The sequence below is a fragment of the Phytoactinopolyspora limicola genome (assembly GCF_011320225.1).
GTDB lineage: Bacteria > Actinomycetota > Actinomycetes > Jiangellales > Jiangellaceae > Phytoactinopolyspora > Phytoactinopolyspora limicola.
The window spans coordinates 230,687-288,357 of record NZ_JAAOEN010000006.1 but is presented as its reverse complement, the minus strand read 5'-3'; the positions used below and the strand labels follow the sequence as shown (position 1 = coordinate 288,357).

Sequence of the window (57,671 nt, the reverse complement as noted above, 5' to 3'; positions counted from 1 at the left end):
AACCGACTCCCAGCTGTCGTTGTCGGACTTCGCGGTTCTCGTCCATCTCAGCGAGGTTCCGGACAGATCGTTGCGAGTCTCTCAGCTGGCCCAAGCTCTGCATTGGGAGAAGAGCCGAGTTTCTCACCACGTTACCCGCATGGAGCGCCGCGGACTCGTCAAACGGGTGGAATGCCCTACCGATGGGCGCAGCGCGTTCGTGGTCATGACCGACTGTGGCCAGAACGCGATCGACGCGGCCGCACCAGGACACGTCGACACCGTCCGGCGGCTGTTCATCGACGACCTCACCGCCGACCAGCTGAAGGCGTTGGAGGCCATCGCCGGCCAAGTCCTGGCCCGCCTGGACGACGAGGAGTGTCGGACCTGAGCGCGCGTCGCCACCAAAGCACACCAACGTCAAGATCTGACTTGACGAATTGTGTTGCGATTCGGTCAATAACGCTGCTGAGTAGCGCCGCCCGCGTGCCATCCCGACATCCGGCGCCTTAACGTCGCGACCCGTGACCATCACGACGACTTCTGGCCGAACCGAGAGTCGGCATCCCGACTGGATCACCGACCTGCCCTACGGGGCCAGAGAGACGATCAACGCCATCGCTCGGCTCCTAGGGCATGCGTCCGAAGACCGAGAAAGCCCGATCGCCTGGGTGGCACGGATGCTCGACACTGATCGAGATCGGCTCGCCACGGCACACAGCTGCCCCACTCATACCCATCTCAAGGTCGCCGGCCTCGTCCTGGCCGCGGCGATGGATGCCCATACCGACGCCGTCGGAGTCCACGGTCCTGGCCGCGGCGAACCACCGGCGTGGGCACCATTCGATACCGGCGACGCGGAGCCTCGGGCAGTGCCGAACCGGCTGATCGCACACTTCCCGCCAGGGACGATCGCACCAATAGGTACGTGTGTGTCCATCCTCGACGACGAATTCGACCAGCATCTGCGGGTATTCACCGCCCGCGCTGACCGCGCGGCCGGCGCCCGCGTCTTGCGAGAGCTGCTCGACCGAGCCTCCGGAGAGGCTAATCCGCTGCGTGGCAAGGTGCTTCAGGCCGCGGTCGGATCCGGCGGCATTACGCTCACGCCCATCGCCACACCTAGCGACCGCCGCAGCGATCTCGTTCTTCCCGAACACGTGTGGCGGGAGGTCGACCTGTGCGTGGCCGCGATCACCGGGCGCCGCGACACACTCGAGCACCTGGGCCTGGGAACCACCCGCGGCCTGCTACTCGCCGGGCAACCCGGGGTGGGCAAAACCCACCTCGCCCGCGTCCTGGCCGCTGAGCTGGCCGGCCGCTTTACCGTCATCTTCGCCGATGCCGCCACCCTGGCGACCCAGGTCACCGAGCTGTACGACGAACTCGACCATCTCGGGCCGGCGATGATCGTATTCGAGGACATCGACCTGGTCGTGGGCCATCGCCAGCACCACGTCCAACCCCGGACGCTGGCCGACTTCCTGGCCACCCTCGACGGCGCCAAGCGCCGCCGGGACGTGCTCACCGTCGCGACCACCAACGACCCGGGCGGGATCGACCAAGCGGCCCGCCGATCGGCGCGATTCGACACCGTACTGACGGTGCCACCACCGGACGCACCGGCCCGCGTCGCCATCCTGAAGCGCTATCTGCGTCCGCTTAGCGTCGACCTCGATGTGCACCGCGTGGCCCGATCCGTAGGAGATGTGACCGGCGCCGATCTGCGTGAAGTGGTGCGGCGCGCCGTGCTTGAACACGGCCCAACCGTCACCGAGGCAGCTTTATATGACGTCGCCACGTCGGGACGGTGGCGCACCCACGTCACACCCGGGCACTATATGTGAGTGCCACGACGTGGAGGGCGACGACGTGACGGTTCAGGTACCTTCTGGCGGACGCTGGCGCTTGCCGTAGGTGCGCTCCCACATGGACAGCTGCTTCTCCAGCCCCTTCATGATCTCGAAGACCTGGCTGGGTGGTATACGCACCCGGGTGACGACGCGGGTAGGTACCTTCGTCACCCGGTTGCCCTCATCGTCCACGCTGGACCGGGGCGGCCGTTTGACCACCGCGAAGTCGAGGACAAAGGAGTCCGAGGTGTGCCAGATCGAGGCGAAGTCGGCATACACGCCGGGCTCGACCTCGGTAGGGATGTCCAGATCGTACTCACGCCGTTTGGGCTGGTTGGCCATCCCCCCAGACTATGAGGTCACGCAACGAAGGAGGTCGCCGGGCTCGTACACCACAACGCCCATCCCGGTGATCGTCGCCACTTTCACGCGACCACCCCCGGTGATCGTCGCCGCTTTCACGTCGCCACAGCGACCTCATCTTGCCGTCGATCACTGGTGGGTCATGGCTTGCTCGCGGCCCAGCCGTAGGCCCAACGTAGCGATTTCGTCGTAGCCTGAGGCCGGTGATAAGCTTTCGCCGTTTGCGCCATTAGCTCAATTGGCAGAGCAACTGACTCTTAATCAGTGGGTTCGGGGTTCGAGTCCCTGATGGCGCACCATACCTGCAAGGCCAGAGCGTTCTAGCCATGTTGGCATGTCGTCACCCATGCCAAGGGACCGTCCCCACTGCTCGACGTTGGCGCTGTGTATCGCACGCCTGGACAAGATCAAGTACGGGGAAGTCGGGATCTGGTGTCGCGCTCGTCGATTTCGGGGCTAGGCGTTCGTCTTAGAGGTTCCGCCGATCTATTGGCTTACGGCCAAGTTCGGCCTGCTCGCTCTGGCCGATCGTGCTGAGGAACACCGAACAGATCGCCGCTGGACGCGTCGAACTCGACGCTCGCCAGGGTGGCCGTGGACCGTATTTCCCGCGACGCCTCGGACGAATCGACGAGGCGCGCGACGCCTACCGACGTGCGAGAGAGCTCACCGCACCACGAATTGTCCATCCCGCGGCGACGACCAAGACTGAACAGACATCGATGCGGCGGCGGGAAGCAGGCTAAAGGCGACGTCGGGACCGGTGCACGGGCAACCACTGCTCCCGCCGGCGAGCCAGTGTAGGCGGCCGTCGCATCGTGGATGTCTGGATATCCGGGAATTCGCCTGATACGATGAGCGTCTGGATACGCCGACATTCGGCCAAGGAGAGCGTATGTCTGCAAATCAAGACACAGCTGATGGGTGGCTTGTGCGCAGCCCTTCGTCGCTGGGCGACGTGATCGCTCACTACCGGCGAGCGTCCGGGATGACTCAAGAGCAGCTGGCTGAGCGTTCTGGCGTACACCGGTCATACCTATCCGAGATTGAGCGCGGCCACACGACTGAGCATTCAGAGGCCGTCTTTCGAATGCTACGGAGGCTCGGGCTGGACGTCGTCGTCCGGCACCATGAGGGCGGGTCGTGATGGCACGCCAGGAGCTTTCCGTATGGCTGGACGGTCGTGAGATAGCCACCCTCCGTGAACCGCTGTCCGGAAAGATCGCTCTGGAGTACTCCGATGTGGCGGCCGGCCAATGGCTGTCGGGGCGTCCGGTGATCTCGGTCGCGCTTCCCATGCGCCCGGATCGTCGCCACTCGCCGTCCGTCGTCACCCCTTACTTTGAGGGACTGCTCCCTGAAGGTCCGGCGAGGAGCATTCTCGAGGAGGAGTTCGGCATCCGCCGAGGCGATACCTTCAGCCTGCTCGCTGCGATCGGTCGCGACTGCGCAGGAGCGGTAGTCATCCAACCACGTAGCGAGACCGCGCCATCAGTCCGCCACGCCGTCGTCGGGCAGCGACTGACCGATCAAGAGCTTCGCGGCGCATTGGACGGGCTGGGGGCACATCCGTTGGGTGCGAGTCGTGAAGTGCGGGTGTCGCTGGCCGGTCAGCAGGACAAGCTGCTGCTGTCACGCGACCACAATGATGGGTGGTTGAGGCCCACCGGCCAGTCGCCGTCCACTCATATCTTGAAGCCCGAGAACGCACACTTTCCGGGCTCAGTCCGCAATGAAGCGCTCTGTCTCAATCTGGCGCGCGCGATGAGCCTTTCGAGCATCGACGTCGAAGTGATCGAATTAGGTGGTCCCGTTCTCGTCGTCTCCCGATATGACCGCGTCAACCATAACGATGAGACCGTGTCTCGTCTGCACCAAGAGGACTCCTGTCAGGCGCTTTCGGTTCCAGTGGACTTCCTGGGCGAGGCCAAGTACCAGATCGCTGGAGGGCCTTCGTTCAAGGATGTTGCTGGGCTGCTGGACAGCTTTGCCGACGATCAGCTCACCGAGCTTCAGAAGCTCCTCGAGACGATGGTTTTCACCGTCGCGATCGGTAACGCAGACGCGCATGGGAAGAACCTGTCTTTGCTGCATGACCCCATCGGATCCGTCCGACTGGCGCCGCTCTACGACGTAATGTGCACAGCCTGGTACCCCGATGTGGCAACTCCCCGCGGCACCATGCCCGTGAGCACCGAGCTGGCGATGACGATCGGACCGGCCACAGATGTGCACGGCGCTACCGTCGACGACCTGGTCGCCGAAGCCATATCGTGGCGATTCAATGAGCAACGCGCACGAAGGATTGTCGACGCCACACTAGAGCGGATGGCAGGCGCTTTGGACTCCGCTGCCGAAGAGACGACTGGGGTTGACGAAGGCATCGTCGCCTTGATCCGTGGCCGAATTCGGAACCTGACGTCGCGGCATCCGGCCGGCCGACGCTAGCGCGGCCAACGCGTCTTGGGTGATCGCCCGGTCGGCGTCGGCGACGAGATCGACTCGACATCTTCGACGTGTGACGCGCGCTGCCGCCGGGTGGTAATGCACTGACGCTCGAGCGGCGTGAGCGGGCCTCCACCGTCCATCATGCGGTCGCCGGTTCCCTCGTCGGATCGATCTGTGGCAAGGTGGTTGTGATGTTCGCATTGGTGATCATTATGTAGGCGCGCCCGGCACACCCTCCGCCCGGCGCGCAAACCCTTCGCATCCTGCGAGGGGTTTTTTGCGTTCCTGGGGCCGTTCTCACCCGAGCTGGCCCCGTCCGACCGCCCAGACCCTGGAGCCATCATGAGACCCGCCGACCAGCCCCCTCCGAGCGAGCCGGTCACCGTCCGCGTGCAGGCCGCGGCCAGCCCTGGCCTACTAGCCCGACTAGCCGCCGTGATCAACCCACATCCGGTGACCGGATTCCACTTCACCGAGCAGGCCGCTGGCTCGGTGACGGTGACCGTGCAGCTAGCTGAGCAGGACCGGCCGGGATGGCACACCCGTCGGGTCATGGCCAGGCTCGGCCGGGTCGTGGGGGTCACGGCCGTCGAACTCGTCGGCACCGCCCAGACCCAGCTCAGCCGCCCTTCACATGCTGGCGTCGCCGCCCTGGTCAGCCCTTGAGTTCAGGAAAGTCCTCTTCCCAGAACTCGCCTGGGTGGCGTTGGTCGCCAGGTGATCGCTCCAGCTCAGCCGCACGCAACTCGACCCGGCGGATCTTCCCGGAGATCGTTTTCGGCAGTTCGGCGAACTCCAGGCGGCGGATCCTCTTGAACGGCGACAGCCGCTCCCGACAGAACGCCAGGATCGACGCGGCGGTAGTGGCGTCGGCCTGATGTCCCGGGGCGACGACGACAAAGGCCTTGGGCACCGCCAGCCGCATACTGTCCGGCGAGGGCACCACGGCCGCCTCCGCTACCGCCTCGTGCTCGATCAACACACTTTCCAGCTCGAATGGGCTGATCCGGTAGTCGGATGCCTTGAAGACATCGTCGGCACGGCCGACGTAGGTCAGGTAACCATCGGCGTCGCGGGCGGCGACGTCGCCGGTACGGTAAACACCACCACCCATGGCGCCTGCCGCCCTGGACTCGTCGTCGAGGTAGCCGGTCATGAGCCCGAGCGGTCGGCTCGTCAGGTCCAGGGAGATCTCCCCTTCGTCCGCTGGTTGGCCCGCGGCATCGAGCAAGACGACGTCGTACCCGGGTAGTGGCCGACCCATGGACCCCAGGGTGACCGGAGCTCCCGGAGTGTTGCCCACCAGCGCGGTGGTCTCGGTTTGACCGTAGCCGTCCCGGATGGTCAGTCCCCACGCCTGGCGGACCTGCTGGATGACCTCCGGGTTGAGTGGTTCGCCGGCCCCGACGACCTCACGTAGCGACACGTCCCACCGGCTGAGATCCTGTTGGATCAGCATGCGCCACACCGTGGGCGGGGCGCAGAACGTCGTGACCTCACACCGGACCAGCACGTCCAGCAACGCCTCGGCGTCGAACCTCGGATAGTTGAACACAACGGCCGTCGCCTCCGCGTTCCATGGCGCGAAGAAGTTGCTCCAGGCATGTTTCGCCCATCCGGGAGAGCTGACGTTGAGGTGGACGTCGCCGGGGCGCAGGCCGATCCAGTACATCGTCGATAGATGGCCGACGGGATAGCTGACGTGGGTGTGTTCGACGAGTTTCGGTTTCGACGTGGTGCCGGACGTGAAGTACAAGAACAATGGGTCCGAGGCCCGGGTGGGGCCGTCCGGCTCGAACGTGGTCGGCGCGTCGGTGGTCGCCAACGACGTCCACCCCGGCATCTCCCCGTCGACGATGAACCCTTGATAGGTGCCGGGCCCGTCGCTGAACTTGGTGGTCTGGCTGGCATCGGTGACGACGTGCCGGACCCGGCCCCGGTCGAGCCGGTCGGCAAGGTCGGCCGCGCCGAGAAGCGTGGTTGTGGGGATGACGACCGCGCCGAGTTTGATCGCGGCCAGCATGACCTCCCACAAAGGTGCGACGTTGCCCAGCATCACCAAGATCCGATCGCCGCGGTTCACGCCGGAATCACGCAGGATGTTGGCGACCTGGTTAGAGCGTCTGACCAGCTCGGCGAAGGTCCGCTGGTCGTCCTCTCCGTTCTCACCGACCACCCACAGCGCGGTCTGGTCGGCACGCCCGTCAGCGATCCGGTCGAACCAATCGAGCGCCCAGTTGAACTCTTCGAGGGCCGGCCACTGAAAGTCCGCCACGGCCGCATCCAGCGACTCTCGATGGGTGAACAGCAGGTCACGGGCCTCGCGGAAGGAATCGAAAGACGTCATCGTCGTCTGCACCTCTCGCCATGATCGGCTACGCCATCCTCAACCTACCTCGTGCTGGGCGGCCGCGACGGGCCGCCGGGCCGGCTCGGCGTAGCGGTCCAACAGGCCCGGCGCGGCTGCCCGTGCGAACGGAACAGCTTCGGCGACATCCACGTCGGGGGCCTCGTAGATACCCCATCCGGCGGCGGTCATGGCAGACACCGTCGCCAGCCCGAGGCGCCGCTGCAGGAGCGACTGCCGGATCGCTACCGTACTCACGGCTTTGCGTTGCAGCGCGGCGGTCGAGCGGCTCGTCAGACCGGATCGGACCACGACGTAGTCTCCGCAGATGGTGTGTCCCAGCGCCCGGTAGGCCACCCAGGCTCCCCACAACGTCACCGGCCATATCCCTAGGCCGGCGATCACGGCCCACCAGGGCACCACGTCGGTGAGTGCCAGCCAGGCCAGCAGGGCCACCACGGAGGCGGCCACGCCGGTGCCCCACATCAGCCGGCGGCGCAACGCAGCGCGCGGATGTGGTCCGAGGTCGACCTCCAACGGACTCGGCTGAACGTCCAACACCGCCGCGGCTACCGGCCGGGCCACGCTGATGGGGCCGCGGGGCAGGATCGTGGAGGCACTGGACATTGCGGACGTATCCAGGCCGGTCGTGATGATGCTGGTGTCGGCCATCCCCATCCATCGCCACAGCAACGGCTCGCCGATCTCGACCCCCCGCATTCGGTTGTCGTCCCGGTTGACCTCGCGGGTTTGGAACAGGCCCTGCCTGGTCCGCAGCAACGTCCCCTTCTCGCCGCGCATCCGCGAGAGCTCGAACTTCCAGTTCTCGGTGAAGAAGACGAACCCGAGGCCGATCGCACCGATGGCACCGGTCACGGCCGCGCCGATGGCGATCGTCCAGCCCCAGCCCAAGGCGCCCCAGTCGGCCAGGCCATCGATGAACCCGCCGATGTCCATTCCGAAGGAGCTGGCCAGCCAGTAGGCGCCCCACAGCAGGCCCGCCGCCATCAGATAGGCCCAGATGTTGAACATGTTGTAGACGACCCACCACGGCCGGAAACGCGCGAACACCCGGGCCGCCGGAGCGGGACCCGCCGTCGGCTGAGCCGCGGGCACCTCACTGTCCGCTGTGCCGGGCACATCATTGATGTGCTCGACTCCGACGGCGGGCTCACCGTCGGTGTCGGTGCTCCACAACAGTTCTCGCCGCAGCACCTCGGCGTCCGCTTTGGCCACCGCGTCCAGGGTGAACGCCGACTCGCCTGCCGCCGACCGCTGGCCGGCACCAATCTCGACGACGCGGAGGCCGGCCAGTCGGTGCCGTAACTTCGCCGTGGTGTCCACGCTGCGGATTCGATCGCGGCGCACCGAACGGTACTGACGCACGATCACACCGGTCCGTCGCTCCACGTAGTCCGGCGTCACCCGGTAGCGGGTGAAAACCCAGCGCAGAGCGTCACCGACGGCGCCCGTCACCCCCAGAGTCGCGACGATCACCATCGGCCACATGGCGCCAAGGCTGGGTTCGACCCGGAAAACGAGGACCGCCACCACGGCCGGGGTCAGCGATAGCAGGGTCTGGATCGCATCCACCCAGATCATCCGGACGTGTAGGCGGTGCCACCCGTCGGTCTCAGTGCTGGGCGCCGGCTCGGTCCGTGTGTGGTCGGTGAACTTGGGCAGTTCGGCCGTCATGTGGCGTCCCCGGGGGTCAACTGCGCGATGGTGGTCAACCGCTCGGCGGCCTCAGCGGCCACGTCTTTGTCGAGCCCGCCGATGTCGATGGAGCCACTCGACGACGCGGTGGTGACCCGAAGTGTGGCCAGACCGAGCATCTGCTCCAGCGGACCCCGCACGGCGTCGACGGTCTGAATCCGAGATAGTGGCGCGACCCGCCATTCCCGCACCAACCAGCCGGTCAACGCGTAGACGGCTTGATCGGTGTCTTCCCACCGGTGCACTGCGTAGCGCCACCACGGTTGCACGAATACCCCGACCAGGAGCACGACGGCGACCCCGATCAGCGGCACGATCAGCCAGGGCCGGGCTGCGTCCCACAGCACGTAGGCGATGATCAACCCGATCAAGATCGGCCCGGCGAACACCAGCGATTGCAGCGACCACCACAGAACGGCGCGCCGCTCGACCCGGTGCGTAGGCGGGCGTAACTGTGGCATCGTCGTGGTGACCGTCATGGCTTCTCCTGCCGTATTGCGTGGTAAACGAAGTCGACGAGGATCGTGGCCTGGGCGTCCAGGTCCACCGAGGTGTCGACCATCCAGCGGCCGAGGACACCCTCGACGGCCTGGACGATGATCTGCGCGCCGGACCGGGCGTCGAACTCTCGGAACTCGCCGGCTTGTTGGCCATGGCGCACGATCCGGGCGAGCTCGTCGATCTCGCTGTCGACGGCCTCGGAGAACGGCTGTTCACCGTCCTTGGTGCGATGGTGGGTCACGATCTCGACCATGGCTATGAAGGGCTGGCGGTGATCTCGGCCACCGTCTCGATCGCGGCGCGGACGATCTGCGCCCGCCGAGTCCGTTCGATGAAAGACGAACGCTGCCGGCCCACCGACCTAGTTTTCAACGACACGGACCAATTATAGGCCAGTCGGCCTGCTTGATGCATCCGACGTGCACGACCGCTGTCACGGGACAGGCTTACTTGGCGTGGCGCCGACCGGACGGCGACAAAAATCGGCCGATCGCCCCATGGTCGGCGGCGCCCAGAGATCAGTACGCTGTCGCGCGAGTCGGAAGATCGGCAGACGAGTCCAGCACCGGACCGAAGGCGATCGCCACAGGACGAGGAAGGAACGGTCCCCATCAGCGCGCCAGAGCATGGCACGGCACCCGAGCGCCGCCCGCACACTCACGAAGCCGGCGCCCACGCCCGCGATGGCCGATTCACCCGCACTATCGCCTGGTTTGCTAGCAAAGGTCGGAATCATCCCACGGTGGCCGCGTGTGTCATCGGAGCGGCCATCGGCATCACCCTCGGCAACCTCGTCGTCCCTCACACCGAGGACAGCATCGCCAGTGGCACCTACTTCGTGACCACCCACGCCGCCACTGAGCCTGCCGCCGCACCAGGTTCATCTACCAGGACAGCGACCGCCAGCCCGGACAGCACCCGCGATGGTGAGCCTACGGCCGGCGCCACCAGCCAAAACACCGGAACCGGCTCGGCGGATAACACCGGCTCCGGCCAGCAGCCGGGCAGTGACAGCCGGCGGGATCCCGGACAGCGGGATCGTACCGGTGGGGGCTCGAGCGGCGGCAGCGGGGGTGGAGGCAACTCCGGCGGCGGACATGGTGACGGCACACGCGGCGACGACAACCGCGACACCGACACCTCGCGGCCAGGAGGGCCGGACGACGACCCGCCAGGCAACGACGAATCGCCTGATCGCGACCCCAACCAGACAGATGAACCCGACGAGCCCGAGCCGACCGCGACTCAAGGCGACCCGCAGCCACCGCGGACACTCACGCCCACCCCAACGCCGACCCCCACCCCAACGCCGACGCCCACCCCGACCCCAACGCCGACGCAAACACCGGATCGGGAGCAGCTCTGTCTCGACCTCGACCTGCCGTTGATCGAGTTGCTCCTGTGCCTGGGCCGGTAACGCGGCCCCCTGTTCACAGCAGAACCTCGGGTGGCAGCAGAACGTCGGACCGCGCCGGGACAGCGCGCCAGGGACAGCGGCGCGGTGCTACAGATAGAGGCCGGTCTGGCCGTCCGGTATCCGCTCGGATGCCACCGCATGCAGGTCCCGCTCGCGGAGCAGCACATACGTCTCGTTACGCACCTCGACCTCGGCTTTGTCCTCGGGATCGAACAACACCCGATCGCCGACCGCCACGGTGCGCACATTGGAACCGAGCGCTACGACCCGTGCCCACGACAGCCGCCGACCCATGGCGGCGGTGGCCGGGATCACGATGCCGGACGACGACTTACGTTCGCCCGCCTCCTGGTCCAGCGAGACGAGCACGCGATCGTGCAGCATGCGGATCGGCAGCTTGTCATCGGGATGCTCAGTGCTCACGACGCCTCAGGATACGCGCTCCAGCACACCAACAGCACATCCCGGTGCCCGCGAAGCATCGGAGTAGTGTCGCGGGGATCAGCGATCAACGCCGCCGGCGAGCCCGCCAGACAATGATGGCGGCGACCAGGACAGCACCGGCGACGGCGCCGATGACCTCGGGCCTCGGCGATCCGTTCGGGGTGGTCACTCGGCTCCGGGCCCGGCCCGCACTTGCCCGGGCAAGGCGAGCTGGACTCATGCGGTTGACCAACTCGTCGATGTTCCCGGCGATCCGGTCGGTGCGCTCAGCCATCGAGCGCTCGATCTCGTCGACCGAGCGCGTGGGACGGCCGTTGGATTTCGCTTGCTCCTCGTCCGTCTCCGGGACAGGAACCGGCTGCCGCGATCGGGGCAGCACGGGTTCGGGAGTGCTCACGTCCAACCTCCAGCTCGGCTCAATCACCTGGACAGCTGACTGTACTGCCCTCGTGATCCGGTCGGTTCCACCGTATCCGGGCGACGCCGTCCGCGCCCGGATTTCCCCGGCGATCCGCCACGCTCGCTCCCACGGACACCGGCTCGCTACGGTAGGGGCGTGAACGACACCCGACTCTCCCCGGGCGATCCCGCCCCCGCCTTCACCCTGCCCGACGCCGATGGCGTTCCGGTCGAGCTCGCCTCGTACCGCGGCCAGAACGTCATCGTCTATTTCTATCCAGCCGCCATGACCCCCGGCTGCACCACCCAGGCGTGTGACTTCAGAGACAATCTCAACGCGTTCCAGGCCGCCGGGTACGTCGTGCTCGGCATCTCCCCCGACGAGCCGGCCAAGCTCGCCTCCTTCCGGGAACGCGACCACGTCACGTTCCCGCTGCTCTCCGACCCCAATCTCGAGGTCTTGACGGCCTACGGCGCCTACGGTGAGAAGAAGCTGTACGGCAAGGTCGTCAACGGCGTCATCCGCTCGACGTTCGTCGTCGACCGAGACGGAAAGATCAACAAGGCGATGTACAACGTCCGCGCCACGGGTCACGTGGCAAAGTTGTGGCGAGACTTGGGTCTCGACGGTTGACAGGTCCACGTCCGCTGCACTGGGCACCACCACATTTCGGAGAGTCATGCGTACCTTCCTCGGCGTCGCCATGCTCGTCATCGGCGTGCCGCTGGCAGCAGCGGGAGCGGTAGCCGCCGTCTACATCGGGCCCGACAACACGATCGGGCTGATCGACGAGGACATCACCAGCGAGGCCGCCGTCGTCACCACGACACCCGCCGCCCTGAACGCCACCGGCCCCACGCTGCACGTGGCGGCGGATGCCGGACCCGATGGCACGTTCGTCGGAGCGGGCCACCCCGTCCATGTCGGCTCCTACCTCGACGACATCACGGTCGAGCAGATCACCGGCGTCGGGTGGCGCGGTGGGCTGACCCTGCGGGCAGAGACGGGCGCCGACGACGTGCCCACGGCCGCGCCGGACGGCCTCGACTGGTGGCGGGAATATGCCGTCGGGCCTGGTGAGCAGAGCATCACCTTCGAGATGACCGACGAGCCGGTCCGGCTCGTCATCGCCGGGGCCGAACCCGCGACGGGCATCAACACCAGATTGACCATCGACGCCGAGATCGACGGCCTCTTCTCCACGGCTCTTGTCATCACCGGCGTCGGCGTCATACTCACCGCGGGCGGCATACTCACCCTCGTGAGCGCACGGCGACGCAAACGAGCTGAAGGTGGATACACCATCCCACCCGATGACGACGGTGATTCCGACGACGACGGCGCCGATGCTGCCGGGCAGGGATCCGTCACGCCCCTCCGTGCCGACTCGCCCGAGCCCCCCGAGCCTCCTGCGCCACCCCCGCCACCTCGGTCACCCGGCACCCTGGCCCGCTTGGCGCTCGGCTGCGCGGCCACGGGACTGGTCCTGGCCGGCTGCGCCGAGGTGCCAGGCACGGCCGACCACCGGACGAGCAGTACGGTGCCGGCCATCACCCCGACAGCGGCCGAGATGTTCTTCGAGCATTACACCGAGATCAACAACACCGCGAACAGCGAGCAAGACGCCGAGCTCATCGCCACCGTCGAGGCCGGGCCGTTGCTGGCCTCCTCTCAGCTCGGCTACGAGATCCAGGAGGCCCAGGACCGCGAGCCGATCGAGCCTTTCTCCATCGTTCCCACGACAGTCGCCGCTCCCGAGGTCGATACCTACCCCATGTGGTTCGTGGCCATCAGCGATCCCGGCGGCGACGACGGGCCGGGTTACTACTTCGTCACCCGTGAGAATGCCGCCGCACCTTGGCTTGTGGCGCTCTCGGTCTATCCGTCCGGGGACGCACCACGCGTCGAGCCGGTCGCCGCCGACGGCGTCGCCACACCCGCCTCCACCGGGCTCGTCACACGTGGCCGGGCAGCACTCGACCTCGTCCTCGAGTACGCCTCGACCGGTACGGCACCGGATGGCCTCGACGCATCTCACGGCGGCGGGCTGGAGTCGTTGCACGATCATGGCCTCCACATCGGCGAGGGCCCCGGCGAGCTGGTCGACGAGGAACGCGACTGCACCCTGCTCGACGACAACCCACGCTGGTTGGCCACGCCCGACGGTGCGTTCGCGATGACCACGATCACCTGCACCCAGACCATGGTCGTCACCGACGACGATTTCAACCTTCGCCTTCCGGACGACGGTTTCGGCATCCTTCCCGGCGACACCGCACTCGCCGAAACCGAGATCACCCACGGTGTGAGCTTCATCGTGACCGTCGACGACGATGGAGCCGCAACGGTGATCGGCGAGTCGATGCTTCCCCACGCCATGGACTACACCGAACAATGAGCACCGGTGCCCGTTCAACCGTCCCCGGCTGGGCGTCAGGGCGGGCACCGATCGAATGGCTCGGCCAACGAGTTGACGGGGAAACCCCCTCGGGTATGGCCTACCATGGTCGAGGCGCCCAGCGGGAGTGGCGGAATTGGCAGACGCGCACGGTTTAGGTCCGTGTGTCTTCGGATGTGAGGGTTCGAGTCCCTCCTCCCGCACCACTGACGACCTACTAGAACCTCCACGCCGGAGGGCACCCAGAGGTCAGCCGTCAACGGCGTCCCCGACACATTGAAGCTGAAGACGGTGGAGGGTTTTCGGCGTGACGGTGGAAGGTCTTCCTCGCTATAGCGAGTACTACCTTCCACCGTCACGCCGGAAAACCCTCCACCGACGGTCATCAACGGTTGACAAGTCGACCAGGTTCGCAGTTCACTCAGGTATGGCTGGTGACGGGACGGATTCTGCGGGGCGTAAGTCCCGCTCTGCCGACTCCCCGGAGTCCGACGCTCTTCTCACACCACCCGAATCGCAGATCATCAAGACCCTCCCTGACTCGGCGGGAGAGTCTCTGTCGGTGCCCGAGATCGCCGCCGAACTACTCATCGGACCAGGGACGGTGCGGCACGTCGTCGACTCGTTGCAGGTCAAAGGGCTGGTGTCGGTGCATGGGAACAACGTCGAGCTGACCGGGCGCGGCAAGGGTGTACACCGAAGCCGGATCCGCTCGGGTTCCGAAGGGCGGCACCAAGGGCTCGATCTGGGTGGGCCTCCGTCGCAATCCGCCGACCTGAGCGAATCCGATGAGAGGTTAATGCGCATCATCGACGAGTTGTAGGCCGGCGATCGTCCGGTAGACATCTCCAGTCAGAGGGGCAGCGGGATGGACTTCTACTTCGTCGTGTCCGGTGTTGTGGCTGCCGGGCTCACCACGCTGGACCTCGACCGGAAGTTCTACGTCCCACGTAATGGCGACGGCCGGGGACGCTTGTGGGCATGGTGGTGGTTCTTCGTCGTTCTCAACGGAGTACTCGCCGCCTTCCTGTTCCTGTTGTTGCACGAGCTCACCCCGTTCGACGGGTGGAATCCGTGGGCGAGCGCGCTGGCTATAGGCGTCGGCTATCTGGCGCTGATCCGGCTCAAATTCGCCACCTTCGAGTTCCAAGGCAAAGAGACACCGTTCGGTTTCGAGGCGTTCTACGAGGCAGCCAAAGACGCCGTCTTTAGGCGGATCAACACCATCGCCAAAGCGAGCCGCATATCGGAGGCGCAGGCGAAGACCAAACACATGAGCCTCAAGGAGCTCGCCCTCGAAGCCCGGAGCAGCGTCCTCAACGACGCTCTGCTCAGCGACGACGAGAAGAACCGTGGCATCGAATGGATCAGCAAAGTGGTGTCCGAGTCGGATGACGACGACACCGCCCGCATGACGCTGGCGATCTTCATCCTCTCCAACGTGCAGTCGCCGGCATGACGTCCAACGAGATGGCGTGTTTGACGTCGTCCATGACCGGCCCTTCGATGCTCGAGGGATCACGGCCCTCACCCTCGGCTTTGAGGCGTGCGCCATTCACCAGCGCAAGAGCCTGATTCTGACCGACCCAGCCGCGCATTCGCCGCTCATATCCGTCGAACGCAGCGCGGTGGTCGCCGCCGGCCGCCGCGAGTTCGGCCGCCAGCAGATAGGCCCCGACCATCGCCACACTGGTGCCCTGGCCCGACAGGGGGGATCCCGCGTACCCGGCATCTCCCACCAGCGTGATGCGGCCGGCCGTCCAGGTGCCCATACGGACCTGGCTCATCGCATCGAAATGAAAGTCGGGAGCATCCCACATGTGGGTCAGCAACCGCGGCACCTCCCATCCGAGGTGGGCCAGCCGCCCGGCGAAGAGGTGTTTCTGCGCATCTACGTCGCGATAGTTGTAGTGGATCAGCTCCGACGGGAATCCGAGGTACACCCGTGTCTCGGTGTTGTCTCGTGCGCTCATGACAACACCTCCGCTGCCGTCGTCGGCCTGGATCCATACCTGCCAGCGGTCGAGATCCAGGGTGTTCGGCGCCGTGAACACGCCCACGTAACTTCCCAGGTGGTGGACGAATCCGGCATCCGGGCCGAAGGTCAGTCGACGCACCGCTGAGCGCAGACCGTCGGCACCCACGAGGAGATCGAACCGCCGTTCGGATCCGGTCTCGAATCCAACGTGCACCCCGTCGTCGTCCTGGATGACCGATGTCACCGCGTCGCCGAAAAGGTATTCGACGTCATCCCGGGCCGCGTCGAGCAGAAGGTCGCAGAGATCATCCCTCAACACCTCGACGTCGTCGCCGTCGAGAGCTCCGCCGGACAAGGTCTCATGAGTTGTGCGATGGAGCTCCCGGCCGGAACCGTCGACCATCGACATACCTTGCATGTCCGTCCGCGCGAGACGTAGGTCGGCGAGCACGCCCATCCGTCGGGCGACGTCGAGGGCGGTGCCACGAACGTCGAGCGCTTGACCGCCAGGCCGGACCGCCGGCGCCTTCTCGACCACGGTGACGTCGAACCCGTGCTGGCGCAACCAATAGGCCAGGGTCAAGCCAGCCACGCTGGCGCCGGAGATGAGGACCCGTCGATTCATCAGTGTTGTCATGCCGTCGACACTATGCAGATTTGCCCATTTGGTCAAACCATATGGATTAACCATATGGATTAACCGTTCGGGCTAGTGGTGCCGGTAGGCTCGGCGCCATGGGAAACCGGGAAGATCTGCTGGCCGGAGCCAAACGCTGCCTCGTGGAAAAAGGATGGGGCGCTACCACGGTTCGCGATATCGCCACCGCCGCGGGAGGCATCAGCCACGCCGCCATCGGTTACCACTTCGGCTCCAAAGACGCCCTGCTACACGCTGCCCTGGTCGATGCAATGGACGACTGGGGTGATCAGATCGGCGACACGCTCGCCTCCGACGGTGATGCGGAGCAGGCCTGGCAGCGTGTCATCGACTCGGTCTCCACGAACCGCGAGCTCTTCATCGCCAGCGTCGAACTTATGCTTCAAGCCCACCGGTTCCCCGAGCTACGCCGGCATCTCACCTCCGCACAAGAGGAGGGCCGACGCGGGTTGGCCGCACGGCTCATCGGCGTCGACGAGGCGGATGTGCCAGACGAGACGGTCCGGACCATCGGGTCGGTGCACCTCGCCCTATTCAGCGGCCTGGTCATGCAGACGCTGGCCGACCCCGAGCACGCCCCCACGGGCGCGGAGATCATTGCCGGCCTGCGCGCCCTGGTAGCCGTGGAGACACCCCACTCCGGCGCAACCTTTCCTTAACACCGCTTTAAGTTAAGGTTGATTGCTAACCTTTCGTTAGCCGGGACGGGAGAACATGATACGGACGCTTGCCAGTCCTGCTGGAGACACGGGTGTCTCTGCACCGGTAAGGCCCACGCCGAGACGCCCATCGGACGCCCGGTTTCCATAGCCGGTAGCACCCAGCAGGAACGTGATACGGATTCGAGGCGACGTCATGCCTGCGGTTAGGTCGCGCGCGCCGAAAAACGAGGTGAGCGGCCGGGCCGCGGCACCGTAAACTCATAGGCGTATGTCCACAGCTTCCGCCGCAGATCTGCGTGCCCGGTTGTCCGCGCTGTCCATCCGCGACGAACACCGGCTGCGCCGCCGAATCGACGGCATCCGGAAGATCCGCCAGCCCGGCGCACAAGAGTCCGCGCTGACCGAGATCGCCACCGAGGTCACCAACGCCGAGCACCGGCTCGCGGCTCGGGCAGCGCTCGTGCCCGTGCTGACCTACCCTCCCGACCTGCCGATCTCGCAGCGCAGGGACGACATCGCCGCGGCTATCCGGGACCACCAGGTCGTCATCGTCGCCGGCGAGACCGGTTCCGGCAAAACCACCCAGCTACCCAAGATCTGTCTCGAACTGGGCCGGGGTGTCCGGGGCACCATCGGCCACACCCAGCCACGCCGGCTTGCCGCACGCACCGTCGCCGAGCGGATCGCGGAGGAGACCAAAACCGAACTCGGCCACGCCGTGGGCTACCAAGTGCGGTTCACCCGCAAAGCGGGCACCGACACGCTAGTGAAGCTGATGACCGACGGCATCTTGCTGTCGGAGATCAGTCAGGATCCGATGCTGCGCCGCTACGACACGCTGATCATCGACGAGGCGCATGAACGCAGCCTGAACATCGATTTCATCCTCGGCTACGTCAAGCGGCTCCTCCCCCGCCGGCCGGACCTGAAAGTGATCGTCACCTCGGCCACGATCGATCCACAGAGGTTCGCCGCGCACTTCGGCGGCGCACCCATCGTCGAGGTGTCGGGGCGTACGTATCCGGTCGAGCTCCGCTACCGGCCGCTGGTCGCCGACGACCCCGACGGTAGGGCCGACGACGATCCGCGGGACCAGGTACGGGCCATCGTCGAGGCCGTCGACGAACTCGCCCTCGAACCGCCGGGAGACATCCTCGTCTTTCTCAGCGGTGAACGAGAGATCCGAGACACCGCCGATGCGCTGCACAAACGGTTCGACGGCAACCGCGGCCGCGGCGGGAACACCGAGATCCTCCCCCTCTACGCTCGGCTGTCGGCTGCCGAACAGCATCGGGTCTTCCAGCCGGCCAGCCATCTCGGGTCCAGGGGCCGACGGATCGTGCTGGCCACCAACGTCGCCGAGACGTCCCTGACCGTGCCCGGCATCCGCTACGTCGTCGACCCCGGCACCGCCCGGATCTCTCGTTACAGTCACCGCACCAAGGTGCAGCGCCTCCCCATCGAGGCGATCTCGCAGGCTTCGGCCCGGCAACGGGCCGGCCGGTGTGGCCGGGTCGCCGATGGCATCTGCATCCGGCTCTATTCAGAGGAAGACTTCGACGCTCGGCCGGCCTTCACCGATCCGGAGATCCAGCGCACCAGCCTCGCGTCGGTGATCCTGCAGATGGTGGCGCTCGGCCTAGGCGAGATCGCCGACTTCCCGTTCGTTGACCCACCCGACCGCCGTAGCATCACCGCCGGCCTCGATCTCTTACACGAACTCGGCGCACTCGATCCGGCCGCCACCGATCCGCGCAAACGGCTGACCGACGTCGGGCGCGCCCTCGCCCAGCTGCCGATCGACCCCCGCCTGGGGCGCATGATCCTCGAGGCAGGCCAGCACGGATGCGCCCGCGAGGTTGTCGTCATCGCCGCCGCCCTGTCCATCCAGGATCCCCGCGAGCGGCCAACCGACCAGCAGCAGGCCGCCGACGAGAAACACGCGCGCTTCCGCGACCCCACCTCCGACTTCGCGACCCTGTTGAACCTGTGGCAGTACCTGGCCGACGAGAAGCGGGCCAGGTCGTCCAACCAGTTCCGCAAGATGTGCCGCACCGAGTTCGTGAACTACCTGCGAGTACGCGAGTGGCAGGATCTGGTCACCCAGCTCAACGGCCTGGTGAAACCGCTGGGAATCAAGCTCAACGACGGCCCCGGCGGCGCGGAGAACATCCACCGGTCGGTGCTGGCCGGACTGCTCTCACACATCGGCGTCAAAGAGGGGCAGGCCAACGAGTACCTTGGCGCCCGCGGCACCCGCTTCGGCGTTTTTCCCGGCTCGGGGCTGTTCAAGAAGCCGCCACGGTGGATCATGGCCGCTGAGCTCGTGGAGACCTCACGGCTATGGGCTCGGGTGAACGCACGCATCGAACCGGAGTGGGCCGAACAGCTCGCCCAACACCTGGTGAAACGCAGCTACAGCGAGCCCCACTGGTCGAAGAAGGCCGGTGCGGTTCTCGCCCACGAAAAAGTCACCTTGTACGGGGTGCCCATCGTCGCCTCGCGGAAGGTCCAGTACTCGAAGATCGATCCCGAGTTGTGCCGAGAGCTGTTCATCCGGCATGCGCTGGTCGAGGGCGACTGGGAGACCAGGCATCAGTTCTTCCACCAGAACCGTGAACTGCTCGACGACGTCGAAGACCTCGAACACCGGGCTCGGCGCCGGGACATCCTCGTCGACGACCACACTCTGTTCGAGTTCTACGACCAACGCCTCCCCGCCGACGTCGTCTCCGCCCGGCACTTCGACAGCTGGTGGAAACAGGCGCGGCGGAAAGAACCGGACCTGCTGACGTTCTCCACCGACCTCCTCGTCAACGAGTCCGCAGCCGACGTGAGTGCGGCGGCCTACCCGGACACATGGCGACATGACGACCACGACCTCCCGCTCACCTACCAGTTCGACCCCGGCGCCAGCTCCGACGGCGTGACCGTCGACATCCCGCTCCCCGTGCTCAACCAGGTGGAGCGGGATGGCTTCGAGTGGCACGTCCCCGGTATGCGTGAGGAACTGATCACCGCGATGATCAAGGCCTTGCCGAAGTCGCTGCGGCGCAGCTTCGTACCGGCACCGGACGCCGCCCGGCACGTGCTCGCCCAGCTGAGGCCGGGCGAGCACGGCGCCAGTCTGCGCGATGCCTTGGCTCGTGAGCTGACCCGGTTGCGTGCAGTCCCGGTGCGCAGCGAGGACTTCGACATGAGCAAGGTGCCCGACCATCTACGGGTCACCTTCCGCGTCGTCGACGACGCGGGGCGAGAGGTTGGGCGGGGCAAGGATCTGGCCGTACTCAAACAGCAGCTGAGCAGCACTATGCGCCAGAGTGTCGCCGCGGCTGGAGCCAGCGCCGGTATGGAACGCTCAGGGCTGCGCGAATGGAGTGTCGGTGAACTACCCCGGACGTTCGAGACCGAACAGGGCGGGCACCGGGTCACGGGGTATCCGGCTCTCGTGGACGAGGGCGACAGCGTCGGGCTCCGCGTGCTGCATTCCGAAGCCGAGCAGCGCCGTCGGCACTGGAGCGGCATCCGCCGGTTGCTGCTGCTGAGTGTGCCGTCACCAGTGGCCTTCGTCCAACGCCACCTCAGTGGCCAGAGCAAGCTCATACTCAGCCAGAATCCGGACGGTTCGGTGGCTGATCTGCTGAACGACTGCACCCAGTGCGCGGCGGATGCGCTGATCGCCGAGGCCGGCGGGCTGGTCTGGGACGCCGACCAGTTCGCCGCCATCCGCGAACGCGTCCGGGGCGCGCTCATCGAGCAGGTCTTCGACGTGGTGGCGGAGGTAGAGCCGGTCCTTGCTACCGCGCACCGGGTCCGCAGCAGCCTAGACCAGGTGCCGGCCACGGCCAGCCCGGCGTCCATCGCCGACATCCGCGACCACCTCGACGAACTCCTACACCCGGGGTTCGTGACCACCACCGGCCGCCGTCGGCTGAGCCACCTGAACCGCTATGTGCAAGCGATCGACCGACGAGTGGGCAAGCTGGCCAGCGCCCCAGACCGCGACCTCGACCACATGGACACCATCGCCCGGGTACGCGACGCCTACAACGACCTGCTGGACTCGATTCCCGCGGACCAGGCTCCCACTGCCGAGCACGACGCCGTCCGCTGGATGATCGAAGAGCTGACCGTCAGCCTGTACGCTCAAGAACTCGGCACCGCGCAGCCGGTGTCCGAGAAACGGATCCTTCGCGCCGTCTCCGACCTCCTCCGACGACCGCGTACCACCGGCTAGGTGGCTCTAGCTCCTGCGTGGGAACTAGCCTGGTGACGAGGGCTCTGCCTGTGGCGTTCGGACCGCCGGCGGGGTCGGAGCCCGCAAGAGATGTCGCCAGTCGGCGGGCCAGTTGGCCAACGCGAGGATGCCAAGGATGACGAGGTGAACCGGTGCGGCCCAGCTTTCCACCGCCGGGTCGTGGTTGACGATGTGGGTGGTGACCGCGCCAATGAGCACGAAAACCAGCGTCATAGCACCTAGGAAGCGTGTTCGCCGGTTGGGGATCACGAGCAGGACGGCGGCGACACCTTCGAGGGCACCGACCACGAACCGCATCCAGGACGGGTAACCCCAGTCGACGAACTTCGCGGAGTACGCCGAACTGAATATCGTGTCGCCCGGCCAGTACTTGGTCACCGCGCCCAGCGCGAACTCACAGGCCAGAAACCAGTACAGAACGGTCATGAGCCGCTTCGACATATGTGTCCCTTCCGGGAGGTTGGGCAGAGTCATGCCTCCGCGCGGCGATTCCATTGCCGGCGGAGTCTCGTTTTCGGGTTCAGCCCCGCAGGGTGGCGATGGCCTTCTCGATGCGCCGCAGGCGCGTCTCGGGCTTCTTCGCGCTCTCGATAGTGCGCACGTACTCGCGCTTGTAGCTGTATGCGAGGTTGTTGTACGCGGCGCGAGCCACCGGATCGTCGTCGAGGGCTCGGGCGAAGTCCGCGGGCTCGACGACGACACGTGGCTCGGTGTCGAGCTCCAGCTCGACCTCGACCTCGTCGCCGATCGTGACGCCCGCGGCCTGCCGGTTGGCGTTGCTGAGGCCGAGCAGGTGGCGGCCCCGCATGATGGCGACTCGGCTCTTCCAGGAATGCCCGTTGACCGTGATGGTCACTGGTGGCCGCGCACCCCCACCGAGCGCCTCCACCACCTCGGGCGGGACTTCCAGCCCCCGCATGGGCTCAGGCGGCTCGACGAGGGTGCGGAACTTCACGACATGCTCCTTGCCGATCGGTGCGGGGTCAGGAGGCGTAGGTAGTGATCTTCCAGAGGTAGCCGTCCGGGTCGCTGAAGTACCCGTAGTACCCGCCCCACTGGGCCGCGGCCGCCTCCTTGACCACACTACCGCCGGCAGCCACCGCGTTGCGGATGGTCTCGTCCACCACCTCCCTCGTGTCGGGGTTGAGATGGAACGAGGCACCCCGGAATCCGGATCCCTCGGCAGGGACGCCGGCGTCCTGTGCCGCCGCCTCCCATTCGTAGAGCGCCAGCTGCGGGGATCCTTCACCCTGGCTGAACGAAACGAAGTTGCGGGTATCTTTATCGATCGTGAAGCCCAGACCTTCGGCATAGAACTTCTTGGCCCGGTCCAGGTCCTTGACGCCGAGCATGATGGCACTCACTGGCAGCGACATGGTTCTCTCCTTGTGATGTCGTTTGGCTGACCACCTAGCGGACCCCCATTCGTGCTGGGCCGCGATGTCACACCGGCTTAGGTTCGCCGGTCAATAGGTATGACAGGTCCCGACGGAGGAATGTGACAGATGATCGAGCACGAGTGGCTGAGCGAGCGGTTCGCTGAACACCAGGACCGCCTGCACGCGGTGGCCTACCGGATACTCCGCTCCCCCAGCGACGCCGAGGATGCGGTGCAGGAGGCGTGGCTGCGGGTCAGCCGCGCCGACACCGGCCAGGTGGAGAATCCGGCCGGGTGGCTGACCACGATCGTCGCCCGGGTCTGCCTCAACATGCTAGAAGCACGCCGGGCCCGGCATGAGGAGCCGGCTGGAACGCTGCCGCCCGAGTCCACCGCACCGCACGCCAGCACCCACACAACCGGCCCGATCGACCCCGAGCACGAGGCACTGCTGGCCGATTCGGTCGGCGCAGCGCTGATGGTGGTGCTGGATACGCTGACTCCCGCCGAACGGCTCGCCTTCGTCCTCCACGATGTCTTCGACGTGCCGTTCGGCGACATCGGCGCCATCATCGACCGCTCACCGGCGGCGGCGCGGCAACTGGCCAGCCGGGCCCGGCGGCGAGTGCAAGGCGCGGCAGCCGAAACCGACGCTGCACGATCTCGCAACCGGGACGTCATCACCGCCTTCCTGGCCGCCTCGCGGAACGGAGATTTCGACGCCTTGCTCACGCTGCTCGATCCGGACGCCGTGAGCGGCGAGGCCCGCGGCGCTCAGGCGGTGGCGACGTTCTTCGCCGGACGTGCCCAGGCCGCTCGGCCAGCTCTGGTCGATGGCGTCCCAGCGGCTGTCTACGCGCACCGCGGCCTACCGAAAGCCGTCTTCAGGTTCACCATCAGGAACGAGAAGATCACCAGCATCACTGTCGACGCCGACCTGGATCGGCTCCGCGACCTCGACATCGTCTTCCTCAGCATCAACAACGAGGTCCGGGGATGAACTCCGGGCAGCACGAGGTGCCAGACCTGTTCCGGGCCACGAACTACCTGCACGACCTGGCCCGGCCGCGGATCATCGACCAGGACCCACATCTGTCCGGCGAGAACGAAACCTGACCGGCGTGGACATCAGGCTCTCGTGTTGCACGCTCGCCGTCCACGACCTCGACGAGGCGCTCAGTTTCTACCGCGACGTGCTCGGCTTCGCGGTCCGCAACGACGTCGACTCGGACGGGACCCGGCGGGTCAGCGTCAGCCCACCATCGCAGCCGGACGTGCAGATCACCCTCGAACCACCCGGCGCACACCAGGGCGCCACCCCGGCCAACCAGCAGGCGATCGAAGACCTCATGGCCGACGGCCTGCTGGGCCGACTAGTCTTCACGACCGACAACTGCGACGCCACCTTCGAGAACATCGAGGCCTCGGGCGCCGAGGTGATTCAAGAACCGATCGACCAGCCCTTCGGCGTCCGCGACTGCGCCTTCTTCGACCCCTCCGGAAACATGCTGCGCTTCAGCCAACCCCGCGGCCGGTGATCCCGGTCATCCCCCCCTCGCGGCCCCTACACGCGGCGAGGCGCCGCCGGGGCGCCAATCGTCAGCCGCACGGATCTCCGGAGCGACACACTAGGCTGCCGATATGGCTGTCGATCTGATCTACGAAACACACGCCATCACTACTGACAACGAGGCCGGCATCGCCTCTGGTTGGTGTCCGGGGCAGCTGTCCGAGGCCGGCCGGGCGGCAGCCCGCCAGCTGGGTGAGCGCCGCCGCAGCGATGGCATGGCCGCGGTGTTCACGTCGGATCTGCAACGGGCGGTCGACACTGCCGAGATCGCGTTCAGCGCCTCCGGAATCTCGATCCACCAGGACCGACGGCTGCGGGAGTGCAACTACGGTGACCTCAATGGCACATCGGTTGCTGAACTCGCCACTCGACGCCGCCAGCATATCGACGTGCCGTTCCCCGGCGGGGAGAGTTATCTCCAGGTGGTCGGCCGGACCCGCGAGTTCCTCGCCGATCTCCAACGCGACCGGCCCAACCAGCGAGTGCTGGTGATCGCCCATTCGGCCAACCGATGGGCCCTGCAGGTCCTGCTCGGCGGCGCCGAACTGGCCGACCTCGTCGACGCCCCGTTCGGGTGGCAGCCAGGCTGGCACTTCACCGTCCCGTCCCGGTGAGCCGCCGACGGACAAACGGACCCTAGTCCAGAGCCCGGTCCAGTACGGCGCGTACCGCACTCGCCGCCGGTTCGCGCCCTTCGAGCAGGATGGCCGTACACATCCCATCGGCCGCCGCTACCAATGCGTCGACCGCGACGGGGTCCGACGTCCGTCGGCGGGCGATATCGGCCACCGTGTCCCGCCAATGCCGGGCGACCGGCCGCAACGCCGGTCGCCGAGCGGCCAGTGTCGCCAGCTCTCGTTCGGCCAGGGCACGACGTCGGCCCGCCCCCGCCGCGCCGGCGATGATCGCGGCCAGGCCGTCCAGCTCGTCGCTCCCACCGTCGATGAGCGCACGCAGCTTCCCGGCGTATTCTTCGGCCACCGCGGTCAACGCGGCCACGAGCAGGTCGTCGAGGGTGGCGAAGTAGTACGTCGTCAGGCTGGTCGGGACAGCGGCCTCGCGGGCGACCGACCGATGTGTCACACCGGCGGCGCCGTCCCGCTCGACCACGCGCAGAGTAGCCTCGATGATCTCCGCCCGCCGTCGTTCACCGCGTGCTCTGCGGCCATCGGTGACCGGTGCGGCGTCGGAACCCGCCTGTGTATCCGTCACCATGGCCTCCTTCCACGTGGTCGGCCAGCGCCGGCGGTGACCACCTGCCTTCTGATGCGAGCCTAACGCCCCGCATCAGCTCGGTGCGGAGACATCCTCGAGCACGCCGCTAGCCCTGAGCACGGGGCATCGGACCGGCCTATTCATCGGCCGGTCGCGGCGACGCGCCTGAGCATCACGGCGGAGAGCCCGGCAGCCACCACCATGCCGGCTGCCCCGACGATTCCCACCGCGTGGAGCCCCGAGGTGAAGGCCTCGCGGGCGTGCTCCAACCCGCCTCGCGGCAGTGCGTCCGCCATCGACACGGCACCGGCGAGACTGTCCTTCGTCGCGTCCCGCACATGTCCGGCCACGTTGTCGGTGACGTCGGCGGACAACGAGCGCCGATAGACAACGGTCGCCAGGCTGCCGAGGGTGGCGATGCCGACCGCGATACCGAGCTCTTGTACGGTCTCCGACATCGCCGCGGCCGACCCTGTCATGGTGCGCGGAGCCGCCCCGACGACCAGTTCGGTCCCCAACGCCGCGATGGCCCCAAGCCCCAGATAGACCAACGAGAAGCCGGCGACGAGTTCACCGACCCCCGGCCCAGCGTCGACCTGGGTCAGCAGGAGGTAGCCACCGGCGGACAGGATCAACGCCCCTGCCACTACCCCTCCGGGCCGCCACCGCCTGGCCAGCAGCGGCGCGGTGATGGCGGCGGCCAGCATCGCCAGCGCAGGCGGCGCCATCCACAGGCCGGCCGCCCACGGCGACAGCGCCGCCACGAGTTGCAGGTACTGGGTGACGAGCAACATGACCCCGCCCACACCCACCAACCCGACGAGCAACACGGCCAGGGCGACGTTGAACGCGCGGCTGGTGAACAGCCGCAGGTCGAGCAGCGGACTCACCAGGCCACGCTGCCGGCGCACGAACACCCACCCTGCCCCCACCCCGACGACGATCGCCAGTGCCGGCTGGATCTGTGCCTCCCCGCCGGCGAGCTCTTTGACTCCGTAGATGATCGGCAGGATGGCGGCCAGGGAGAGCACCACACTTGCGATGTCCACCGGCCCGGAACTCGGCGCCCGGTACTCGGGGAGGATCGCCGGCGCGATCGCCACCAGCAGGATCACCACCGGAACCGCCACCAGGAACGCCGAACCCCACCAGAACCGCTCCAGAAGCACGCCACCCACCAGCGGGCCGGCGGCCATCCCCAGGGCGAACATAGTGGCCCACACCCCGATGGCCAGGGCGCGTTGGCGCACGTCGTGGAAGAGGTTACTGATCAACGCAAGCGTCGACGGCATCAAGGTGGCTCCGGCGATGCCCAGCGCGGCTCGCGCCCCGATCAACATGTCCGCACTCGTCGCGTACGCGGCGACAACCGACGTCACCCCGAAGGCCACCGCGCCGATCATCAGCAGCCGCCGACGGCCGAATCGGTCGCCGAGGTTGCCCATGGTGACGAGGAATCCAGCGATCAGGAACCCATAGGCATCCATGATCCACAAGGTCTGGGTGCTGCTGGGCCGCAGATCCGCGGCGAGCTCGGGCAGAGCCAGGTACAGCACGGTGACGTCAAGGCCCAGGAGTGCGGTCGGCAAGGCCAGGACGGCCAGCCCGGACCACTCCCGGGCCCCGGCGCGGGCCGCGTTCAACGTGTTCATACACCTTTTCCCTCCACCGGCCCGATCAATGTGCGGCCGGCTCAGTAATTGGACGATCGTACTAATTGTACGTTAGTCCAATTTTCTTGGTCTTCATCGGCCGCCGGGACGCCTATAGTGGGCAATGCCTGCGGTTCGCGCGGCGGCACGCCATGTGCAGCCAACCGACGCAAGAGGGAACCCGGTGTGAATCCGGGACTGCCCCGCAGCGGTGAACGGGAACGACCCCCGTCAGGCGTCCGGACGTTACGGGCGCCGAGCACTGGGCCAGCACGGCCTGGGAAGCGACGGTCAGTAGGTCGGCACGGTCGAACGACCGTCCGGTGCCCGTAAGTCCGAAGACCTGCCGCCGGTACATACGCCGCCGGCGTATGTCGTTCGGAGCCTCGAGGGAGGGCTGACCGGGCTGGCGCACCGTCGGCTCATCTCGGCTCACCTCGACCCCGGACTCCCGTTCGAGCTCGCGAGGGAGAGAGCTTGTGACACCACGTCCATCGACCCCATCCCCCATCGGCGCCACGATCCTCGGCTATCCGCGGATCGGTCCGCGCCGGGAGCTGAAACAGGCCCTCGAGGGCTACTGGGCCGGAACCGTCAACCGAGATCAACTCGAAGGCACCGCCGCCGACCTCCGCCGGGCCAGCGTCCGACGCCTGGCCGATCTCGGCCTCGACACCGTCCCGACCAACACCTTCTCGCTGTACGACCATGTCCTGGACACGGCCCTGCTGGTCGGCGCGGTCCCGGCTCGATTTCGACGGCTCGAGGGCCTGGCGCGGTACTTCGCCATGGCCCGGGGCACCACGGACGTCGCACCACTGGAGATGACCAAGTGGTTCAACACGAACTACCACTATCTCGTCCCAGAAATCGGACCAGACACGACGTTCCAGCTCGACGCCACGAAGCCGCTCGTGGAATACCGCGAGGCGCGCGCCCTAGGGGTCGACAGCCGACCCGTGGTACTCGGCCCGGCCAGCCTCCTGCTGCTGTCCAAAGCGGAGGCGCGGGCCGCCACGTCCGGTTTCCGGCCGTTCGATCGCCTCGATGATCTGGTCGACACCTACGCCGCCCTGCTGAGAGTGTTCGCCGACGAGGGCGTCACGTGGGTGCAGCTCGACGAGCCGGCGTTCGTCACCGACCGCACTGCCGAGGAGATCTCCGCGCTGACCCAGGTGTACCGCCGGCTCGGGGAGACCCAGCGACGGCCGGCCATCGTCGTCGCGTCCTACTTCGGTGATCTGGGCGCCGCGTTACCGGCGCTCGCGTCGACTCCGGTGGAGGCGATCGGCGTGGATCTGGTCGCCGGAGCCGGGCCGGCGCCACTCGCGGCGGTCCCCGGACTACACAACAAAACGATCGTGGCCGGCATCGTCGACGGACACAACGTGTGGCGTACCGACCTCGAGCGGGCGTTGGGCTCGCTGGCCACGCTGCTGGGGTTAGCCGGCGACGTCGCGGTCAGTTCGTCGTGCTCACTGCTGCACGTGCCGTACACCCTCGACGCCGAAGTAGACCTCGATCCGCGCATCGCATCATGGCTGGCCTTCGCCGACGAGAAGGTCGCCGAGGTGGTCACATTGGCTCGCGGCCTGCGAGACGGGCACGGCGCCGTGGCAGAGCAGCTGCGAGAGTCCGGTCAGCGGCGTCGGGACCGGGCGAACGCGCCCGGCGTACGGGTCCCCACGGTGCGTGACCGGCTCGCCGGGCTGAAGCCGGATGCCGGCGAGCGGACACTGTACGAACGACGGGCAACCGCCCAAGCCGAGGCGCTCAACCTGCCGCCGCTGCCGACGACGACGATCGGCTCGTTTCCGCAGACCCAGGAGGTCCGATCGGCTCGGGCTTCATTCCGCGCCGGCCGCATCGACGCCGAAGAATACGGCCGGCAGATGCGCGCGGAGATCGAACACGTCATCCGGCTCCAAGAAGAACTGGGACTCGACGTATTGGTCCACGGCGAACCGGAACGCAACGACATGGTGCAGTACTTCGCCGAGTTGCTGGACGGCTTCGTGACCACCGCTCACGGCTGGGTTCAGTCGTACGGCTCGCGTTGTGTCCGTCCGCCGATCCTCTACGGCGACGTGAGCCGGCCAGTGCCCATGACGGTCGACTGGATCACCTACGCCCAGACGTTGACCAACCGGCCGGTCAAAGGCATGCTCACCGGCCCGGTGACGATCCTCGCGTGGTCATCCGTCCGGGACGACCAACCGCTGGCCGACACGGCCGAGCAGGTCGCGCTAGCCATCCGGGACGAGACCGTCGACCTGGAGGCCGCGGGAATCCAGATCGTCCAGGTGGACGAGCCGGCCCTACGTGAGTTGTTGCCGCTGCGAACGGTTGACCAGCCGGCCTACCTGGAATGGTCGGTCGCGGCGTTTCGGCTGGCGACCTCCGGTGTGGCGGACGAGACACAGGTTCACACTCATCTGTGCTACTCCGAGTTCGGCGAGGTCATCGCGGCCATCGACGCCCTGGACGCCGATGTGACCAGTATCGAAGCCGCCCGCTCCGGGATGGAGATCGTGCCGGCGGTGGCCGCCTCCGGTTTCACCCGCGGAATCGGCCCGGGTGTGTACGACATCCACTCACCGCGGGTCCCCCAGGTCGGCGAAATGGCGGGTCTGGTGAACCGGGCCGCCCAGCGCATTCCGGCGGAGCGGCTCTGGATCAACCCGGACTGCGGCTTAAAAACCCGCGGCTACGGCGAGGTCGAACCCGCCCTGCGGGCGATGGTGGCCGCAGCACACCACCACCGCTGAGAAGCGGTACGCCCGCTCGGCGTCCCCACATGTGGTGGGCCCGCGCTGCCGACTGGCAACGCGGGCCCACTCACGTGTGGTGACTTAGGCGGACGCTGGTGCGCGCTCGTCGGGGCTGCCGGCCGGGCGCTCCGCCCGACGCCGTCCCCGTCGCGTGCGCGGCCGCGCGGCGCTGTCGCCGTTGGCCGGGGCGTCGTCGGCCGTCGCTTCAGGGGTTCCGGACGGCTCGGCGCTGCCGGCGGCTTGATCGTCGCTGATGGCTCCGTGGCCCTCCCGGGTCACCGGGACCAGATCCGCCGGCGACGCCTCACCCGGGGTTGCCATCGCCTCGAGCTTCGGCGCGATGGCCGGCTCTGTTTTGTCCGGCGCCTCGGACTTGCGTCGGCGGCCACGCCGATCCGAGCGGCTGGCGGGCTCATCGCTGCTAGCCGCGTCCGGCTTGGGTGCCTCGCCGGGGTGGGTGTGGATGACAAGTCCACGGCCGCGGCAGTGCGGACAAGGTTCGCTGAAGGCCTCGACCAGCCCGGTACCGATCCGCTTACGGGTCATCTGCACCAATCCGAGAGACGTGACCTCGGCTACCTGATGTTTGGTGCGATCACGGCCGAGGCACTCCACGAGCCGGCGCAGAACGAGGTCTCGGTTGGATTCGAGCACCATGTCGATGAAGTCGACGACGATGATGCCACCGATGTCGCGCAGCCGCAGCTGCCGAACGATCTCCTCGGCCGCCTCGAGGTTGTTCTTGGTGACCGTCTCTTCGAGGTTGCCACCGGAGCCGGTGAACTTCCCGGTGTTGACGTCGATGACGGTCATCGCCTCGGTGCGGTCGATGACGAGCGACCCGCCACTGGGCAGCCACACCTTGCGGTCCAGCGCCTTGGCGATCTGTTCGTCGACGCGCAACGCCGCGAACAGGTCGTCCTGCTTGGTCCACTTCTCGACGCGGTCGCGCAGGCTGGAGGCCACCGCGCTGACGTAGTCGTCGATAGCGTCCCATGCTTGCCGACCGGACACGACGAGTTTGGTGAAGTCTTCGTTGAACAGGTCGCGAACTACCTTGATGGCGAGATCGGGTTCGCCATGCAACAACGCCGGGGCGTTGCCCGAGGCCTTCTTCTTGATCGCCTCCCACTCGGCCTGCAACCGGGCGACGTCGTTGGTGAGTTCTTCCTCCGAGGCGCCTTCGGCCGCGGTGCGGACGATCACGCCGGCATCGTCGGGCACTACCTTGCGCAAGATCTTCTTCAGCCGGTTGCGCTCGCTGTCGGGCAACTTGCGGCTGATACCGCTCATCGATCCGCTCGGGACGTACACCACGTAGCGGCCGGGCAAGCTGATCTGTCCGGTCAGCCGGGCTCCCTTGTGCCCGACCGGGTCTTTCGTGATCTGGACAAGCGCGCTCTGGCCGGACTTGAGGACGTCTTCGATCCGTTTCGGCCCGTCAGTGTGGCCCAGGCCGGCCCAGTCGACCTCACCAGCGTAAACAACGGCGTTGCGGCCCCGGCCGACGTCAACGAATGCCGCCTCCATCGCGGGCAGCACGTTCTGCACCCGGCCCAGGTACACGTTGCCGATCATCGACTGTTGTGATGCCCGGCTCACATAGTGCTCCACCAGGACGCCATCCTCGAGCACGGCGATCTGGGTGACATCACCCTCCTGGCGGACCGCCATGACACGATCGACGGCCTCCCGGCGAGCCAGGAACTCCGACTCGGTCAGGATAGGCGGACGGCGCCGACCGGCCTCCCGACCCTCACGCCGCCGCTGCTTCTTGGCCTCGAGGCGGGTAGAGCCCTTAACCGAGCTGACCTCGTCCTCGGCTTCACGTGCGTCGCGCACCTTAACGACAGTTTTGGGTGGATCGTCGGTCCGGGTGTCGTCGGTGTCGGCCTCACCCTTACGCCGACGACGGCGACGCCGGCGACGGCTTCCACCACCGTCGCCGGCATCGGCATCACCGGACTCGGCGTCGGCCGGCTCGGCGTCCCCAGCTTCATCGCCTGAACCGGAGGTGACGTCGGTGGTGCTGGATGCGTCAGCGTCGGTGGTGCTGGATGCGTCGGCGTCGGTGTCCTGATCAACACCGGCCTCGTCGGGGCTACCGTCGGCCTTCTTGCGGCGACCCCGGCCACCGCGCCGGCGCCGGCGCCGCCGACCCGCGGTGTCATCGTCATCAGCGTCATCGTCGACGGCGTCGGTATCCGCGACGTGCGCGTCGTCGGTGTCGGCGCCGGACTCCCGCTCGGGGGGCGGCACCGGTTCAGCCGGCGACGGCGGCTCGAACAGCGGAGCGGCGCTAAAGGTGGGAGGCTGAAAGAGCACGGCCGACTGAGCCGCGCCACCCGTGGTGGCACCGGGCTCATCAGCCGCCTTCGTTCGATCCTCGGCGTCGCCAACCGCGGCGCTGCCCGCCTCCACCGATGTGACGTCGGTGGTCACCGGCGCCGCGGCCGCCTTCTTGCGCGACCGGCTCGCTCGTTTCCGGGGTGGTGGCGTGCTGGCACTGACGGCGTCGTCGGCCGCTGGCTGGGCGTCGGCAACGGACCGGCCGGCCGGAGCCGGTTCAGACACCGGGGCCGACGCAATGGCCACATCCGGCTCGCCGACAGCCTCGACCGACGTGGCCGTGGCCTTCTTCGTCGCCTTCTTGGCAGTGGTCTTCTTGGCGCCGGCCGCCTTACTCGCGTTGGCGCCGGCCGCCTTGCTCGCGGCGGTCTTCTTGGCCGTCGTCTTCTTCGCAGCAGTTTTCTTCGCGGCCGTCTTCTTGGCGGCGGCCTTCTTGGCGACCGGCGCCGATGCCGCGGCGTCGCCCCCATCCGAGTTGGCTGACGCATCGGTCACCGGCGCGGACGACGCAGTGGTCACCGCCACCGTTTCCGCTCCGCTGGGGGGACCCGCAGCTCGACGCGCGGCCCGCTTCCGCGGTTTGCGCTGGGCAGACTCTGTTGGTTCAACCGATTCGTCGGCCGAACCTGCGTTCTCATCCTGCATGTACGTGTACTCCCGTCAGCCAGGACGTCCAGAGCGGCACCCCTTAACTGCGGTGCGCGGCAACCAACGCCCAGGCTCTGTCTGACCGCCGATGCAGCAGCACCGGCGAAAGCCTGTGTCGACGACATTCCCCGGCATGTCGCGTCGGCGGCCGAGGCCGGTGCCGCCGCGCCCGGCTGACCCAAGGGTCGACCTCGCGGCTGAACACTCGCATCGGCTCCGCCGTGCCGATCACCTCAACGTACGGGTGACCTAAACACTACCCACACGATGGACGTCGGCGAGAACGTCGCCCGGTCGGTCAACAATCCATGACCGACTACACCGAGTATCGCACACGATCGGGCAAAACCATGGAGGACGCTGGTCAGGGCCACGATCCGGGTCAGCGCACCACCGTCAGCGGCAGGAGCGTGGCACCGGTCGGACCGGTCTGGATCTCCGTGCCCATCTGCGGGCACACCCCGCAGTCATAACACGGCGTCCACCGGCAATCTTCGACCTCCACCCCGTCGACGGCGTCCTGCCAGTCTTCCCACAGCCAGTCTCGATCCAGACCAGCGTCGAGATGGTCCCAGGGCAAGATCTCATCGCGTTCCCGCTCCCGGGTGGTGTACCACTGAAGGTCGACCGGCTCGCCCGCCAGCGCCGCGTCGCACTGCTCGGTCCACCGCTGGTAGGAGAAATGTTCCCCCCACCCGTCGAAACGTCCGCCGGCCTCCCAGACCGCGCGGATGACTCGCCCCACGCGACGGTCGCCACGTGACAACAACCCTTCGATCATGCTGGGCTGACCCTCGTGGTAGCGCAGCCCGATCGCCTTGCCGTAGGAACGGTCGGCGCGGATGGAGTCGCGCAACGCATGCAACCGAGCATCAACCGTCTCGTGGGGTGCCTGCGCGGCCCATTGGAACGGGGTGTGCGGCTTCGGCACGAACCCGCCGATGGAAACGGTGCACCGGATGTCACGGCGCCCGGACACCTCGCGGCCTTTGGCGATCACCTTCTTCGCCAGTTCACCGATGGCCAGCACGTCGTCATCGGTCTCGGTAGGCAACCCACACATGAAATAGAGCTTGACCTGCCGCCATCCGCTGCCATACGCGGTGGCCACGGTCTGGATGAGGTCGTCCTCGTCGACCATCTTGTTGATCACGCGGCGCATCCGTTCGGTGCCGCCCTCGGGGGCGAACGTCAGCCCGGAGCGCCGGCCGTTGCGGCTGAGCTCGTTGGCCAGCGTGACGTTGAACGCGTCGACCCGGGTAGACGGCAGTGACAACGACGTGTTGGTGCCGTCATACCGGTCCGCCAGTCCTTTGGCGATCTCGCCAATTTCGCTGTGATCGGCGCTGGACAGCGATAAAAGCCCGACCTCCTCGAAACCCGACCGCTGCACACCGGTGGCCACCATGTCGCCGATGGTGCCGATGGAACGCTCGCGCACCGGCCGGGTGATCATCCCGGCCTGGCAGAATCTGCACCCACGGGTACAGCCACGGAAGATCTCCACGCTGTAGCGCTCGTGGACCGTCTCGGCCAGCGGCACCAACGGGTTCTTCGGATAAGGCCAGTTGTCCAGGTCCATCACCGTGTGTTTGTGCACCCGGTCGGGTACCCCGGGCCGGTTGGGCACCACCTGCTTGATCCGACCGTCCGGCAGGTAGTCGACGTCGTAGAACCGCGGCACGTACACACCGCCACCCGCGGCCAGCCGTAAGAGCAGTTCGTCGCGCCCGCCAGGCTGCCCCTCGGCCTTCCACTCCCGCACCACTTCGGTGATGGCCAGCACGATCTCTTCGCCGTCACCGAGCACGGCGGCGTCGATGAACTCGGCGATCGGCTCCGGATTAAACGCCGCGTGCCCACCGGCGACCACGACCGGATGGCTGTCGTCCCGCTGGCTCGCGTCCAATGGGATCCCGGCCAGGTCCAGCGCGGTGAGCAGGTTGGTATAGCCGAGCTCCGTAGCAAACGACACGCCCATCAGGTCGAACGCCCGCACCGGGCGGTGCGAGTCGACCGTGAACTGGCCGATCTCGTGCTCACGCATCAGGGCCTCGAGATCCGGCCACACCGCGTAGGTGCGCTCGGCGAGTACACCTGGACGTTCGTTGAGGACCTCGTAGAGGATCTGGACACCCTGATTGGGCAGCCCGACCTCATACGCGTCTGGGTACATCAAGGCCCAACGCACCTGTGCCTCGTCCCACGGCTTCACCACCGCGCCTTGTTCGCCACCGACGTATTGGATCGGCTTGCTCACCCGCGGTAGCAACGGCTCCAACTTCGGGAACAACGACTCGATGGGCATGATCGTCTCAAACTCCATGATGACCAGGGGGGACAGGTGTCGAGTCTACGCGAGGGGCTCGGACGGCGCAGCCGGCCGGCGTGACCGGGCTTGCTTGTTCGAGTCAGAAATGTACGCTACGGGTAGTTGGACGCTCAGTCGCTGGTGTGGAGGGCCGTGATCGTGTCGGATCCCCAGTTCTCGGTGCCGGACAACACACTCCGCCTACCACTCGACGAGCCACCTGGACGCGACATGAGCGATCTCCAGACCCAGCCGGATTTCATCGTCGGTCCCCCACGGCCCGAACCGCCCATCTGCCCGCCTCCTGAGCCGCCGAGCCAGGTGAGCCGCGAAGAACTCGAGCTGGCTCTCGAACGAGCCAGGCTGGTGGCCGAGGACTGCGCCACCATCCTGGCGCCCGCCATTCAAGCGATGCACGACGGAGCCTGGGTGAGCCGACGGGCCGACGAGTTCTCCGTGGAGTTGGAGCAATACGCCCGGATCGCCGCGGAGGCCGGCCAGGGCACCGTCCGCGTCATCGAACGCGCCTTGGAGCAGCACACCGACGCCGTCGATCCGCAGCTGCCGGTCTACCTGCCACAACCCGACGTCGAGCTCGTCGAGTGCGACGGCCTGATCCCGGAGGGATAACACCATGCCCGGCAAGGCCCAGGGAAACCTGGATGGCACCAGCGGCAAGACGGTCGGTGGGCTCGAGAAGTCCCCGGTCGAAGACCTCGACGCCACCACCACCGACTACACGTCGTACTCGCCGTCAGCTCGCTCCTATGGCGGATCGGCAGGGGGCCACGACGGTGGTCAGGACACCGGACGGCAACGCGGCACCGTCGGCGACGACGATCCCACCGACGCTGGTGACGACGATTCCACCCTGGGCGACGAAGCCGACGAGAACGCCGACCAGGACGACGACACCTCCGACGACACCTCCGACGACACCTCCGACGACGACACCGACCAGGACAGCGACGCCTCGGACGACGACGCGTCGGATGACGATGCCACCAACGACCAGCCGGACGACGAAGCCGACGATTCCGGTGATGACGACACCGCCTCCACCCACCCCGACGACCGCCACCACGAACCCGACGGTGACGGCGGAGGTGGCGGTGACGACGACCGCTCGGGTGACGGCCGGGTCTCGATCGACATCCAGGCGATGACCGCCCTGATCGCCGCGATGGAACGAGCCCGAGACATGCTCCCGGAGTACGGCGGCGAGCTGCGCAAGATACTCAGTGACGTCGAACTGATCGAGTTCAGCATTCCGGAACGTCCCCACCTCCCCCAGGTGGTCGCGTGGATCGAGCAGGAGCTGCCTGGCCTGCGCCGCCGGCTGGCGCTCGCGCAGGCCCTCGACGACGACATCCGGACCCAGCCCGCACAGCATCCTCGGCCCCGCCCGCCCGTCGTCTGCCATGAACGCGATGTGGCCACCCACCAGCCTTACGTGTCGCGGGAACGTGGCCAGGGCGCGGCTCACCTGTTCGCTGGATCTCCGGGCAATGTCGCCCAACTCGTCGCGACGTTGAAGGGCAACCAGCACGACCCCTATTTCGCCCACGCCTTCACGTCGGAGGCCGATCCGGCCACGGTGGCGGCGGCCCTGGCGGCCGCGCGGACGGGCGAGACGGACGGCACCAACGAGCTGGGCGGGCTGATCGAAGCCACCATCCGTACCGCACGCCGGGGCACCGGAGATCTCGGTCCGGACGAAACCTTCGACGAGCACTGGGCTCGGTTCACCGACAACACCACGGCTGACGTCCCGGCGTGACCATCGGCGGTACGAACCCGGTGGCCAGGCTCACTCTGATCACCCGGTAGGCTCTGCCTTCGTCGATTGTCCATACCTGTTGAGCCAGGGGGCCCGTCATCGTGTCCGAGCGCACGCTCGTCTTGATCAAACCCGACGCCGTCCAGCGTGGTCTCGTAGGCGAGATCCTCGCTCGCTACGAGCGCAAGAACCTGACCCTCGTCGCCATGGACCTACGCACCATCGACGCCGCGCAGTCCGACGCCCACTACGCGGAGCATCTGGAGAAGCCGTTCTACCCGGGGCTGCGCGATTTTATTACCAGTGGGCCGCTGGTGGCACTGGTGCTCGAAGGCGACCAAGCCATCGACGTGGTGCGGCAGATGAATGGCGCCACCGACAGCCGCACCGCCGCTCCGGGCAGCATCCGCGGCGACCTGTCGATCTCGAAGAGCGAGAACTTGGTACACGCGTCCGACTCGCCGGAGTCCGCCAAACGTGAACTCAGCCTCTGGTTCCCACACTTGGCCTGACCGTTGGGCCACCGGCGCACCGTCATCACGACGTAGCCGCCGCTCTGAGTGTCCGCGCCGCGGTTCGCCCGTTGCGAGTTCGTCCGGTCTACGCTGCCCCCGCCCCGGTGATCGTTGCCGGATTCCTGCCCTAGCCCCCGGTGATCGTCGCCGGGTTTGTGTCGCTATAGCGACACGACAGCGGCAACGATCACCGGGGTGTGGGGCAGGAATCCGGCAACGATCACTGCGCCGGGGGGAGCCCGTATCACCCCGGGGGGGCAACCGCATGCGCAGGACGGAGTGACGTTGGTGCAACAACAGAGCGGCGGAGGTGTTGCTCTGGCGACACCAACGTCACTCCGATTACGCACTAACTCCACTCCGTACACCAACTCCACTCCGTGGGCCGGCGTCGTTGTATAGCCGGCACCTCGCTTCGTGCGTGTGCCCCACCTCGGCGACAACAAGCCTCCTTATGCCGCATCCCGGCCTGCCACAAGGAAGCTCACTGTCACCAGGACAACATCAAGCCTCCTTGTGGCAGACCGGGGTGCGCCATAAGGAGGCTTACTGCGGACACCGCGCGGCGGCAATGGTCCGGTTTGGGGCGACCTTTTACACTCGTCGCAGCCAACTCTGGTAAGGAGGCCCAGTGAGCGGAGCCGACGAGCGCATGGTAGCCAACCCCTACCTGCACGCACTCGACCGATTGGCGACCCGGGCCGAGAACGCGGTCGACGGCACCCCGAACATCGACCACCCGACGGAGTCGATCGGAGACGGACCGGCCTGGACCGGCTCGACAGCCCGGCAGGTTCATGAAGACCACCTTGCTCCCCACGCTGCCGCCGTCCGCTCCGCCCTGCGCCACCTCGTCGAAGACATCGAGCAGCGCCGCAGCGAATTCGACCCGACCGTCCCTGAGAGCATCGCCGAAGTGATCCGGATCGAGTTGGAGAACCGCTGACGATCATGACTGGCGACTACGCATCCATCGACGTCGACGCCCTCGAAACGGCGGTCGACGCCCTCGACGACACGCTGACCGCTCTCGACACCTTGGTCGCTCCCCTGGAACGCGACTTCGAGTATTTCGGCGTCGACACCACCCACCTGAAGAAGCTACTCGCCGCCCGCGACGAGCTGACCGATGTGGTCCCCGAGCTACGCGAACGGCACCGCTTGGCCCGGCAACTGTTATCCGAGTACGCGTCCCACCCAGCACTCGGTGGTGGCACGGTGGTCGGCTTCGAGGGTGACCTTCTCGACGACCTGGAGCTGACCCATCGCGCTGACATCGCCGAAAGCATCGAACTGCTCCAGGCCGAAGGGGTTATCGGGGAGTACGCCACCACCATGCACCGGGAGTGGATCTCCTGGACCTTGCAGACCGGCCTTACCCCGGCGGACATGGTGGAGCGGGCCAGGCAGGAAGGCGTCGACCAGAACACGTTCGACCTCCTGCGCGACGTCACTATCTGGCGGACCCCCGACGGGCGCCCGTACGCCCGCATCGAGGATGCTGGGGATGCTCGCGAGATCGTGCGGCTGATCGAGCTGCTGAACGGCGGCACCCCGAGCACCACGGACGAACGCCGCGACGCCAACAGCTGGTCCTATTCGTCGCTGTTCGGCCTGCGCAACGGTGACGTTGGCCTGGTCCTCAACAACGGCGGGGCGCTCGTGGCAACCCCCGAAGGCATCTTGATGGCCGCGCCCGGCGGCAAACATCTGGGCATCATCCCGAACACGGTCGACATCTTCTCCGCCCGGGGCGGCACCATGTGGGGAGAGATCTTCGTCCTCAACGGCTCCCATGACGACCCCGCGAGCATCCTGGAAGACACCATCACCAATGGTGTGCCGCCGCCCGGCTCCGGCGCACCCAGCCTGGAGCGGCTTCTGCGGCACGAGCGGGTCCACGCCGAGCAATGGGCGCGCCTCGGTTATACCCGCTTCATCTGGGAGTACCTCACCAACGGCCCCAGCAACCCCTGCGAACATCCGCTGGAGATCGAGGCCGGACTCGCCGATGGCGGCTACCGCTGCTCGTGCGGGGGTGGGTGTGGCAACTGAGCGGCTGCGCCGCGGCGCGACGATACTCAGCGTCAGCCTGGTAATGGGGCTGCTGCTGACCGGGTGCGAGCCGCCCTGGTCGGCTCCGGCCGGGCCAACCACCAGCGGGGCGGCACGGATCGCCGACAACGGTCAGCTGGAGTTCTGGCTTGGCGCTGAATGCCCGGCCGTCGGCGAGATCCGCGCGGAGTTGACGACGGCGGACGAGTCCCGTCGCGTGCTCGACACGTGGATTGTCCGAGCCGACGCCGACAACGGAGCCCCGGTGGAGTATGTCCGTCTCGGTACCGCACCTGATGGGTTCGACGTGGTCAACGACGTGCGCCTGTCGTGGGACGAGGCCGAGCTCGTCCGGTTCACACTGCACCCCGCCACGGTGCCGCCCAGCGACGAACGCCGCTACTACCCGGACATCCCCATCCGCGCTTCAATCGTCGTCGAACCCGTCCTGGACAGCACCAACGAGCCGGGCACCGACCGCTGGTACGTGCCAGACCGCGGCTGGTTCAGCGCCGCCGACTATCACGCCCTCGGCAACGACGACACCATGGTCTACCCGTTCTGCGCGGTCCCGGCCGGCCACCGGTGATCGTTGCCGGGTCCGCGTCGTCGACGCCCGGTGATCGTTGCCGGTTCTCTGCCTCATACCCCGGTGATCAAACCCCAGATTGGGTCGCCATAGCGACACGGTAGCGGCAACGATCACCGGGGGTTAGGGCAGGAGCCCGGCAACGATCACCGGGGGTTAGGGCCGGAATGCGGCAACGATCACCGGGGGTTAGGGCAGGAATCCGGCAACGATCACTGCCCCATGCCTGGGCTGATGAGCCGGTCGCCATCACACCTCACCGAGTTCTCCCAGCTGCCGGAGCCGCCGTTGGTGGTGGTGAAGTGTAGGGTGCCGCTCTCGCACCACTGGTCGGCGATTATCGCCGAGGCAGGGGCTGCGGCAAACAGGGACGCCGAGACGGCCATTCCCGCCACGACCAGTGTGTAAGCGATCCGCTTCATGTGCTTCTCCCTTGTTGGTAGGGCTTGTCGGTCGAGACGACCGTAACCCGCCCAAAGGCCCGATGAGCAGCTGAAATGGCCGGAAGGTTCCGTTTAGACGCGACGAGGCGGCCGGGCGCAACGCCCCCCGGAGTACGTGAACGGGGCGGGTCAGCCGCCGGCCACCTCGGGGACCTGCACCAGCTGCCACTGGCCCGCCGCCACGTAGAGGCCGCGCCCTGGCGGCATCCCTCCGGTCAGGGAACGCGGCAGCTTGATCCCGAAGTGGTCGCCGTCGCTGGTCGCCGCCGGCGATAGCAGCAGGCCCGAACGTGACTTCTTCAAGGCCGCCACCGGGCCCCGATACGTGCTGCCAAGATCGTCCGTGGTGCCGGCGGCCAGGATGACGCTGCCGGAGTCCCGCAGCTTGGCGAGGTGTTTGGTGATGCCATCCACGAGCCAGCCGTCGACACCCAGTAGCTCCACGTCGTCGATGACCAGCGCCGTCGGCGCCTCGCCCTTCACCGGGACGAGGCCGTCGAGCAACTCGAGTACGTCTTCCTTCTTCCCCTCGAGATCCAGCATGGCGCGTACGTTCTCGTGAGATCCAAGGCCGCGCAGCGGACTGCGGCGCGGCGTGATCACGATGACCTGCCAGCCGCGGTCCAGGATCGACGTCGCCATGCTCTGTAGGGTGGCGCTGCGCCCGGAGCGGCGCGGGCCGAGGATCAGCATGCCCGGGCCGTGGTCGATGGCGTCGAGTGTGCGGAGGGTGAGGGTGTCGCCACCGACGGCGATCGGGATCTCGGTCTCGGCGAGCGGCTTCTCCACGAGCTTCATCGCATCCGGCAAGCTGATCTTGGTCGGCAGCGGGTCGACCCGGAACGGCCGCTGCGCCCGCGGCATCCCGGCATAACGTTCGGTGGCTTCCCGGGCGATCTCCTGCAAGGCAGCAACCTGGGCGGTACCGGCGTCGTCGTCGGACAGTAGCGCCACCTGTGTCTCGCGGATGCCATCGGCGCGGAAAGCACGGCCAGGTGGCATGTGCTCCGGCACTTCACGGGCGGGCAGGCCGATCGAGGTGAAGTCGGCGATGTCGGTCATCCGCAGCATCAGTTTGTCGTCCAGTAACGTGCCGATCCGGCCGACCAGCCCGGTGCGGTCGACGGTCAGCGCGACCTTCACCCCGACACCGGTTCCCTCCTGCATGATCTGGAGCCACAGGTCCAGTAGGCGGCCGTTGTCGTAGCTCTCGAAGGCCTGCTTGAACCCCTCCCACCGGTCGAAGAGGATCAAGATGTAGGGCAGGCGTTTCTCCGGTGGCATGTTGGCACGCTGCTCCCCCAAATCGGCGAACCCCTGCTCGGCGAGCAACTGCTGACGACGGCCGATCTCGGCGCGAAGCCGGGTGCTCAGCCGAGCCAGGCGGTCCGGCTGGTCGCGGCTCACCACGGCACCGGTGTGCGGTAGACCGATCATCGGCAGCAGAGCGTTGTTGCCACAATCCACCGCGTACAGGTGCAGGTCGGCCGGCGAAACGGCCCGTCCGACCACTCCAGCAAGGGCCCGCAGCACGGTGGAACGTCCGCTACGCGGAGCCCCCAGCACCGACAGATGCCCACCGCCGGCGACGTCGTAGTAGGCGACCGTGCGCCGCTGCTCGCTGGGAATATCGACCATCCCGAACGGCAACCGCAGATCGTCGGCCGACCCGACCGACGCGCCTTCGTCACCGAGTAGTTGGTCGATGGTGATGATGTCGTCGAGCGGCGGCAGCCACGGTGGTGGCGGCGCTTTCACGCCGGTCCGCTCCGACGCCTCGTTGATCGCCTTGACCAGGCTCTCTAGGTCGGTGGGGATGCTGACGTCCTCCTCTGCCGCTCCCCCACCGGATCGCTCCGGCGGCCGCCCGATACTGGTCCACGACAGTTCCCGCAGGTCGACGGAGATCTCCGCGTCGGGCGCGGCCGGCCGACCCCCCACCCGGGCGGACTGGAACTGCACCAGCGACGAGTGCCCCAGGCGGGCATACGCCCGGCCGGGCAGCGATTTCGGGATCTCCGCCGACTCACCCGACTCGATCACGTCCTGGCTGTCGGCACGGTCGGTGACCCGCAGCGCGATCCGCAGGTTGGTGTTCGACTTGATCTCCGCGCTCACGACGCCGGCGGGCCGTTGTGTCGCCAGGATCAGGTGGACCCCCAGCGAACGGCCTCGCCGGGCGATGTCGACCAGCCCCTTGACGAAGTCCGGCAGCTCCGCGACCAGGGCGGCGAACTCGTCGATGACGATCATCAGCCGTGGCATCGGCGGGTCGTCGGGTTCCCGGCCGGCGAGATAGTCTTCGATGTCTTTGGCTCCGGCGTCGGCGAGCTGATGTTCGCGCCGGTGCAGCTCGGCAGCGAGGCTGGCCAGTGCCCGGGTCGTGAGGTGCCCATCCAAGTCGGTGACCATACCGACGGTGTGCGGCAGGTGATTGCAGTCTTTGAACGCGGCGCCGCCTTTGTAGTCGACCAGGACGAAGGTGAACTCGTCCGGACGGTTGGATACGGCCAGCGACGCGATGATGGTTTGCAGCAGTTCGGATTTACCCGAACCGGTGGTGCCGGCTACCAGCCCGTGTGGCCCATCCGCGCGAACGTCGATGGAGAAGGCGCCCTCACCACCTTCGCCGATCACCACCCGGGTGGAGCGGCCGACCCTCGTCCACCACTGCTCGATCGACTCCGGCGTTGGCGGATCCAGCCGCAGGACCTCCAGCAGCCGGCTCGCCGACGGCAAGGTGGCGGACAGATCCTCGAAGCTGACGTCCTTGATCGGGGCCAACGCCCGGCCGAGTCGCTCACACCAGCCCGGCGGCACGATGTCGGCCCGGACCCCCTCGACGGTCCGCTCCTCGGTCACCCGCACGACGGACGAACTCCCAGGGCCGACGAGAACCACCGCGTGGCACTCCTCGGGCAGTTGCTGCTCTTCGGCGTCGATGCAGAGGAACATCATGCCCAGCGCTGGTCCTTCCCGGAGCAGCGTGACGAGGCCAGGGATCAGCCGGATCCGCCGCGCACCGTCGAGAACAACCAGAATCGGCGGGAAGGACATGTCGCGGCTGGCCAGCATGCCGCCACCCTTGTCGTCGCGAGCCGCTCTCCGGGCCTCGACCAGCGCCATGAGTTCGGCTACCCGGCGGTTGGTGGTCTCCTCGTCCGCACCGACCCCGGCGATGACGTCGGCGTCGTCGCCGCGCCGGGCATGCGGTAGCCACCGCACCCAGTTCCACGCCTCTCCACCGTCCGGATCGGATAACACGACGATGTCGAGGTCGGCCGGACTGTGCAGCGTGGCCGCCTGGGCGACCATCCATTCCGCGACCAGCGTGCGTAGGCCGTCGGCCCCGGTGACGCCGGTGACACCAGCCGCGGCCATGTCCACACCGACGGGGACGTCCGGCGCGGTCCAACGCAACACTCGGTCGTGATCGTCACGGGCGGGGTCGGTCAACGCGACCTCGCTGGGGATGTCAGCCGTGCCCACCCGGACCCGCATCCAGTCCGGGTCGGTGCGCCGACGCTCCCACAGCCGCGCCCTCGGCCCCGTGGCGAACAGCAGCATGGCGGCTGGATCGGGCATGTCCCGACGGCGCGCCCCGCGTTCTCGGACCAGAGCGTCGTAAGCCTGCCCGCTGATCCGCCGCAGCCGTTCGATGTAGTTCTCCATCTGCCCGGTGTAGCTGTTGCGGCGCTGTTTCTTGCTGCTCCGATACCGGGCGACGAGCATCAACGGCGCTAGCAGCATGATCATGAGGCTGTACGGGGAACGGATCAGGATGAACATGGTGCCGCCCATGACCATCGGGCCGAGTGCGAGCACCCACGGCATGGGAGACTTCTCCGGCTTCTGCGGCTCGCTCGGCAGCCGGAAGTCGGTCTGCCGGCGAGGCGGCAGCAGTCGGGGCGGCCGGTTGTAATCGAGCGTGACGCCGCCGGGACTCGGGGACAACGACGCATCCGGCGGGGCGGGAATCCTCAGCTCGAACATCACCTCACCGACGACCAAGGCGGTGCCCGGCTTCCATTCCGTAGGCCGGTCCAGGGCGACCCGGTCGATGTGGGCGTAGGGTCGGTCGGCCTCCGCCGAGATGGTCTGGTGCGGGCGTTTGAGGTGTTCGAGTTCCTTGAGCAGCTTCTTGTACCGGCGGGTGCGGCGTTTCTTCTTCTTTTTCTTCTTCTTGCCGTCTTCTTGCTCCGGGATGATGATCGGCCCATCCAGCCGTTCCTCCCGGTCCGGTGGCGGCAGCATTTCGCCGACGACGGCGGGGTCTGGGGTCACTGTCACCGTGCCGTCGAGGGCGACGTCGAGATACATGGCTATGGCCGGCACGTCGGGATCGGCGACTTGGATCGCCGCGTCGGGGCTCGAGCCCACGTCGTAGCGGCCCGGTGCCAGGCTGTCCACCCGGCCCGCGCCGCGCCCGGCGACGGTGCGCAGCTCGACCGCTCCGGTGCGCTCGGCGAGCACATCCGGCAGCGGCCCGCCCAACCCCACGAGCACTCCGTTGTGCAGGGGCGACTCGCGCACCAACGTGGTGGGAGGTAGCGGAGCGCCGCCGATATAGAGGTCCGGCGGAGGGGGCTCGTCCGTCTCCGCGCCGAGGCCGTCGTCGACAACGCCGAGATGCCGGCCCATCGACCGGACTACCTGGGGCTGCGGCACGGCCGGAGCCAGCTGCGCGGCCAGCTGCCGGGCGACGTCGCGTACGGCGGCGTCGTCGTCGCATTCGACCGCGAGGTCGACGACGTCGCCACCAGCCGTGGTGACACTCAGCAGCAGCCGCACCGGTCCGCTCCAGCCTCAGATCGAGCTCGTGTACTCGGGAGCATCGTACCGAGCCGAGTGTCCGGATCCGCTATACACAAGACCTGGTCAAGACGGCCCAACCACGATTAGTTCCCGACGATGGTCTGCATCTCAGCCACCGGAACCGTGGTGTCGCTGGTGACCGTCACCGGCTCGAAGTCACCGGACCGTTCCGTGCCGCTGATATCGACACCAGTCCAGGTCGCCGACCATTCGGTTCGGGCCGCAACGGGGTAACCGCCCGGATACCCCACCGACGCTTTTCGGAACTGAACGGTGCATCCGGAGCCGTCGGATGCTCCCGGCGACCACTGTTGGATGGCCCGCGCTGGTTCACACCGCACCCCTCCGGCCGGAGAGTCCAGCGTCAGCCCAGCAGTCGTGGCCGTGACCTCCGCCCACACACCGAACTCCGGAATGGACGCCCGCACACTCCGCTCACCATCCGGGCCACCCACGGCGTCCGGATCGGTCACCCAGAACCAGGTGTCGAGGTTGACCATGGTGGCCCCACCGGCGGCAACCGCCTTTGGGTTGCGGTCGACCTCCGGCTCCGGCAGATGCAGGAACTCACGGGCCGCTACCGCCAGTTCCTCCGGCTCCACCACCACGGGTGGGGTCTCCTCATGCGCGGCGTAGGTGAACGGCGATGGCAGGCACAGATCGGGAAAGAGCATCGCGCAATGTTGGACGAAACTGCGCGCGTACTCCGCCTCGACATCGTCTGCACACGTCAAGACATACCAGGTCACTGGCACCTCACCGTCGTTCCAGATCTCGACCGCCTCATCGAGTACGTCCTCGCTGGGCATCATGGCGCTCATGCCGAGGCGGATGAGGACTCCCATCAGCCCACCCATTAAGTCGCCAAGCTGGATCAGGAGCCTGAACTGTTTCGGGTTATCCATAAACGGCGCCCACGCACACTTCGCGGGCACCGAGACTCGCGTGGAGTGGCCGGTGCCAGGTGTCGTGTGGCCGTCAATAGTAATGTCGACATCTACCTCGGCGACGTACTCACCACCGCCACCCGAGTTGTCGTTGTCGTTGTCGTGGCCGTGGGTAGGTGTTGCCATTATTAGGGCCAACACCACCGCGAGTATCGTGGCGAGGGCGCTGCGTGGTGTCTTCATTCGAATACAGCCTCACATGGATCAGCTTCGTCGTCGGTGAGGAGCCTGGATACCTTCCAGTCCGCCTCGACAAGATCGAGATCGACATCGAAGCGCAGGAACTGATCAATCATCCGGGGCACCGACTCTTGACCGACGGTAAAGCTGTTCCCCACATCAAGGCACACGTCAAGATGCCCCTTGCCCGAGGACGCGGTCACCGACAACACCTCGATGATCACCGGCGGTCCGACGGTGACCCGTTCATTCTCGTGGCGTTCACGAGCTTGATCAAGAAGCCCTTGCAGACGCTCCCCCGTTGCCACCGATGCATAGTCTTCCTCGTCGAGTTCGACGCCCCAGACATGCTGCTCAACGACCGCGTAATAGCGACCGAACGCTTCCACCACGGCGGCTTCGTCGTCGGTAGCGTCCTCGGGTACCTCGATGGGAACCTCGTCACGCAACTCCACCACGGACTCTTCCGGCAGGTAAGGCTGGGTGAAGGTCGCCACCGGCGCATCGTCGCCACCAGGGTCCGGCTCGTCGGTCGGGTCGTCCGCCGGCGTCGTCGGCACATCAGCAGGCTCGGTTACCGCACTGGTCGGATCCGCCGACGGCGTCGCCGTACCCAACCCAACGGGCTCCTCAGCATCAGAACCACACCCAGCCACCAGAACCGACAAGGTCACTACAGCAGCCACAGCCGCCCCGGTACGCATCTTCACTAACCCCTGCTGCTCAGCCGACATCACGCGATCGACAGCATGTCACATCCGACTTGACGGCAAAAGTCCGTTGCCAGGCCGTCACGGAACCCGCTCATTCGAAGACCTCTTCGCACGGCTCCGCGTCCTGCGGCGTGACCGTCTTGGCTACCTTCCACCTGCCGTCTTCGACGACGAGGTCCGTCTCGTATTCAATGAGTTCGACCACCAACGTCGGTTCCCCACTGGTGATCCGCACGCTCTCGCCCGGATCGAGACATGTGAGGAGCTTCGCTTGATCACCGTCGACTTCCACCGACGAGAGGTGGATCTCCACCGGCGGCCCCACAATCACTCGTTCCTGTTCCACCGCCTCTTCCGCATCAGCACGCATGTTGGCCCTCCGCTCCCCGGTCGCCACCGAGGCCGCGTCAACGTCATCGAACGGCACCCCCTTGAGTACCTGCTCGACCACGGCGTAGTACTGGCCGTACGCTCGCACCACGGCCGTCTCGTCGTCGGTAGCGTCCTCGGGTACCTCGATGGGAACCTCGTCACGCAGCTCCACCACGGACTCTTCCGGCAGGTAAGGCTGAGTGAACGTCGCCACCGGCACCTCGTCCCCACCGGGATCCGGCCCATCGGTCGGGTCATCCGCCGGCGTCGCCGCCACATCAGCAGGCTCGGTTACCGCACTGGTCGGATCCGCCGACGGCGTCGCCATCCCCAAACCAACGGGCTCCTCGGTGTCAGAACCACACCCAGCCACCAGAACCGACAACGTCACTACAGCAGCCACAGCCGCTCCGGTACGCATCTCCACTAACCCCTGCTGCTCAGCCGACATCACGCGATGAACACCATGTCACATCCGAGTCGACGAAAAGAGTCCGTTGCCGGGGCGTCACCAGATCCGCGAGCCATCGGATTCGATCAACGACTGGATGCCACGCGCTGCGAGCAGCTGGTCGTCGTGGACATCCCGAGCGAGCACGATCGCTGGCGGCTCTCCGTCCTCGGCCAGCCGTACCCAACGGTCGAACAGGGCAGAGCCCGGCGCGGTCTGGCTGGGCTGGATCGCCGCATCCGACGATCCGCCCAGCACGACGGCCGGCCGTGCGTGCGCTCGGGGCCGCCGGCGCAGCTCGGGCACCAGCCGGCGCACTACGTCGGCGGCCGGTTTCGGCTGCCGGTCGGCGGTCAGGAGACCGAGGCTGTATTCGAGCTCTGGGAAGTCGGCGAGCGTCCGGTCCACGTCGTGCGAGCACCACCAGGTCACGCCCCACAACTCCGGGCTGGAGACAAGGTTGGTCATCGTCTGTTCGGTGAACTCGGCGACGGACGCCGCCGGCACGTGTGGCACCGGTGCGCCCACCTCCTGTAGCCAGACCGGGCGGGCCGGGTCCGGCGACCACGCGGCGGCCAGCTCCACGAGGTAGCGGGCAAACCACCCATAGGCGGGGTGCGGGTAGGCATAGCGCTTGGAAACACCGGTGAACACCCACGAGTGCACGGTGGTCACATCGCCGTGGCGGACGGCGTGGTCCGGCGTCACCGCGCTGTCGTCGCGAAACCACACGTCGTCGTCGAACGAATGACAATGCAGGCCTCCCGGCGCTGCGGCCTGGGCCACCCGGAGCAACCGCTTCAGCCACACGTCGGTATCCGACGTCGTCAGCCGGTGGTGATCGGGATGGTAGGGGTGGGCGAACTGGTTGGTCTCGTTGCCGACCGTCAACCCGACGAACCCCGGCCGCCCGGCTAAGGCCTCACCCAACGCCGCGGTGAGCTGTTCCTGCGCTTCGACGACGTCGGGGTCGGTGAACAGGTGCCGACGATGCCAGCCGGTGACCCACGAGGGCAGGAAGTCGTAGCTGGACAGATGCCCCTGCAGGACGTCCACCGACGTGTCCAGACCGCGTGCGGCGGCCGCGTCCACCACGGACACCACCTGCTGGATCGCGGCCGGCCGGATCAGCGTCCGGTTTGGCTGCAACAGGGGCCACAACGGGAACACTCGCACATGATCAAGCCCGAGCGCCGCGATCGAGTCCAGATCGGCGCCCACCTCGTCGAGGTCGAAGTCGAGCCAGTGATGAAACCAGCCACGGGTGGGCGTGTAGTTCACCCCCACCCGCAGCGTGCTCGTCACTGCGTCCCCTGCGGGTCGGGTGTGCTGGCCGGCCGGAAGCGCAGGGTGACGACCTGGAACGGGCGCAGGTTCAGCGTCACGTCGCCGGAGCCGCCATCGCGCTCGCCATCGTCGTCAGCGTCGCCGAGGAGCGCCAACGGCTCGACCGGCCGTTCGAGCAGATCGGTCTCAGCCACCTCTGCCACGGGGAAGCCGGTAGTCAGCCGGGCCACCGACCGGCCGCCCGTCGCTTCGTAGAGCCGGACGACGACGTCGCCGGAGCGGTCATCGGCCAGCTTCACCGCGGTGATGACGGCCGTACCCGATGCCACCCGCACCGCTGGGGCGACCGCCCGATGTCCCGGCACGACCCGTTCCGGCAGGTTGATCGCGGCGCCTTCACGCACCGCGTCGGCGAGATCGGCGCCAGGCACCAGGGCGTAGGCGAGGACATGGCGGCCCTGGTCGGTCTCCGGGTCGGGGAACCTCGGGGCCCGGAGCAGGGACAACCGCACCGTCGTCGACGTGCCGCCACCAGCGCGGGCCTCGCGGCGGACGTCGTGGCCATAGGTGGAGTCGTTGACTAGCGCCACCCCGTAACCGGGTTCGGCGACGTGCACGAAGCGGTGCGCACACACCTCGAACTTCATCGCCTCCCACGACGTGTTCTCGTGGGTGGGGCGGTCATGGTGGCCGAACTGCGTCTCGTACGACGCGTGCCGGCTGTGCACGTCCAGCGGGAACGCCACCTTGAGGAACTTCTCCCGTTCGTGCCAGTCCACGTCGACGGTGAGGTCTAGCCGGCGCGCCCCCGGGGCGAGGGTGATGGTCTGCACAGCCGACGAGTCACCGAACACCCGATCCACCCGCACCGTCGCGGCACCGTCGTCGCCGCTGGCGACCACACTCACCTGGTCGGCGTCGACGAGGTCCGTCACGGTGTTGCGGTAGAACCGGTCGACGTCCCAGGCGTCCCACATGTTGGGAAAGTCCGGGTGGATCTGCAAGAGGTTCGCGGCCTGGCCGGGGGCCAGCACCTCACGCCCGGCGTCGAGATCGCGGACCGACGTCAACAGTCCGTGACCGTCGACCGTCACCCGCAGCCGACCGTTGTCCAGCACATAACCGCCATCCAGCGGCTCGGCCCGCACCTGGTCGGCCGATGCTCCACGCGGCGCCGCGCCGAAGGCCGGAACCCCGCTCCGATCGTGCGGTGCGGCGTTGAACACCACGGTGGATCCGGACTCATCGGCACCGCCGGCCAGAGCGGTCTGCGCAGCGCCGATGATCTCCTTCAGTTCAGCCGCCACCTGGGTGTAGGTCTCGGCGGCCTCGCGGTGCACCCACGCGATCGACGAACCGGGCAGGATGTCGTGGAACTGGTTGAGCAACACCAGCTTCCAGATCCGCTCCAACGCGTCGTACGGGTAGTCACCCAGCCCCCGTATCGCCGCCGTCGCGCTCCACAGCTCGGCCTCGGCCAGCAGGTGCTCGCTGCGCCGGTTGCCGTGTTTGGTCTTCGCCTGCGAGGTATACGTGCCGCGATGCAGCTCGAGGTAGAGCTCACCGGCCCACACCGGAGCGTCGGCGTATTCGTCTTCGGCGGCGGCGAAGAACGTCGCCGGCTTCTCGATCACCACCCGGGGGGAACCTTCCAGGTCAGCCGTGCGGCGCGCCCGAGCGACCATCTCCCGGGTGGGGCCACCACCGCCGTCGCCCCACCCGAACGGCACCAGCGAGCGAGTGGCGCCGCCCTTGTCGCGGAAGTTGCTAACCGCGTGGGCGAGTTCGCGCCCGGACAGCTCAGAGTTGTACGTGTCCACCGGCGGGAAGTGGGTGAACACCCGGGTGCCGTCGATACCCTCCCACCAGAAGCTGTGGTGCGGGAACGGGTTGACCTGGTTCCACGAGATCTTCTGGGTGAGAAACCACCTCGACCCGGACAGCTTGACCAGCTGCGGCAGGGCCGGCGAGTACCCGAACGAGTCCGGCAACCACACCTCCTCGGTCTCGATGCCGAACTTCTCCAAGAAGTACCGCTTGCCGTACACGAACTGCCGGGCCATCGCCTCCGAGCCCGGCATGTTGGTGTCCGACTCCACCCACATGCCACCAACCGGAACGAAGCGGCCCCCACGCACATGCTCGGCGACCCGGGTGAACACCTCGGGCCGGTGCCGCTCGATCCACTCCATTTGCTGCGCCGACGACATCGCGAACACCATGTCCGGATACTCGTCGAGCAACTGGGCGACGTTGGAGCTGGTCCGCGCCACCTTTCGCACGGTTTCGCGGACCGGCCACAACCACGCGGAATCGATATGGGCGTGGCCCACCGCGGAGAGCCGGTGTGCACTGGCTGACGCGGGGCTGGCCAGCACGTCTTCCAACGTGCCCCGAGCGGCCGCCGCCGTGCCAGGGATGTCCTGCAGGTCGAGGATGTCCAGGGCCCGCTCCAGCGCCCGCTCGATGTCCCAACGGCGCGGCTCGCCGTCCGACAGCTGCCGCATCAGCCCGTCCAGCACCTCGATGTCCTGCACGAGTTCCCACACGTCGCGTTCGAGCACACACACGTCAGCCCGGGCCAGGCGGTACAGAGGTTCGTCGCCCGCGGTCGCCTTCTCGCCCAACCTGGTGGGACGGAACGGGTCGATCTCCAGGATCAGCGGATTCGCGGCGGCTTCGACGTACAGGTCGATGGACTCACCACCGGCGGCGACGTCAGCGATCGGCACCCAGACGTTGCGCGGGTTGAGCCCCTTGACCACCGAGCCATCCGGCCGGTACACCAGACCCTCCGCCTGGAAGCCAGGTGAGTGATCGGCCCACCCGAGGTCGATGACCAGCTCGATCCGCCGGCCCGCGGCCGCGGTTGGCACCTCCCCACGCACGTGGAACCAGGCGGTCCCCCACGGTGGTCCCCACCGGTCACCCACCTGGGCCGGCACGTACTCGACGGGGGTGAGACCAGGCGGGGTTAGGTGCCCGGCGCCGGGCAGCGCCACGGCGGGGTCGACGGGTTCACCTCGCCCGCCGTCCACCTGCCAGGCGGACACCGCCAGCGGTGCCACCGTCCGGTGGATGGCCGGGTGCAGGCGTTGTTTGAGGACCCGCTCGACGCGGTTCTCGATCAGCGAGCGGTCGTGATGCATAAGGGTTCCAGCTCCTTATCGACAGGTGATCGTCGGGAGGATGCGGTGGGGCCGCCGGGCCCCCCCCCCCCCCCCCCGCCCGGGGGGGGGGGGGGGGGGGGGGGGGGGGGGGGGGGGGGGGGGGGGGGGGGGGGGGCCCCCCGGGGGGGGGGGGGGGGGGGCCCCCGGGGGGGGGGGGGGTGACGGTGGGGTGGTCAGGGTGGTCGTGGTTCTGGGTGCCCGCGTGTAGAGGCCGGACACGGCGATCACCTCGACGACGGCGCCGGCCCCAGCGGCAGCACCGGCACCACCATCGGCGGCAGATCCAGCGTCAGCAGATCCAGCGTCAGCGCCGCCGAGAAGGTCTGGCACGTAGTACGCACCGGATCCGGTGGCGCCGAGGAAACGACGGCGCCGGCCGTGCCGGACGTAGAGCTCGTAATGGTGGACGTCGTCCGCCCGGTCCCACACCAGTCGGACGTGCTGAGCGCCGTCGTCGTCGACCCATTCGTGCTGCACCCGGAGGTTGCGCACTGGCTTCGGTGGGCGCGCCGGGCCGTTCAGCACACTCACCTGTCCGAGGTGCCACGTACCCGCGGAACCCGCGGTGAACCGCAGCGCCAGCACGTGCAACGGGTGGCCGGCCAGCTCACCGAGCCGGACCCGGGACACTGTCCAGTCCCCGGCCCGCCGGACCTGTTCCGCTGGGAGGAAGGTGTACGACGGCGGCTCACCAGCAGACTCAGCGGTGACGGCGACCCCGATCTCCAGCTCGACGTCGCCCCGGTGCACCACCTCGACGACGGTACGACGGTCGATCCGGGCATCGAACCGGAACAGTTCGACGACCGACGCTTCCGGTCCGGCGTCGAACGCCACCGACTCCCCACCCTGATACGCGACCGCGAAGTCCAGCCGCGGCGACGAGTCGGCGCCGCGCACCACCCATCGGCGCGACGGGTGGATGTCCTGCACGCCGAGGTGGTTCCAGGGCCGTTCACCTACCTGGACGCCATCGACCCAGTACCCCGTGCCGTGGCCGGTGCCGAAGGCGGAGGCGAACGGGAGCCCGGTGGCCGCGGGTCGGTCGGCGACGAACGCGGCCAGTCCCGGCCAGTCCGTCCCCGGTTCCGCGGTGGACGGGTCGCCGGTGGGTCCCACCCAGTAGCGGTCGTCGCGATCATGGAACGCCGCGGGCTCGTGGTCACCCGGTAGCGACCGCCACGTCCATTCGGGGCGGTAGATACCCAGTGAGGTCACGTGGTCCTGACCGGCCGGGAAGACCGCGTCCCAGCGGACCGGCGTGGTGTGGCCACGGGCTTCGGTGTCGATGCCGGAGAACAACTCGTACGGTGACCGGCCGAGGGCCCGGGCCCGGTCCGCCGAGTTCGCCAGCATCGACCCGTTCCACCAGAAGTTCAGGAACATCGCGTCGCTGGTCCGGGACTCTCCGTCCTGGAGGAACACCTCGTTGTGTTCGTTGAGTTCGTTCTGCCAGCGGATCTGCCCGGTGGTGATCATGGAGTCGTACCAGGTGATCCGGAGGTCGCTGGTGTCTTGCAGGTAGGTCAGGAAGGCGCGGGTGGCGTCGGCCAGTGCCGGGTCGCCGCCCTCGGTCTCGGAGTTGATGAACCACCCGTCGAAGCCCAGTAGTTCGGCGACCTCGATGAGTTTGTCCGCCACCGGGAAGCGGCCGTCGTTGTCTTGCTGGACCAGCTCTTGGTGCCATTTCAGGTCACCGCCGTAGACGACGGGCGGCAGGAAGACGTTTCCGAGCACCGGCACTCCGGCGCGGTGCGCGGCGTCCACCACTGGTGCGTTCGGGGCCAGGATGATGCCTTCCCACCAGGATCCACCCCAGAAGACCAACTCGTCGACGTAGGCCCAGTGGGCGAACGCGTAGTACGACGATGTCGCACCGCCCTGGGCTGGGTTTCCCGCCGTGCCGGCAAAGGCCACCAACGATTGGATGCCGCCCTGTTCGGCTCGGGCGTTGGTGTTGGCCGGCGCCGGCGTGAACCGTGCGGCCAGCGGCACACTCGCGGTGTTGAATGGCACATCCGGGTCGGTCGCTGGGTCCCAGTCGAGTAGTCCTCGCCAGACAATGCCGGGTTCGGGTGAGCCGTCGGGTGGTGTCTCCGGGTACCAGTAGAAGGCGTGAGGCGCGGTGTTCTCGGCGCCCGCACCGGCGCCGGTACCGCGCCGGATGCTGGCCGGACCGGCGGCGTGTGCTGCTGGGGGTCCGATGACCGCGGCCAGCCCCGCACCGGCGGCCGACACGAGCATGGTGCGCCGGGACAACGTGAGGCGCTGTTGGTTGTCGGTCGGGCGATTCATCCTTTGATCGCTCCCTCTTCCACTCCTCGGAAAAAGAACCGCTGCAAAACAGCGAAGACGATCACGATCGGGATGAACGCGATCATCGTGCCCGCGGCGATGACCCGCGGGTTGGCGCTGAAGGCGCCGTTCAGGTATTGCAGGCCGACGGTCAGGGTGTAGTTGGACGGGTCGGTCAGCACGATCAGCGGCCACAGGAAGTCGTCCCAGGCTCCGATGAAGGCGAAGATCGTGATGACGCTGAGCATCCCGCGCACGTTGGGCAGACCCACGTGGATCAGCCGCTGCCAGACGTTGGCCCCGTCGACTTTGGCCGCATCGTCGAGCTCTTGTGGGATGGCTCGGAAGGCCGCCCACATCAGCAGGATGTTGAGCATGCCGATGGTCCCCGGCAACGCCACTCCGACGAGGGTGTCGGCCAGGCCCATCTCCCGGATGGTGATGTACTGCGCGATGATCGTGACCTCGCCGGGCAGGATCAACGTGGCGATGATCAGCGCGAAGATGAACTTGCCACCCCGGAATCTCAGCCTGGCCAGAGCGAACCCGGCCAGGGTGGCGCCCACCGCGTTGCCGATGACGACGAACGCGGCGACGAACAACGAGTTGCCGGCGAACGTCCAGATCGGCACGGTCTCGCTGACCCGGACGTAGTTGTCGAGGGTCGGTTCGGCCGGAAGGAAGCTGGGCGTCGAGGTGTAGATGTCTTCGCCGGCACCCTTGAGCGACGTGGAGAGTTGCCACAGGAACGGGCCGACGGTGATGGCCAGCACCACCAGGAGCAGGGCATACCGCAGGACCTTCTCCCGCGGCGACACCGAGTTGAACGCGTAGGCCCGGGTTGTCGCCGGCATCACGACCTCCGATTCATCCGGGCGAGAACCACCATCGGCCCGACGGTGATCACGAAGAGCAGGATGCTCAGGGCGGAGGCGTAACCCAGGTTGCCGGTGAAGCCCCTGCTGTACATCTGGATCAGCATCACCACACTCATCACCCGGCCGCCCGGACCGCCGGTGCCGTTGGTCAGGATGAACAGCTCCGAGAACACCCGCAGCGCCGACACCATGATCAGCACCATGATCAGCAGCATCGTGTTGCGGACCCCCGGCACGGTCACCGACAGGAAGCGCCGGACCACCCCCGCCCCGTCCACGGCGGCGGCCTCATGCAGCTCACGGCTGACGTTGCCGAGCGCCGACAGGTAGATGATCATGTAGTAGCCGAGGCCTTTCCAGATCGTGAGGCTGATCGCGCTGAACAGCAGCAGCCACCGATCGGTCAGGAAGGGCAGTGGGCCGCTGAGAAACCCCAGCGACTGCGCGATGGCGTTGATCGCACCCCGGTCGTCCAGCAACCAGTTCCAGATCAGCGCCACCACCACCGCGGAGGCGATCACCGGGGTATAGAAGGCGGTCCGGAAGAACGTGATGCCGGGCAGCCTCTTCTCCACCAGCAACGCCAGCAGCAGCGGCAACACGGTCAGTAACGGTAGGCAGACCAGCATGTAGACGATGCTGTTGATCAGCGCATAGACCAGCTGATCGTCGTCGAGCATCCGCTCGAAGTTGGCGGTGCCGACGAAAGAACCGCCACCCAACGGTTTTGCGTTGGTGAAGGCAAGCACCACCGTGTTGATCGACGGCCAGATGTTGAAGACCACCAGCCAGACGACGGCGGGGGCCACCAGCAGCAGCGGCGCGAACCACCGCTGCTGCCGAATCGATCGAGACGCGGTGCCGGTGCGGGTGCCGCCACCATGCGGCGCCCGCCTCCGGTCCCGGTTGGCCAGCAACACCATCAGGGTGTGTCGAGCATGGCGTTGAGCCGGCTCACCGCGGTGTCCAGGGCCTCTTGTGAGGTCACGTCGCCGCTAATAGCCAACGAGATCTGCTGGTTGACGATGGTCGACATCGCTTCGTCGACCTCGACCGGCTGCAGCAACTCGGCCTGCGCCAGCGAATCGAAGGCGATGACCTTGGCGTCGTCGTCGCCGGTGCCGTCGCTCTCGGTGAAGAACGGATCGTCGGCTGAGGCGGTTGTGCTGGGAAAGATGCCGGGCACGATTCGAGCGAACTCGGCCTGGTTGTCCGCGTTGGTGATCCAGCGGGCCAGAGCAACCGCCGCTGCCGGGTTGCTGGTGTCCCGGGCCACGGAGAGACCCTGGACGTAGAGAGGCGGGGTGCCGAACGCCATCGACGGGACGATCTTCTCAGCCAACGACGGGTTGCTCTCCCGGACGCCGTTGATGAAGTTGCCGCCGCCGGTGCTCCATGCCACCTTCTCTTCGATGAACAGCTGACTGTTGCCGAGGTAGGCGTCGGTCAGCACGTCGCGCGGCATGAGGCCCTCGTCGAAAGCCTCGCGATACTCGTCGAGCAGCGCGGCCGCCTCCGCGGTGTTGAAGACGAACTCGCTACCGTCGTCGGATAGCACCGGGATACCGGCCTTCACCAGATCGCCGAGTTCTGGTTTGCGGCTGATCAGGTACATGTCGCCGCCGGACTCTTCGGACATGATCCGGGCCTGGTCCATCAGCTCTTCGACGGTGGCCGGCGGGTGGTCCGAGTCGAGTCCGTGTTCGTCGAGTAGTTCGCCGTTCCAGTAGTTGACGTCGGTGTTGAGGTACCAGGGATAACCGAAGACGCCGTCGACCCCGGCGAACTCGTACGCGCTGATGCCGCCGGCGACGTACTCGTCGTGCAGCGCCTCGTCGGCGGACTCGACGTCGAGCAGGATGCCC

49 protein-coding genes, 2 tRNA genes and 1 riboswitch (2 of these 52 running past the window's edge) are annotated in these 57,671 nt (G+C 67.2%); of the genes, 24 read left to right on the top strand and 27 right to left on the bottom strand.

Annotated elements, in window-relative coordinates; genetic code table 11:
* Both G8760_RS16925 and G8760_RS16920 read left to right on the top strand, forming a co-directional pair.
* On the top strand, positions 1-370 hold the 3' portion of the coding sequence (locus tag G8760_RS16925) for a MarR family winged helix-turn-helix transcriptional regulator (RefSeq protein WP_207782446.1). 101 nt of this gene lie to the left of the window's left edge; 370 of the gene's 471 nt are visible here — the last part of the coding sequence; its start codon lies off the left edge, out of view; it ends in the stop codon at positions 368-370.
* 133 nt (positions 371-503) lie between these two features.
* Positions 504-1,826, top strand: coding sequence for an AAA family ATPase (locus G8760_RS16920; protein ID WP_166353250.1), 1,323 nt, complete (start codon positions 504-506; stop codon positions 1,824-1,826).
* A 33-nt stretch (positions 1,827-1,859) separates the two neighbouring features.
* Here G8760_RS16920 and G8760_RS16915 read toward each other — a convergent pair whose 3' ends face one another.
* Positions 1,860-2,174 carry a DUF3467 domain-containing protein gene (locus G8760_RS16915; protein WP_166353248.1) on the bottom strand — a complete coding sequence of 105 codons (315 nt, stop codon included), beginning with the start codon at positions 2,172-2,174 and terminating at the stop codon, positions 1,860-1,862.
* Between the two features lie 244 nt (positions 2,175-2,418).
* On the opposite strand from G8760_RS16915, the gene G8760_RS16910 reads away from it, so the two are divergent.
* The 4 genes from G8760_RS16910 (at position 2,419) to G8760_RS16895 (ending at position 5,309) form a co-directional block, all read left to right on the top strand.
* A tRNA-Lys gene (locus G8760_RS16910) sits at positions 2,419-2,494 on the top strand.
* Between the two features lie 596 nt (positions 2,495-3,090).
* Entirely contained in the window at positions 3,091-3,342 is a 252-nt protein-coding gene (locus G8760_RS30890) for a helix-turn-helix domain-containing protein (protein WP_166353246.1), read from the top strand.
* A complete protein-coding gene (locus G8760_RS16900) occupies positions 3,342-4,643 on the top strand; it encodes a HipA domain-containing protein (RefSeq protein ID WP_166353244.1) in 1,302 nt (433 codons plus the stop codon). Before G8760_RS30890 ends, G8760_RS16900 begins: the two co-directional genes overlap by 1 nt.
* Before the next feature lie 342 nt (positions 4,644-4,985).
* Positions 4,986-5,309: an ACT domain-containing protein gene (locus G8760_RS16895; protein WP_166353242.1), complete on the top strand. Its 324-nt coding sequence runs from the start codon at positions 4,986-4,988 to the stop codon at positions 5,307-5,309.
* On the opposite strand, the gene G8760_RS16890 is transcribed toward G8760_RS16895, so the two are convergent.
* From G8760_RS16890 to G8760_RS30605, 5 genes are read right to left on the bottom strand one after another with little or no spacing between them, the layout of a single operon-like run.
* Positions 5,299-6,990, bottom strand: coding sequence for an AMP-binding protein (locus G8760_RS16890; RefSeq protein WP_166353240.1), 1,692 nt, complete (start codon positions 6,988-6,990; stop codon positions 5,299-5,301). The genes G8760_RS16895 and G8760_RS16890 overlap by 11 nt on opposite strands.
* Positions 6,991-7,029: 39 nt before the next feature.
* Entirely contained in the window at positions 7,030-8,685 is a 1,656-nt protein-coding gene (locus G8760_RS16885; protein ID WP_166353237.1) for a PH domain-containing protein, read from the bottom strand.
* Positions 8,682-9,185 (bottom strand): PH domain-containing protein, encoded by a 504-nt coding sequence (locus G8760_RS16880; RefSeq protein ID WP_166353235.1) that lies wholly within the window; start codon positions 9,183-9,185, stop codon positions 8,682-8,684. The genes G8760_RS16885 and G8760_RS16880 overlap by 4 nt, the downstream gene beginning before the upstream one ends.
* Positions 9,182-9,448 (bottom strand): hypothetical protein, encoded by a 267-nt coding sequence (locus G8760_RS16875; RefSeq protein ID WP_166353233.1) that lies wholly within the window; start codon positions 9,446-9,448, stop codon positions 9,182-9,184. Before G8760_RS16875 ends, G8760_RS16880 begins: the two co-directional genes overlap by 4 nt.
* A 14-nt stretch (positions 9,449-9,462) precedes the next feature.
* Positions 9,463-9,585, bottom strand: coding sequence for a hypothetical protein (locus G8760_RS30605; RefSeq protein WP_281355162.1), 123 nt, complete (start codon positions 9,583-9,585; stop codon positions 9,463-9,465).
* 364 nt (positions 9,586-9,949) lie between these two features.
* On the opposite strand from G8760_RS30605, the gene G8760_RS16870 reads away from it, so the two are divergent.
* Positions 9,950-10,624 carry a hypothetical protein gene (locus G8760_RS16870; protein ID WP_166353231.1) on the top strand — a complete coding sequence of 225 codons (675 nt, stop codon included), beginning with the start codon at positions 9,950-9,952 and terminating at the stop codon, positions 10,622-10,624.
* A gap of 87 nt (positions 10,625-10,711) precedes the next feature.
* On the opposite strand, the gene G8760_RS16865 is transcribed toward G8760_RS16870, so the two are convergent.
* A complete protein-coding gene (locus G8760_RS16865; protein WP_166353354.1) occupies positions 10,712-11,008 on the bottom strand; it encodes a co-chaperone GroES in 297 nt (98 codons plus the stop codon).
* A gap of 124 nt (positions 11,009-11,132) precedes the next feature.
* Positions 11,133-11,465: a DUF3618 domain-containing protein gene (locus G8760_RS16860; RefSeq protein WP_166353229.1), complete on the bottom strand. Its 333-nt coding sequence runs from the start codon at positions 11,463-11,465 to the stop codon at positions 11,133-11,135.
* A 159-nt stretch (positions 11,466-11,624) separates the two neighbouring features.
* Between G8760_RS16860 and bcp the strand changes: the two genes are divergently transcribed.
* The 5 genes from bcp to G8760_RS16835 all read left to right on the top strand — a co-directional run bounded on the left by bcp (position 11,625) and on the right by G8760_RS16835 (position 15,325).
* Positions 11,625-12,101, top strand: coding sequence for a thioredoxin-dependent thiol peroxidase (gene bcp, locus G8760_RS16855; protein ID WP_166353228.1), 477 nt, complete (start codon positions 11,625-11,627; stop codon positions 12,099-12,101).
* A gap of 46 nt (positions 12,102-12,147) precedes the next feature.
* Positions 12,148-13,866, top strand: coding sequence for a DUF8094 domain-containing protein (locus G8760_RS16850; RefSeq protein WP_166353226.1), 1,719 nt, complete (start codon positions 12,148-12,150; stop codon positions 13,864-13,866).
* 121 nt (positions 13,867-13,987) lie between these two features.
* Positions 13,988-14,072: transfer RNA gene (locus tag G8760_RS16845), tRNA-Leu, on the top strand.
* 356 nt (positions 14,073-14,428) lie between these two features.
* On the top strand, positions 14,429-14,689 hold the full coding sequence (locus G8760_RS16840; protein ID WP_166353224.1) for a hypothetical protein: 261 nt from the start codon (positions 14,429-14,431) through the stop codon (positions 14,687-14,689).
* A gap of 45 nt (positions 14,690-14,734) precedes the next feature.
* Positions 14,735-15,325, top strand: a complete 591-nt coding sequence (locus G8760_RS16835; protein ID WP_166353222.1) for a hypothetical protein — start codon at positions 14,735-14,737, stop codon at positions 15,323-15,325.
* Here G8760_RS16835 and G8760_RS16830 read toward each other — a convergent pair.
* On the bottom strand, positions 15,294-16,481 hold the full coding sequence (locus G8760_RS16830; RefSeq protein WP_246222581.1) for an FAD-dependent monooxygenase: 1,188 nt from the start codon (positions 16,479-16,481) through the stop codon (positions 15,294-15,296). The two genes, G8760_RS16835 and G8760_RS16830, sit on opposite strands and share 32 nt — an antisense overlap.
* A gap of 98 nt (positions 16,482-16,579) precedes the next feature.
* Here G8760_RS16830 and G8760_RS16825 point away from each other — a divergent pair, with 98 nt between their 5' ends.
* Complete coding sequence (locus tag G8760_RS16825; RefSeq protein ID WP_166353220.1) at positions 16,580-17,161, top strand: TetR/AcrR family transcriptional regulator; 582 nt, start codon at positions 16,580-16,582, stop codon at positions 17,159-17,161.
* Positions 17,162-17,432: 271 nt separating this feature from the next.
* Positions 17,433-21,401: an ATP-dependent RNA helicase HrpA gene (gene hrpA, locus G8760_RS16820; RefSeq protein WP_166353218.1), complete on the top strand. Its 3,969-nt coding sequence runs from the start codon at positions 17,433-17,435 to the stop codon at positions 21,399-21,401.
* A gap of 24 nt (positions 21,402-21,425) precedes the next feature.
* On the opposite strand, the gene G8760_RS16815 is transcribed toward hrpA, so the two are convergent.
* Genes G8760_RS16815 through G8760_RS16805 form a run of 3 tightly spaced genes read right to left on the bottom strand, consistent with a single transcriptional unit; the run spans position 21,426 to position 22,798 of the window.
* Entirely contained in the window at positions 21,426-21,896 is a 471-nt protein-coding gene (locus G8760_RS16815) for a DoxX family protein (RefSeq protein WP_207782445.1), read from the bottom strand.
* A gap of 46 nt (positions 21,897-21,942) precedes the next feature.
* Positions 21,943-22,377, bottom strand: a complete 435-nt coding sequence (locus G8760_RS16810) for a YdeI/OmpD-associated family protein (protein ID WP_207782444.1) — start codon at positions 22,375-22,377, stop codon at positions 21,943-21,945.
* Positions 22,378-22,405: 28 nt separating this feature from the next.
* Positions 22,406-22,798: a VOC family protein gene (locus G8760_RS16805; RefSeq protein ID WP_166353216.1), complete on the bottom strand. Its 393-nt coding sequence runs from the start codon at positions 22,796-22,798 to the stop codon at positions 22,406-22,408.
* Positions 22,799-22,927: 129 nt separating this feature from the next.
* On the opposite strand from G8760_RS16805, the gene G8760_RS16800 reads away from it, so the two are divergent.
* The 3 genes from G8760_RS16800 to G8760_RS16790 all read left to right on the top strand — a co-directional run bounded on the left by G8760_RS16800 (position 22,928) and on the right by G8760_RS16790 (position 24,984).
* On the top strand, positions 22,928-23,800 hold the full coding sequence (locus tag G8760_RS16800) for a sigma-70 family RNA polymerase sigma factor (protein ID WP_166353214.1): 873 nt from the start codon (positions 22,928-22,930) through the stop codon (positions 23,798-23,800).
* A 121-nt stretch (positions 23,801-23,921) separates the two neighbouring features.
* Positions 23,922-24,338, top strand: a complete 417-nt coding sequence (locus G8760_RS16795; RefSeq protein ID WP_166353212.1) for a VOC family protein — start codon at positions 23,922-23,924, stop codon at positions 24,336-24,338.
* Positions 24,339-24,441: 103 nt separating this feature from the next.
* Entirely contained in the window at positions 24,442-24,984 is a 543-nt protein-coding gene (locus G8760_RS16790; protein ID WP_166353210.1) for a histidine phosphatase family protein, read from the top strand.
* 22 nt (positions 24,985-25,006) lie between these two features.
* On the opposite strand, the gene G8760_RS16785 is transcribed toward G8760_RS16790, so the two are convergent.
* Together G8760_RS16785 and G8760_RS16780 are read right to left on the bottom strand one after the other, a co-directional pair.
* A complete protein-coding gene (locus tag G8760_RS16785) occupies positions 25,007-25,582 on the bottom strand; it encodes a TetR/AcrR family transcriptional regulator (protein ID WP_246222580.1) in 576 nt (191 codons plus the stop codon).
* A 143-nt stretch (positions 25,583-25,725) separates the two neighbouring features.
* Positions 25,726-27,237, bottom strand: coding sequence for an MFS transporter (locus G8760_RS16780; protein WP_166353206.1), 1,512 nt, complete (start codon positions 27,235-27,237; stop codon positions 25,726-25,728).
* 114 nt (positions 27,238-27,351) lie between these two features.
* Positions 27,352-27,602, top strand: a riboswitch (cobalamin riboswitch).
* A 114-nt stretch (positions 27,603-27,716) separates the two neighbouring features.
* On the opposite strand from G8760_RS16780, the gene metE reads away from it, so the two are divergent.
* The gene (gene metE, locus G8760_RS16775; protein ID WP_166353204.1) at positions 27,717-30,005 is read left to right on the top strand and encodes a 5-methyltetrahydropteroyltriglutamate--homocysteine S-methyltransferase; all 2,289 of its coding nucleotides are present in this window, start codon (positions 27,717-27,719) and stop codon (positions 30,003-30,005) included.
* An 84-nt stretch (positions 30,006-30,089) separates the two neighbouring features.
* Here metE and G8760_RS16770 read toward each other — a convergent pair whose 3' ends face one another.
* Complete coding sequence (locus tag G8760_RS16770) at positions 30,090-32,882, bottom strand: Rne/Rng family ribonuclease (RefSeq protein WP_207782443.1); 2,793 nt, start codon at positions 32,880-32,882, stop codon at positions 30,090-30,092.
* A 505-nt stretch (positions 32,883-33,387) separates the two neighbouring features.
* A complete protein-coding gene (locus G8760_RS16765) occupies positions 33,388-35,313 on the bottom strand; it encodes a TIGR03960 family B12-binding radical SAM protein (protein WP_166353346.1) in 1,926 nt (641 codons plus the stop codon).
* Positions 35,314-35,475: 162 nt separating this feature from the next.
* On the opposite strand from G8760_RS16765, the gene G8760_RS16760 reads away from it, so the two are divergent.
* The 6 genes from G8760_RS16760 (at position 35,476) to G8760_RS16735 (ending at position 40,255) form a co-directional block, all read left to right on the top strand.
* Complete coding sequence (locus tag G8760_RS16760; RefSeq protein ID WP_166353200.1) at positions 35,476-35,946, top strand: hypothetical protein; 471 nt, start codon at positions 35,476-35,478, stop codon at positions 35,944-35,946.
* Positions 35,947-35,950: 4 nt separating this feature from the next.
* Positions 35,951-37,096, top strand: coding sequence for a hypothetical protein (locus G8760_RS16755; protein WP_166353198.1), 1,146 nt, complete (start codon positions 35,951-35,953; stop codon positions 37,094-37,096).
* Between the two features lie 101 nt (positions 37,097-37,197).
* Positions 37,198-37,608 (top strand): nucleoside-diphosphate kinase, encoded by a 411-nt coding sequence (gene ndk / locus G8760_RS16750; protein WP_166353196.1) that lies wholly within the window; start codon positions 37,198-37,200, stop codon positions 37,606-37,608.
* A gap of 634 nt (positions 37,609-38,242) precedes the next feature.
* Positions 38,243-38,557 (top strand): hypothetical protein, encoded by a 315-nt coding sequence (locus G8760_RS16745; protein WP_166353194.1) that lies wholly within the window; start codon positions 38,243-38,245, stop codon positions 38,555-38,557.
* 5 nt (positions 38,558-38,562) lie between these two features.
* Positions 38,563-39,666, top strand: coding sequence for a hypothetical protein (locus G8760_RS16740; RefSeq protein WP_166353192.1), 1,104 nt, complete (start codon positions 38,563-38,565; stop codon positions 39,664-39,666).
* Complete coding sequence (locus G8760_RS16735) at positions 39,656-40,255, top strand: hypothetical protein (protein WP_166353190.1); 600 nt, start codon at positions 39,656-39,658, stop codon at positions 40,253-40,255. Before G8760_RS16740 ends, G8760_RS16735 begins: the two co-directional genes overlap by 11 nt.
* 212 nt (positions 40,256-40,467) lie before the next feature.
* Here the strand turns inward: G8760_RS16735 and G8760_RS16730 are convergent, their stop codons facing one another.
* From G8760_RS16730 to G8760_RS16680, 11 genes are all read right to left on the bottom strand, one after another.
* A complete protein-coding gene (locus G8760_RS16730; protein ID WP_166353188.1) occupies positions 40,468-40,677 on the bottom strand; it encodes a hypothetical protein in 210 nt (69 codons plus the stop codon).
* 150 nt (positions 40,678-40,827) lie between these two features.
* The gene (locus G8760_RS16725) at positions 40,828-45,489 is read right to left on the bottom strand and encodes an FtsK/SpoIIIE domain-containing protein (protein ID WP_166353186.1); all 4,662 of its coding nucleotides are present in this window, start codon (positions 45,487-45,489) and stop codon (positions 40,828-40,830) included.
* A 107-nt stretch (positions 45,490-45,596) separates the two neighbouring features.
* Entirely contained in the window at positions 45,597-46,643 is a 1,047-nt protein-coding gene (locus G8760_RS16720; RefSeq protein WP_166353184.1) for a hypothetical protein, read from the bottom strand.
* Positions 46,640-47,137, bottom strand: coding sequence for a hypothetical protein (locus tag G8760_RS16715; protein ID WP_166353182.1), 498 nt, complete (start codon positions 47,135-47,137; stop codon positions 46,640-46,642). Before G8760_RS16715 ends, G8760_RS16720 begins: the two co-directional genes overlap by 4 nt.
* Before the next feature lie 307 nt (positions 47,138-47,444).
* Positions 47,445-48,176, bottom strand: a complete 732-nt coding sequence (locus G8760_RS16710; RefSeq protein WP_166353180.1) for a hypothetical protein — start codon at positions 48,174-48,176, stop codon at positions 47,445-47,447.
* A gap of 57 nt (positions 48,177-48,233) precedes the next feature.
* Positions 48,234-49,481, bottom strand: coding sequence for a glycoside hydrolase 5 family protein (locus tag G8760_RS16705; protein ID WP_166353178.1), 1,248 nt, complete (start codon positions 49,479-49,481; stop codon positions 48,234-48,236).
* Positions 49,478-52,612 (bottom strand): glycoside hydrolase family 38 N-terminal domain-containing protein, encoded by a 3,135-nt coding sequence (locus tag G8760_RS16700; RefSeq protein ID WP_166353176.1) that lies wholly within the window; start codon positions 52,610-52,612, stop codon positions 49,478-49,480. Before G8760_RS16700 ends, G8760_RS16705 begins: the two co-directional genes overlap by 4 nt.
* 15 nt (positions 52,613-52,627) lie before the next feature.
* Entirely contained in the window at positions 52,628-54,928 is a 2,301-nt protein-coding gene (locus G8760_RS16695) for an endo-beta-N-acetylglucosaminidase (RefSeq protein WP_207782442.1), read from the bottom strand.
* On the bottom strand, positions 54,925-55,782 hold the full coding sequence (locus G8760_RS16690) for a carbohydrate ABC transporter permease (RefSeq protein WP_166353174.1): 858 nt from the start codon (positions 55,780-55,782) through the stop codon (positions 54,925-54,927). Before G8760_RS16690 ends, G8760_RS16695 begins: the two co-directional genes overlap by 4 nt.
* A complete protein-coding gene (locus G8760_RS16685; RefSeq protein ID WP_166353344.1) occupies positions 55,782-56,651 on the bottom strand; it encodes an ABC transporter permease subunit in 870 nt (289 codons plus the stop codon). Before G8760_RS16685 ends, G8760_RS16690 begins: the two co-directional genes overlap by 1 nt.
* Before the next feature lie 77 nt (positions 56,652-56,728).
* Positions 56,729-57,671, bottom strand: the 3' portion of a protein-coding gene (locus G8760_RS16680; protein ID WP_425502344.1) for an ABC transporter substrate-binding protein. The gene runs 338 nt beyond the window's last position; 943 of the gene's 1,281 nt are visible here — the last part of the coding sequence; its start codon lies beyond the right edge, outside the window; the stop codon is at positions 56,729-56,731.

What these genes read in the sequence shown, in the direction of transcription:
- G8760_RS16805 (WP_166353216.1), bottom strand. Translation starts at nt 22,798, where the DNA reads ATGTCGCTGCCAGTGAGTGCCATCATGCTCGGCGTCAAGGACCTGGAC.
- G8760_RS30890 (WP_166353246.1), top strand. Translation starts at nt 3,091, where the DNA reads ATGTCTGCAAATCAAGACACAGCTGATGGGTGGCTTGTGCGCAGCCCT.
- G8760_RS16865 (WP_166353354.1), bottom strand. Translation starts at nt 11,008, where the DNA reads ATGCTGCACGATCGCGTGCTCGTCTCGCTGGACCAGGAGGCGGGCGAA.
- G8760_RS16915 (WP_166353248.1), bottom strand. Translation starts at nt 2,174, where the DNA reads ATGGCCAACCAGCCCAAACGGCGTGAGTACGATCTGGACATCCCTACC.
- G8760_RS16755 (WP_166353198.1), top strand. Translation starts at nt 35,951, where the DNA reads ATGCCCGGCAAGGCCCAGGGAAACCTGGATGGCACCAGCGGCAAGACG.
- G8760_RS16895 (WP_166353242.1), top strand. Translation starts at nt 4,986, where the DNA reads ATGAGACCCGCCGACCAGCCCCCTCCGAGCGAGCCGGTCACCGTCCGC.
- G8760_RS16835 (WP_166353222.1), top strand. Translation starts at nt 14,735, where the DNA reads ATGGACTTCTACTTCGTCGTGTCCGGTGTTGTGGCTGCCGGGCTCACC.
- G8760_RS16900 (WP_166353244.1), top strand. Translation starts at nt 3,342, where the DNA reads ATGGCACGCCAGGAGCTTTCCGTATGGCTGGACGGTCGTGAGATAGCC.
- G8760_RS16830 (WP_246222581.1), bottom strand. Translation starts at nt 16,481, where the DNA reads ATGACAACACTGATGAATCGACGGGTCCTCATCTCCGGCGCCAGCGTG.
- hrpA (WP_166353218.1), top strand. Translation starts at nt 17,433, where the DNA reads ATGTCCACAGCTTCCGCCGCAGATCTGCGTGCCCGGTTGTCCGCGCTG.
- G8760_RS16690 (WP_166353174.1), bottom strand. Translation starts at nt 55,782, where the DNA reads ATGCCGGCGACAACCCGGGCCTACGCGTTCAACTCGGTGTCGCCGCGG.
- G8760_RS16880 (WP_166353235.1), bottom strand. Translation starts at nt 9,185, where the DNA reads ATGACGGTCACCACGACGATGCCACAGTTACGCCCGCCTACGCACCGG.
- G8760_RS16850 (WP_166353226.1), top strand. Translation starts at nt 12,148, where the DNA reads ATGCGTACCTTCCTCGGCGTCGCCATGCTCGTCATCGGCGTGCCGCTG.
- G8760_RS16740 (WP_166353192.1), top strand. Translation starts at nt 38,563, where the DNA reads ATGACTGGCGACTACGCATCCATCGACGTCGACGCCCTCGAAACGGCG.
- G8760_RS16710 (WP_166353180.1), bottom strand. Translation starts at nt 48,176, where the DNA reads ATGTCGGCTGAGCAGCAGGGGTTAGTGGAGATGCGTACCGGAGCGGCT.
- G8760_RS16765 (WP_166353346.1), bottom strand. Translation starts at nt 35,313, where the DNA reads ATGCCCATCGAGTCGTTGTTCCCGAAGTTGGAGCCGTTGCTACCGCGG.
- G8760_RS16800 (WP_166353214.1), top strand. Translation starts at nt 22,928, where the DNA reads ATGATCGAGCACGAGTGGCTGAGCGAGCGGTTCGCTGAACACCAGGAC.
- G8760_RS16695 (WP_207782442.1), bottom strand. Translation starts at nt 54,928, where the DNA reads ATGAATCGCCCGACCGACAACCAACAGCGCCTCACGTTGTCCCGGCGC.
- G8760_RS16825 (WP_166353220.1), top strand. Translation starts at nt 16,580, where the DNA reads ATGGGAAACCGGGAAGATCTGCTGGCCGGAGCCAAACGCTGCCTCGTG.
- G8760_RS16815 (WP_207782445.1), bottom strand. Translation starts at nt 21,896, where the DNA reads ATGACTCTGCCCAACCTCCCGGAAGGGACACATATGTCGAAGCGGCTC.
- G8760_RS16790 (WP_166353210.1), top strand. Translation starts at nt 24,442, where the DNA reads ATGGCTGTCGATCTGATCTACGAAACACACGCCATCACTACTGACAAC.
- G8760_RS16700 (WP_166353176.1), bottom strand. Translation starts at nt 52,612, where the DNA reads ATGCATCACGACCGCTCGCTGATCGAGAACCGCGTCGAGCGGGTCCTC.
- G8760_RS16885 (WP_166353237.1), bottom strand. Translation starts at nt 8,685, where the DNA reads ATGACGGCCGAACTGCCCAAGTTCACCGACCACACACGGACCGAGCCG.
- G8760_RS16890 (WP_166353240.1), bottom strand. Translation starts at nt 6,990, where the DNA reads ATGACGTCTTTCGATTCCTTCCGCGAGGCCCGTGACCTGCTGTTCACC.
- G8760_RS16720 (WP_166353184.1), bottom strand. Translation starts at nt 46,643, where the DNA reads ATGAAGACACCACGCAGCGCCCTCGCCACGATACTCGCGGTGGTGTTG.
- G8760_RS16780 (WP_166353206.1), bottom strand. Translation starts at nt 27,237, where the DNA reads ATGAACACGTTGAACGCGGCCCGCGCCGGGGCCCGGGAGTGGTCCGGG.
- G8760_RS16730 (WP_166353188.1), bottom strand. Translation starts at nt 40,677, where the DNA reads ATGAAGCGGATCGCTTACACACTGGTCGTGGCGGGAATGGCCGTCTCG.